At 72.1% G+C, this 56,746-nt stretch carries 53 protein-coding genes and 1 riboswitch (2 of these 54 running past the window's edge); of the genes, 29 read left to right on the top strand and 24 right to left on the bottom strand.

The annotated features are described in order from the left end of the window. The 3 genes from BM290_RS01270 to BM290_RS01260 form a co-directional block, all read left to right on the top strand. On the top strand, nt 1–983 hold the 3' portion of the coding sequence (locus BM290_RS01270) for a sensor histidine kinase (protein WP_093609049.1). It extends 133 nt beyond the left edge of the window; the window shows 983 of its 1,116 coding nt (coding positions 134–1,116); its start codon lies beyond the left edge, outside the window; its stop codon occupies nt 981–983. Between the two features lie 86 nt (nt 984–1,069). Next, nucleotides 1,070–1,678: a response regulator transcription factor gene (locus BM290_RS01265; RefSeq protein WP_093609047.1), complete on the top strand. Its 609-nt coding sequence runs from the start codon at nt 1,070–1,072 to the stop codon at nt 1,676–1,678. Between the two features lie 48 nt (nt 1,679–1,726). Next, complete coding sequence (locus BM290_RS01260; protein ID WP_093609045.1) at nt 1,727–3,697, top strand: acyl-CoA dehydrogenase family protein; 1,971 nt, start codon at nt 1,727–1,729, stop codon at nt 3,695–3,697. Between the two features lie 29 nt (nt 3,698–3,726). Here BM290_RS01260 and BM290_RS01255 read toward each other — a convergent pair whose 3' ends face one another. The 5 genes from BM290_RS01255 to BM290_RS01235 all read right to left on the bottom strand — a co-directional run bounded on the left by BM290_RS01255 (nt 3,727) and on the right by BM290_RS01235 (nt 8,153). Then, nucleotides 3,727–4,458, bottom strand: a complete 732-nt coding sequence (locus BM290_RS01255) for a hypothetical protein (RefSeq protein WP_093609043.1) — start codon at nt 4,456–4,458, stop codon at nt 3,727–3,729. 74 nt (nt 4,459–4,532) lie between these two features. Beyond that, nucleotides 4,533–5,285, bottom strand: coding sequence for a hypothetical protein (locus tag BM290_RS01250; RefSeq protein ID WP_093609041.1), 753 nt, complete (start codon nt 5,283–5,285; stop codon nt 4,533–4,535). Between the two features lie 165 nt (nt 5,286–5,450). Continuing rightward, a complete protein-coding gene (locus BM290_RS01245; protein WP_177319527.1) occupies nt 5,451–6,122 on the bottom strand; it encodes a hypothetical protein in 672 nt (223 codons plus the stop codon). A 216-nt stretch (nt 6,123–6,338) separates the two neighbouring features. Then, the gene (locus BM290_RS01240) at nt 6,339–7,082 is read right to left on the bottom strand and encodes a maleate cis-trans isomerase family protein (protein WP_093609037.1); all 744 of its coding nucleotides are present in this window, start codon (nt 7,080–7,082) and stop codon (nt 6,339–6,341) included. A gap of 198 nt (nt 7,083–7,280) precedes the next feature. Then, entirely contained in the window at nt 7,281–8,153 is an 873-nt protein-coding gene (locus BM290_RS01235) for an isocitrate lyase/PEP mutase family protein (protein WP_093609035.1), read from the bottom strand. 514 nt (nt 8,154–8,667) lie between these two features. Between BM290_RS01235 and BM290_RS01230 the strand changes: the two genes are divergently transcribed. Both BM290_RS01230 and BM290_RS01225 read left to right on the top strand, forming a co-directional pair. After that, nucleotides 8,668–9,474, top strand: coding sequence for an IclR family transcriptional regulator (locus tag BM290_RS01230; RefSeq protein WP_093609033.1), 807 nt, complete (start codon nt 8,668–8,670; stop codon nt 9,472–9,474). Between the two features lie 592 nt (nt 9,475–10,066). Continuing rightward, nucleotides 10,067–10,696 carry a DUF2461 domain-containing protein gene (locus tag BM290_RS01225; RefSeq protein ID WP_093609031.1) on the top strand — a complete coding sequence of 210 codons (630 nt, stop codon included), beginning with the start codon at nt 10,067–10,069 and terminating at the stop codon, nt 10,694–10,696. A 235-nt stretch (nt 10,697–10,931) separates the two neighbouring features. Here BM290_RS01225 and BM290_RS01220 read toward each other — a convergent pair whose 3' ends face one another. Then, on the bottom strand, nt 10,932–11,825 hold the full coding sequence (locus tag BM290_RS01220) for a serine hydrolase domain-containing protein (protein ID WP_093609029.1): 894 nt from the start codon (nt 11,823–11,825) through the stop codon (nt 10,932–10,934). Between the two features lie 167 nt (nt 11,826–11,992). Here BM290_RS01220 and BM290_RS01215 point away from each other — a divergent pair, with 167 nt between their 5' ends. Continuing rightward, on the top strand, nt 11,993–13,057 hold the full coding sequence (locus BM290_RS01215) for a zinc-dependent alcohol dehydrogenase family protein (RefSeq protein ID WP_093609027.1): 1,065 nt from the start codon (nt 11,993–11,995) through the stop codon (nt 13,055–13,057). Nucleotides 13,058–13,184: 127 nt separating this feature from the next. Here BM290_RS01215 and BM290_RS01210 read toward each other — a convergent pair whose 3' ends face one another. The 3 genes from BM290_RS01210 to BM290_RS01200 all read right to left on the bottom strand — a co-directional run bounded on the left by BM290_RS01210 (nt 13,185) and on the right by BM290_RS01200 (nt 19,845). Then, on the bottom strand, nt 13,185–15,839 hold the full coding sequence (locus BM290_RS01210) for a M14 family zinc carboxypeptidase (RefSeq protein ID WP_239143327.1): 2,655 nt from the start codon (nt 15,837–15,839) through the stop codon (nt 13,185–13,187). A gap of 212 nt (nt 15,840–16,051) precedes the next feature. Beyond that, entirely contained in the window at nt 16,052–17,986 is a 1,935-nt protein-coding gene (locus BM290_RS01205; RefSeq protein WP_239143334.1) for an ABC transporter ATP-binding protein, read from the bottom strand. A 2-nt stretch (nt 17,987–17,988) separates the two neighbouring features. Beyond that, a complete protein-coding gene (locus BM290_RS01200) occupies nt 17,989–19,845 on the bottom strand; it encodes an ABC transporter ATP-binding protein (RefSeq protein WP_239143328.1) in 1,857 nt (618 codons plus the stop codon). Nucleotides 19,846–19,931: 86 nt separating this feature from the next. On the opposite strand from BM290_RS01200, the gene BM290_RS01195 reads away from it, so the two are divergent. Continuing rightward, complete coding sequence (locus BM290_RS01195) at nt 19,932–20,879, top strand: lamin tail domain-containing protein (RefSeq protein WP_093609021.1); 948 nt, start codon at nt 19,932–19,934, stop codon at nt 20,877–20,879. Between the two features lie 3 nt (nt 20,880–20,882). On the opposite strand, the gene BM290_RS01190 is transcribed toward BM290_RS01195, so the two are convergent. From BM290_RS01190 to BM290_RS01175, 4 genes are all read right to left on the bottom strand, one after another. Further along, nucleotides 20,883–21,533 (bottom strand): thymidine kinase, encoded by a 651-nt coding sequence (locus tag BM290_RS01190; RefSeq protein ID WP_093609019.1) that lies wholly within the window; start codon nt 21,531–21,533, stop codon nt 20,883–20,885. A gap of 39 nt (nt 21,534–21,572) precedes the next feature. Next, the gene (locus tag BM290_RS01185; protein ID WP_093609017.1) at nt 21,573–22,925 is read right to left on the bottom strand and encodes an NAD(P)/FAD-dependent oxidoreductase; all 1,353 of its coding nucleotides are present in this window, start codon (nt 22,923–22,925) and stop codon (nt 21,573–21,575) included. A gap of 68 nt (nt 22,926–22,993) precedes the next feature. Then, nucleotides 22,994–23,407 (bottom strand): MarR family winged helix-turn-helix transcriptional regulator, encoded by a 414-nt coding sequence (locus tag BM290_RS01180; protein ID WP_203779137.1) that lies wholly within the window; start codon nt 23,405–23,407, stop codon nt 22,994–22,996. Continuing rightward, nucleotides 23,404–24,261: an alpha/beta hydrolase family protein gene (locus BM290_RS01175; protein ID WP_093609015.1), complete on the bottom strand. Its 858-nt coding sequence runs from the start codon at nt 24,259–24,261 to the stop codon at nt 23,404–23,406. The genes BM290_RS01180 and BM290_RS01175 overlap by 4 nt, the downstream gene beginning before the upstream one ends. A gap of 136 nt (nt 24,262–24,397) precedes the next feature. Between BM290_RS01175 and BM290_RS01170 the strand changes: the two genes are divergently transcribed. The 4 genes from BM290_RS01170 to BM290_RS01155 all read left to right on the top strand — a co-directional run bounded on the left by BM290_RS01170 (nt 24,398) and on the right by BM290_RS01155 (nt 28,495). After that, nucleotides 24,398–24,736, top strand: coding sequence for an L-rhamnose mutarotase (locus BM290_RS01170; RefSeq protein WP_093609830.1), 339 nt, complete (start codon nt 24,398–24,400; stop codon nt 24,734–24,736). Between the two features lie 128 nt (nt 24,737–24,864). Beyond that, complete coding sequence (locus BM290_RS01165; RefSeq protein ID WP_093609013.1) at nt 24,865–25,143, top strand: hypothetical protein; 279 nt, start codon at nt 24,865–24,867, stop codon at nt 25,141–25,143. Between the two features lie 57 nt (nt 25,144–25,200). Then, complete coding sequence (locus BM290_RS01160) at nt 25,201–26,838, top strand: sensor histidine kinase (RefSeq protein WP_093609011.1); 1,638 nt, start codon at nt 25,201–25,203, stop codon at nt 26,836–26,838. Between the two features lie 19 nt (nt 26,839–26,857). Continuing rightward, nucleotides 26,858–28,495 (top strand): sensor histidine kinase, encoded by a 1,638-nt coding sequence (locus BM290_RS01155; RefSeq protein ID WP_239143329.1) that lies wholly within the window; start codon nt 26,858–26,860, stop codon nt 28,493–28,495. Here the strand turns inward: BM290_RS01155 and BM290_RS01150 are convergent. Further along, on the bottom strand, nt 28,481–30,016 hold the full coding sequence (locus BM290_RS01150) for a glycoside hydrolase domain-containing protein (RefSeq protein ID WP_239143330.1): 1,536 nt from the start codon (nt 30,014–30,016) through the stop codon (nt 28,481–28,483). The two genes, BM290_RS01155 and BM290_RS01150, sit on opposite strands and share 15 nt — an antisense overlap. 268 nt (nt 30,017–30,284) lie before the next feature. Here BM290_RS01150 and BM290_RS01145 point away from each other — a divergent pair, with 268 nt between their 5' ends. Both BM290_RS01145 and BM290_RS01140 read left to right on the top strand, forming a co-directional pair. Continuing rightward, nucleotides 30,285–30,605, top strand: coding sequence for a hypothetical protein (locus BM290_RS01145; protein ID WP_093609007.1), 321 nt, complete (start codon nt 30,285–30,287; stop codon nt 30,603–30,605). Between the two features lie 65 nt (nt 30,606–30,670). Beyond that, complete coding sequence (locus tag BM290_RS01140; protein ID WP_093609005.1) at nt 30,671–31,225, top strand: HD domain-containing protein; 555 nt, start codon at nt 30,671–30,673, stop codon at nt 31,223–31,225. Here BM290_RS01140 and BM290_RS01135 read toward each other — a convergent pair. Further along, the gene (locus BM290_RS01135; RefSeq protein WP_093609003.1) at nt 31,214–32,287 is read right to left on the bottom strand and encodes a M20 family metallopeptidase; all 1,074 of its coding nucleotides are present in this window, start codon (nt 32,285–32,287) and stop codon (nt 31,214–31,216) included. The two genes, BM290_RS01140 and BM290_RS01135, sit on opposite strands and share 12 nt — an antisense overlap. 9 nt (nt 32,288–32,296) lie before the next feature. Further along, on the bottom strand, nt 32,297–33,082 hold the full coding sequence (locus BM290_RS01130) for a DUF1684 domain-containing protein (RefSeq protein WP_093609001.1): 786 nt from the start codon (nt 33,080–33,082) through the stop codon (nt 32,297–32,299). A gap of 74 nt (nt 33,083–33,156) precedes the next feature. After that, a riboswitch (SAM riboswitch) is annotated at nt 33,157–33,271 on the top strand. Nucleotides 33,272–33,287: 16 nt separating this feature from the next. Between BM290_RS01130 and BM290_RS01125 the strand changes: the two genes are divergently transcribed. The 5 genes from BM290_RS01125 (at nt 33,288) to BM290_RS47010 (ending at nt 40,798) form a co-directional block, all read left to right on the top strand. Continuing rightward, nucleotides 33,288–34,517, top strand: a complete 1,230-nt coding sequence (locus BM290_RS01125; protein WP_093608999.1) for an aminotransferase class V-fold PLP-dependent enzyme — start codon at nt 33,288–33,290, stop codon at nt 34,515–34,517. A 54-nt stretch (nt 34,518–34,571) separates the two neighbouring features. Next, a complete protein-coding gene (locus tag BM290_RS01120; protein WP_239143331.1) occupies nt 34,572–36,863 on the top strand; it encodes a putative bifunctional diguanylate cyclase/phosphodiesterase in 2,292 nt (763 codons plus the stop codon). Between the two features lie 9 nt (nt 36,864–36,872). Next, nucleotides 36,873–39,107, top strand: coding sequence for a GH92 family glycosyl hydrolase (locus tag BM290_RS01115; protein WP_093608995.1), 2,235 nt, complete (start codon nt 36,873–36,875; stop codon nt 39,105–39,107). Next, nucleotides 39,104–40,363 (top strand): glycosyltransferase, encoded by a 1,260-nt coding sequence (locus tag BM290_RS01110; RefSeq protein ID WP_093608993.1) that lies wholly within the window; start codon nt 39,104–39,106, stop codon nt 40,361–40,363. Before BM290_RS01115 ends, BM290_RS01110 begins: the two co-directional genes overlap by 4 nt. Nucleotides 40,364–40,432: 69 nt before the next feature. Continuing rightward, nucleotides 40,433–40,798, top strand: coding sequence for a hypothetical protein (locus tag BM290_RS47010; RefSeq protein WP_143133563.1), 366 nt, complete (start codon nt 40,433–40,435; stop codon nt 40,796–40,798). Here BM290_RS47010 and BM290_RS01105 read toward each other — a convergent pair. Both BM290_RS01105 and BM290_RS01100 read right to left on the bottom strand, forming a co-directional pair. After that, entirely contained in the window at nt 40,681–41,163 is a 483-nt protein-coding gene (locus BM290_RS01105; protein WP_093608991.1) for an SRPBCC domain-containing protein, read from the bottom strand. The two genes, BM290_RS47010 and BM290_RS01105, sit on opposite strands and share 118 nt — an antisense overlap. Beyond that, entirely contained in the window at nt 41,160–41,552 is a 393-nt protein-coding gene (locus tag BM290_RS01100; protein ID WP_093608989.1) for an ArsR/SmtB family transcription factor, read from the bottom strand. Before BM290_RS01100 ends, BM290_RS01105 begins: the two co-directional genes overlap by 4 nt. Nucleotides 41,553–41,833: 281 nt before the next feature. Here BM290_RS01100 and BM290_RS47005 point away from each other — a divergent pair, with 281 nt between their 5' ends. Then, nucleotides 41,834–42,454, top strand: coding sequence for a hypothetical protein (locus BM290_RS47005; RefSeq protein WP_143133562.1), 621 nt, complete (start codon nt 41,834–41,836; stop codon nt 42,452–42,454). Between the two features lie 519 nt (nt 42,455–42,973). On the opposite strand, the gene BM290_RS01090 is transcribed toward BM290_RS47005, so the two are convergent. After that, on the bottom strand, nt 42,974–44,026 hold the full coding sequence (locus BM290_RS01090) for a glutamate-cysteine ligase family protein (protein WP_239143332.1): 1,053 nt from the start codon (nt 44,024–44,026) through the stop codon (nt 42,974–42,976). Nucleotides 44,027–44,626: 600 nt separating this feature from the next. Here BM290_RS01090 and BM290_RS01085 point away from each other — a divergent pair. Then, nucleotides 44,627–45,259 (top strand): hypothetical protein, encoded by a 633-nt coding sequence (locus BM290_RS01085; RefSeq protein WP_203779139.1) that lies wholly within the window; start codon nt 44,627–44,629, stop codon nt 45,257–45,259. Here the strand turns inward: BM290_RS01085 and BM290_RS01080 are convergent. After that, nucleotides 45,249–45,989 carry a carbon-nitrogen hydrolase family protein gene (locus BM290_RS01080; protein WP_093609824.1) on the bottom strand — a complete coding sequence of 247 codons (741 nt, stop codon included), beginning with the start codon at nt 45,987–45,989 and terminating at the stop codon, nt 45,249–45,251. The two genes, BM290_RS01085 and BM290_RS01080, sit on opposite strands and share 11 nt — an antisense overlap. 42 nt (nt 45,990–46,031) lie before the next feature. Between BM290_RS01080 and BM290_RS01075 the strand changes: the two genes are divergently transcribed. Then, a complete protein-coding gene (locus tag BM290_RS01075) occupies nt 46,032–46,856 on the top strand; it encodes an ATP-grasp domain-containing protein (RefSeq protein ID WP_093608983.1) in 825 nt (274 codons plus the stop codon). Here BM290_RS01075 and BM290_RS01070 read toward each other — a convergent pair. Continuing rightward, the gene (locus BM290_RS01070; protein ID WP_093608981.1) at nt 46,853–47,320 is read right to left on the bottom strand and encodes an SHOCT domain-containing protein; all 468 of its coding nucleotides are present in this window, start codon (nt 47,318–47,320) and stop codon (nt 46,853–46,855) included. The two genes, BM290_RS01075 and BM290_RS01070, sit on opposite strands and share 4 nt — an antisense overlap. A gap of 241 nt (nt 47,321–47,561) precedes the next feature. On the opposite strand from BM290_RS01070, the gene BM290_RS01065 reads away from it, so the two are divergent. Next, nucleotides 47,562–48,026 carry a spermine/spermidine synthase domain-containing protein gene (locus tag BM290_RS01065; protein ID WP_239143333.1) on the top strand — a complete coding sequence of 155 codons (465 nt, stop codon included), beginning with the start codon at nt 47,562–47,564 and terminating at the stop codon, nt 48,024–48,026. On the opposite strand, the gene BM290_RS01060 is transcribed toward BM290_RS01065, so the two are convergent. Further along, the gene (locus BM290_RS01060; RefSeq protein WP_093608979.1) at nt 47,987–48,523 is read right to left on the bottom strand and encodes a GNAT family N-acetyltransferase; all 537 of its coding nucleotides are present in this window, start codon (nt 48,521–48,523) and stop codon (nt 47,987–47,989) included. The two genes, BM290_RS01065 and BM290_RS01060, sit on opposite strands and share 40 nt — an antisense overlap. A 369-nt stretch (nt 48,524–48,892) precedes the next feature. Between BM290_RS01060 and BM290_RS01055 the strand changes: the two genes are divergently transcribed. Continuing rightward, on the top strand, nt 48,893–49,450 hold the full coding sequence (locus tag BM290_RS01055) for a hypothetical protein (RefSeq protein ID WP_143133560.1): 558 nt from the start codon (nt 48,893–48,895) through the stop codon (nt 49,448–49,450). A gap of 106 nt (nt 49,451–49,556) precedes the next feature. Here the strand turns inward: BM290_RS01055 and BM290_RS48020 are convergent, their stop codons facing one another. Further along, nucleotides 49,557–49,913, bottom strand: a complete 357-nt coding sequence (locus BM290_RS48020) for a hypothetical protein (RefSeq protein WP_177319526.1) — start codon at nt 49,911–49,913, stop codon at nt 49,557–49,559. 716 nt (nt 49,914–50,629) lie between these two features. On the opposite strand from BM290_RS48020, the gene BM290_RS01040 reads away from it, so the two are divergent. From BM290_RS01040 to BM290_RS01025, 4 genes are all read left to right on the top strand, one after another. Next, the gene (locus BM290_RS01040; RefSeq protein ID WP_239143336.1) at nt 50,630–51,673 is read left to right on the top strand and encodes a LacI family DNA-binding transcriptional regulator; all 1,044 of its coding nucleotides are present in this window, start codon (nt 50,630–50,632) and stop codon (nt 51,671–51,673) included. 236 nt (nt 51,674–51,909) lie between these two features. Then, nucleotides 51,910–52,536, top strand: a complete 627-nt coding sequence (gene bluB / locus BM290_RS01035) for a 5,6-dimethylbenzimidazole synthase (RefSeq protein WP_239143356.1) — start codon at nt 51,910–51,912, stop codon at nt 52,534–52,536. Further along, entirely contained in the window at nt 52,533–53,384 is an 852-nt protein-coding gene (locus BM290_RS01030) for a DUF72 domain-containing protein (RefSeq protein WP_093609822.1), read from the top strand. The genes bluB and BM290_RS01030 overlap by 4 nt, the downstream gene beginning before the upstream one ends. Nucleotides 53,385–53,409: 25 nt before the next feature. Then, the gene (locus BM290_RS01025) at nt 53,410–53,823 is read left to right on the top strand and encodes a hypothetical protein (RefSeq protein ID WP_093608969.1); all 414 of its coding nucleotides are present in this window, start codon (nt 53,410–53,412) and stop codon (nt 53,821–53,823) included. Nucleotides 53,824–53,886: 63 nt separating this feature from the next. Here BM290_RS01025 and BM290_RS01020 read toward each other — a convergent pair whose 3' ends face one another. Next, nucleotides 53,887–54,771 (bottom strand): poly(ethylene terephthalate) hydrolase family protein, encoded by an 885-nt coding sequence (locus tag BM290_RS01020; protein WP_093608967.1) that lies wholly within the window; start codon nt 54,769–54,771, stop codon nt 53,887–53,889. A gap of 311 nt (nt 54,772–55,082) precedes the next feature. On the opposite strand from BM290_RS01020, the gene BM290_RS01015 reads away from it, so the two are divergent. After that, nucleotides 55,083–56,183 carry an RNA ligase RtcB family protein gene (locus tag BM290_RS01015; RefSeq protein ID WP_239143337.1) on the top strand — a complete coding sequence of 367 codons (1,101 nt, stop codon included), beginning with the start codon at nt 55,083–55,085 and terminating at the stop codon, nt 56,181–56,183. A 354-nt stretch (nt 56,184–56,537) separates the two neighbouring features. Next, nucleotides 56,538–56,746 carry the 5' portion of a hypothetical protein gene (locus tag BM290_RS49015; RefSeq protein ID WP_203779147.1) on the top strand. 40 nt of this gene lie beyond the right edge of the window, so the window shows 209 of its 249 coding nt (coding positions 1–209); it begins with the start codon at nt 56,538–56,540; its stop codon lies off the right edge, out of view.

Here is a 56,746-nt window from a genome sequence, read left to right as displayed (position 1 = left end):
GCCTGGCCGCCCTGGTCCTCTTCGCGATCGCGTTCCTGCTGCTCACCGTCTCGATCCGGCGGGCCGACCCGTCCGTCCCCGACCGCCGGGCCACCGTCCACGTCTGGCTCGGCCTGCTCGCCCTGATCGGCCTCGCCCTGCTGCAGGTCCCCGCGGCCGGGCACCACACGCTCGTCTGCGGTGTCTACGTCGCGGCGGTCGCGGTGATGGGACTGCCACTGCGGCAGGGCGTGCCGGTCGCGGTCGTGCTCGCCGTCGTCGTCGAACTGTCCATCCGCTTCGTGCCCGGCTGGACCGCCGGCGGCCAGGGATACGCCCTCGCCGTCCTGTTCGCCGGTGCCGCCACCGGCGGAATCCGGGTCGCCTTCGACCGGCAGGTCCGTCTCGTCCACGCCCAGCAGGAGATCGCCGACCTCGCGATCAGCGGCGAACGCGCCCGGATCGCCGCCGACCTGCACGACATCCTCGGCCACTCGCTCACCGTCGTCGCCGTCAAGGCCGAACTCGCCCAGCGCCTCCTCGACGTCGACGTCGACCGGGCCCGTGGCGAACTACGCGACCTCGAATCCCTGGCCCGCGACGCGCTCGCCGACGTCCGCGCCACCGCCCTCGGCATGCGCGGCATCTCGCTGCCCGGTGAGATCGCCGCCGCCCGGGCCGCGCTCGCCGCCGCCAACGTCAGCGCCGATCTGCCGGGCACCGCCGACGAGGTGCCCACCCGCAATCGGGAGCTGTTCGCCTGGACGATCCGCGAGGCTGTCACCAACATCGTCCGGCACAGCCGCGCCCGGCACGCCGAAGTGCGCCTGCGCCCCGACAGCGTCGAGATCGTCGACGACGGCTGCGGCCACGGCGACACCGTCACCACCGGCCAGGGCCTGGCCGGCCTGCGCCGCCGCGCCGAGGAGGCCGGCGCCCGGCTGACCGCGGGCAGCCGCCCCGGCGCGCCGGGCTTCCTGGTCCGCGTGGAGGTGCCCACATGATCGGTACGTTTCCTGGTACGGGCGGCGCCGGCCGCATGACGGGACCGGCGTCTTCCGGGACTGAAGGTTCGGGTGGAGGTTCGTACGTGATCAGGCTGCTGCTCGCCGACGATCAGGCGCTGGTCCGGGGCGCCATGGCCGCTCTGCTCGACCTGGAGGCCGACCTGACCGTGGTCGCCGAGGTCGGCCGGGGTGACGAGGTCGTCGACGCGGCTCGCGACAACGCCGTCGACGTGGCGCTGCTCGACGTGCAGATGCCCGGACTGGACGGCATCGCTGCGGCGCGGCAGCTCGCCGAGAAGCTGCCGGAGTGCCGGGTGCTGATGGTGACCACCTTCGGGCGGGCCGGCTACCTGCGCCAGGCGATGGCCGCCGGGGCCGGCGGGTTCGTCGTCAAGGACACCCCGGCCCGGCAGCTCGCCGACGCCGTCCGCCGCGTCCACCAGGGGCTTCGCGTCGTCGACCCGGCCCTGGCCGCGCAGAGCCTCGCCCACGGCGACTCCCCGCTGACCGACCGCGAGACCGACGTCCTGCGCGCCGCCCGCGACGGTGGCACGGTCGCCGACATAGCCCGCGAACTGCGCCTCTCCGACGGCACCGTCCGCAACCATCTGTCCGCCGTGATCGGCAAGACCGGCGCGCGCACCCGGGCCGAGGCCGTCCGCCTGGCCTCCGACCACGGCTGGCTCCTCTGAGTCACCGGCGCATGGTCAACCTCGGTTACCCGTGGGTAATATAGCGCCATGATCGATGGTGTCTCCGCCTCCCTCGCCGAGGTGCTCGACGGCCGGTGGGCGCACATCCGGCAGGCCGTGCGCGACGAACTGGGCGCCGAGTTCGTCACCGTGCCGGGCGAGACCGGCGACGAGGCCCGCGAGCGGGTCAGCCGGCTGATCCGGGAGCTGCCCACCGACGTCGGGGTGGCCGCGGCGTTCCCGGCCGGCTACGGCGGCTCCGACGACCCGGGCGGCTCCACCGTCGCCGCCGAGATGCTCGCCCAGGTCGACCTGTCGCTGATGGTCAAGGCCGGGGTGCAGTGGGGCCTGTTCGGCGGGGCGGTGGTCGCGCTCGGCACCGCCCGGCACCACGACGCCTACCTGCGCGACATCATCTCGGCGGACCTGATGGGCTGCTTCGCGATGACCGAGACCGGTCACGGGTCCGACGTGCAGCAGCTGCGCACGACCTGTGTCTACGACGCGGAGGCCGGGCATTTCGTGCTGAACACCCCGCACGAGGCGGCCCGCAAGGACTACATCGGCAACGCGGCCCGCGACGGGCGGATGGCGGTCGTCTTCGCCCAGCTCATCACCGGCGGCCGGAGCTACGGCGTGCACGCCTGGCTGGTCCCGATCCGCGACCGGGACGGCAACCCGATGCCCGGGGTCACCATCGGCGACGCCGGGCCCAAGGCCGGGCTGCTCGGCGTCGACAACGGGCGGCTCTCCTTCGACCACGTGACAGTGCCGCGCGACATGCTCCTCGACCGGTACGGGCAGGTCGCCCCGGACGGCGTCTACACCAGCACCATCGAGAACGACACCCGCCGCTTCTTCACCATGCTCGGCACCCTGGTCCGGGGCCGGGTCACCGTCGGCGCCGCCGCCTCCGCGGCCACCCGTAACGCCCTCACCATCGCGGTGCGCTACGGGGAGAGCCGCCGCCAGTTCACCGCGCCCGGCGCCGAGCGTGAGATCGTGCTCAACGACTATCTCGCCCACCAGCGCAAACTCCTGCCGGCGGTGGCGCGCTCGTATGCGTACGTCTTCGCCCAGGAGGAACTCGCCGTCACGATGAGCGAGGTCTTCGCCCTCACCGAGCCCGACGAGCACCGCCAGCGCGAGCTGGAGTCCCGTGCGGCCGGCCTCAAGGCGATGCAGACCTGGAACGCCACCCGCACCATCCAGATGTGCCGGGAGGCGTGCGGCGGCGCCGGCTACCTCGCCGAGAACCGGATCGCCGGGCTCAAGGCCGACACCGACGTCTTCACCACCTTCGAGGGCGACAACACGGTGCTGCTGCAGCTGGTCGCCAAGGGCCTGCTGACCGGATATCGCGACGCCTTCGGGTCGCTCGACGGGTGGGGCCGCGCGACGTTCGTCGCCGACCAGGTCAGAGAGATGGTCCTGGAGCGTACGGCTGCCCGCTCGCTGATCCAGCGGCTGGTCGCCGCCGTCCCCGGCCGCGACGAGGAGGTCGCCGTCACCGACCGCGGCTGGCACCTGTCCGTCTTCGAGGACCGGGAGAAGCACCTGCTGGAGTCCGTGATCCGCCGGCTCCGGGGCGGCGCCGCCACCAAGAAGGACCGCCCGTTCGACATCTTCAACGACGTCCAGGACCACGTGCTGGCCACCGCCGCCGCCCACATCGACCGGATCACCCTGGAGGCCTTCGTCGCTGGCATCGAGCGCGCCGCCGACCCGGCCGCCCGGGCACTGCTGTCGAAGGTGTGCGACCTCTACGCCCTGACCACGATCGAGGCGGACAAGGCGTGGTTCCTGGAGCACGGCCGCCTGACACCGGCCCGCTCCAAGGCCGTCACCGCGGTCGTCAACGACCTGCTGCGCGAGCTGCGCCCACACCTGGGCACGCTGGTCGACGCCTTCGCGATCCCCGACGAGTGGCTGAACGCCGCCGTCCTGCGCGAGGAGCCGGCCCGCCAGGAGGCGATGGCCAAGGAGGACGACGCGGTCCGCGCCGCCGTCAGCGGCTGAGCCACGCGCTGTCGACCGTCGTCCATCACCTACGGATTGGCCACCTGGTCTGCGGCCGGTGCCGTGATCTCGGGGAACGTCGCCCCGTACTCGCTGTACGTGAACCGTTCGCCGGCGCCGGGCGAGAGGACCTGGAGCGGGTACGGCTCGCCGGTCATCGCCACGAAGATCTGCAGGTCGGAGAGATTGTCGGACAGGATGATCGCCGGCGTGCCCTCGACCTGGGTGACCGCTCCCTTGATCGGGAGCCCCTTGGGCGACAGCTCCTTCTTGATGTCCGCGATGCCGAACATCCCGCTCAGGTCATCCTTCCCGGCGACCGCCACCCACTTGCCGCCGGCCCTCGCCATCATGGTCCGTGCCTTCTCGGCGCCCAGGGCGGAGACCAGGAAGGCCTCGTTGCCCTTGAAATACTGCTTGCCGCCCACGGCCAGCAACTCCATCTCGGCGGTCCCGTCGATGGTGATCCTGCCCGCGAGGTCGTCGCCCGCGACCCGGATGTCCATGGTGACCGCGCCCATTTCCTCGTCCGCCGCGGAGGTGCCCTTGACGTGGTACGAGCGAGCCGCGGCGGAAGCCTCCAGCGCCTTCGTCATGATCTCGTCGGCGGTCATCGTGGCGAAACCGTTGCCGGTGGGCGACGGTGAAGCCGGAGGGGTCGCGGCGGGCGGCGCGGCGTTGCCGGAGCCGGTGCAACCGGAGAGCAACACGGTCGCGGTGGCCAGGGCCGTGAGACCGGCCCGGAGGATCGTCGTCGTCATCGCGGCCCAGACTATCGATGACCGTGAAGGCGACGGCGGTCCGGGGGCAGGCTGCCCCCGGACCGCCGAATGACCTACTTGCCCAGGCTGTTCTGGTCGATGACCTGGTCGGCGGCCGGGGCCGCGATGGCCTCGAACTTCTCGCCGAACTTGCTGAACGTGACACCCTCGCCGGTGGCGGACTTGCCGATGCGAACCGGGTACGGCTCGCCGGTCGTCGCCACGAACACCTGAGCGTCGGCGTCGCTCGCGTCCTTCAGGGTGATCACCGGCTGCTCGCCGACCTTGGTGGCCTCACCCTTGGACAGGGCGCCGCCCGGCTTGAGCAGCTCGTTCACGTCGGCGGCGGCGAACAGGCCGCTGATCTGGTCCTTCGCCGGAACCAGCACCCACTTGCCGCCGGTCGCCTTGACCATCGTCTTGGCCTGCTCGGCGCCCGCGATCATCGCCCAGAAGCCCTCGCTCGGCTTCATGTACTGCTTGCCGCCGACGGACAGGATCTCGACCTCGGCATCCTTGCCCATCGACATCTTGCCGGCGAAGTCCTTGCCGGAGACCTTGAAGTCCAGCGACATGGTCTCGCCGTCGGTCGTCGCCGAGCCGGCCATGTGGAACGAGCCGGCCTTGGTCAGGGCGTCCTTGGCCTTGGTCAGGATCTCCTCGGCGGCGAGCGCCGCCACGCCGTTGTCGGCCGGCGCCTGCGAGGCGGCGGTCGTCGGCGTCCCGCCCTTCGACTCGGCGGCGCTGTCGGATCCGCCGCAGCCGGAGAGCAGCATGCTGGCGGTGGCCAGGGCAGCGAGGCCGGCCCGGAAGGCAATCTTCGTCATCGATCTTCTCTCATCACCGCGGCGTGGACCCCCGCGCCGCGCGGTTCTCATTATTGAGCTGGGCAAACTTATCGGCGCCGGGCAACGAATCGATTACCTTTGGGCGGCGAATGCAAGCCATGTCACAAAGTCATCAAGGTGTTACGCACCGCGCTCGCGCGGTCGTCAGGCTCGTATGGTGTCGCGCTTCTTGAACAGGTCGTTCAGCGCGACGACGTCCGCCGCCGGTGGCGCCTTCACCGCGGCGGCAGCGCCGAATCGGCTCAGCATCGCCGTGGTCCTCTCCGTGGAGATCCGGATGGGGTAGGGCTTCCCGGTCATGGCGACGAAGACCCGGCCTTCCGAGCCGATGCCGATCACCACGCTCGGGCCCTGGCCCTCCAGTTGCAGAGGGCCGATCCGGTGGACCACCTCGGCCGCTTGCAGTTCCGTCCAGATCGACGCCCCGCCGAAGTCCGCGCCGAGAATCCGGTACGCGGACGGCATCTCGATCCACCGGCCGGTGTCGTTCAGAGCCGCCGCGGTTGTCGCCGCCGCCCTGTCGAACGCCGTGTCGTCGGTGAACAGGACTCTCCAGAACGCCAGATCGGCCCGGAGGAAGCTGCGGCCGCCGACGTATCGCACGTCGGCCCTTCCCTCGCCCATCGTCATCGTGCCGGTGAAGTCCTTGCCGACGATGTCAATCTTGGCGCACACATCGGGGTCGAGGTTGAAGTGGCAGCCGTCGTAGAAGTACGACCTCTCGCCCTTCAGGGCGGCGATCGTTCTCGCCAGGACCGCCCGGGGTTCGAGCGCCGCGACACCGTTGTCGGGCGCCGCGGATGCCGACGGCATCACGGAGCCCGAGGGTGTCCCCGAGGTCGATGCCGCCCCTGCGCCGGACGGTGCCGGAAACGGTGTCCCCGCCTCCGGCCGCTCGCAGCCGGCGAGCAACAGCGCTGCTGACACCAGAACGGCGCCTCGCGCCCGCAACGACCTCGTCGGCACACTTTCCCCCGTGGTGATTCCCGATCAAGCGACGCGACTTTATCGGGAGCACCGAATCGGGGCGAATCAGTATTCGCGGAGCAGGGCGCCCGCCCCGTACACCTTGTCCTTGATGTCGTTGTCCCGCAGCGCCATCCACCAGGTCGCCGCGTTGATGGCGATGACCGGCTTGCCGAGCCAGCGTTCCGCCTCGTCGGCGAGGCGGACCATGGACAGGTTGGTGCCGCACTGCACGATGGCGTCCACGTCGGGGGTGTTGACGTCGAGGATCGCGGCGCGCAGCTCGTCCTCGCCGACGTGCGCGATGGACACCGCGGTCGGGCATTTGAGGCCCTCGATGGCGGCCACCTCGAAGCCGATCTCGCCGAAGAAGCGGACCAGGTTGGCATCGCCGACCGGCTGGTACGGCGTGATCACCCCGATCCGGCGGGCCCCGTAGAGTTTCAGCGCCCGTTCGCAGGCCTCCGCGCCGGTCGCCACGTCGAGCCCGGTGAGCTGCCGGATCTGCGCCACGAATGCGCGGTTGCCCTCGACGCCGCCCCCGAACGTCTCCGCCGACATGCCCATCACCATGTAGTCGGGTTCGCAGGTGAGCACCCGCTCGCAGGCGGAGCCGATCTCGGCGCGGATCTGGACGAGCAGGTTCTCGAGGCCCGCGTCGTCGGACAGGTCCTGGTTGCGGATGTGGATGCGGGAGAAGTGCGAGGTCACTCCCGGTACGGCCATCGCGTAGAAGTCGGGTTCGACGATGGTGTTCGTGGACGGGACGAGGACGCCGAACTTGCGTCGCCAGCCGAGGGCGTCGGTCATCGGGGTGCTCCGATCAGTGCGCGCGACGCGTACCAGGACAGATGGTGGCCTACAGCACCGGACATCGGGTTCCCCCCAGCGAAACGGCGTTTCCCGAAATTTACACTCGGGTGCCGCTGAACGACAGGGGGTATCTCGATGGCAAAGATATTGTCCGGGAACGCAGAACGCCAGGGCCCATCGTTCGGAGGATGCGGTTCATGTCTGCAATCTCCCGGGGACGTAGCGGGCGTCGAGGTCGAGGGCCTCGTCCTGGCCGGCGAGGGCGGTGAACGCGGCCCACGGCATCCGGTCGACGGGTTCGGCGGAGCCGGTGTCGGCGATCGCGCGGTAAGCGAGCGACGCCGCGCGCATGGCGGCGAGCAGCGCCGCCACCGGGTGCAGGACGAGACGGACGCCGGCCGCGGCGAGGTCTGCGTCGGCGAGAATGGGCCGGTTGCCGCCGGCCTCGCTGCGGTCGATCACCAGGGGTACGCCCGGAAGCGCCTCGTGGACCAGCCTGAGTTCCTCGAGATCGTCCACCCCTTCGGGGAACACGGCGTCCGCCCCGGCCTCGGCGTAGGCCCGGCACCGCACGATCGTCTCGTCGAGTCCGCGGACCGCGAACGCGTCGGTCCGTGCGATCACCACGATGTCCGGGACCTGGTCGGCCAGCGCGCTGATCCTCGCGGCGGCCTCACCGATCGGGATGATCTCCCTGCCGGCCACGGGCCCGTGCCGCGGCAGGTCGCCCCGATCCGCGAGATGCACTCCGGAGATGCCGGCCCGCGCATAAGCGAGAGCCGTCCACACCGCCTGCGACGCACTGTCGTAGCCGGTGTCCGCGTCGGCGATCAGCGGGATGTCGCCGAGCGCGGGGACCAGGGTGGACGCCCGGTCGGCGATCTGCGTGCCGTGCACGAACCCGAGGTCGGGCCGGCCCAGCATAATCGCCGACACGGCCGCCCCGGACAGGTGCACGGCCCGGTGGCCGGCTGCCGCCGCGAGCGCCGCAGTGACCGGGTCGTAGACGCCGGGCGCGTGGGTGACCCGGTCGGAGGCGAGGATCGCTCGCAATGCGGAAGCAGTCATGACCGGCTGTGTAGCGCGAAACCGTCCTCGACGCCAATCAGCGGCGCATCGGTGAAGAAGCGGAGCGTCTCGGCGGTGCCCTTTTCGGAGCATCCGGACGGGCGCGCGACGGGTCGTGGCGTGCACAGGTGCAGCCTCACGATCGACGACCCCGCTGCCCTTTTCCTCGCCGGCCCGGACCCGGCCCGCGACGCCCCGATGCCTTGCCAATCGCGGAGTGGTACAGCGTTCCGCTGCCCTTTTCCTCGCCGGCCCGGACCCGGCCCGCGACACCCGGATGCCTTGCCAACCGCCGAGTGGTGCAGCGTTCCGCTGCCCTTGACTTCGCCGGCAGGGGCCCGTCGCGATGCCCTCCGACCGCGGAGTGGTGCAGCGTTCCGCTGCCCTTGAGTTCGCCGGCCCGGACCCGTCGCGATGCCCTCCGACCGCGGAGTGGTACAGCGTTCCGCTGTGCGAAATGGCACGCTAAAGTTCGGCGAGGTTCGTCCGGTACCTGTTCCATGGGGGTTTCGCTGTGCCAGCGCCTTCGTCTCCCGGATCTCCCGAGGAGGAGAGCCAGTCACGCTCCATCGCCGCCGTCGAGCGTGCCATGGACGTGCTGCTCCACTTCGGCCGGACCGATCAGCCCGACCTCGGGGTGACCGAGATCGCCACCGCGCTGGGCCTGACGAAGGCGGCCGTGCACCGCATCCTCACCGCGTTGCGCAGCCGCGAACTGATCACCGTCGATCCGGTGACCCGCCGTTACGCCCTCGGCCACGCCGCCGTCGCGCTGGGCCGTGCCTACCTCGCCCGCACCGACGTGCGCGCGATGGCCGCCCCCGAGCTCAAGCGTCTCTCCGAGCGCACCCACGAGACCGCGACGCTGTCGATGCGGCGCGGCGACACCCGGCTCTACGTCGACCAGGTCGTCTCCGACCAGGAGCTGCGTCTCGAGGTCAGCCTCGGCATCCCGTTCCCGCTCAACGCCGGCGCTTCGTCCAAGGCGTTCCTGGCGTTCCTGCCCGACTTCGAGGTGGACGCCTACATCGCGCGGCACCCGCTCGAGGCGGTCACCGACAAGACCATTGTCGACCCGGCGAGGCTGCGCAAGGATCTGGCCGCCATTCGCAAACGGGGGTACGCGACGTCGCTCGGCGAGCGTCAGGCCGGAGCCGCGTCGGTCGCCGCCCCGATCTTCGACCATGACGGCCGGGTCGTCGCCGTGATCGGCCTGGCCGGCCCGGCGCTGCGGTTCAGGCCGGACACCGAGGAGACCGTCACCGGCCTGCTCGCGGCGGCCGCCCGGATCAGCGCGCAGCTCGGCCACCGGCCCGGTTGAAGCGGCCGCCATCGGTGTCGCCGTCGGAGTTCGGCGACTCCGAGCCCTCCGGGGAGGAGCACAGAGCCCCCGATCATCCCGACGTACGGCAGGCAACCCGTCGACCCTCCTCCGCACCGTCGCGTCGTCCGCGAGCGTCGCGGCGCCGAGGGTCTGAGCTTCCGCGGGTGTCGCGGCGCCGAGGGTCTGAGCTTCCGCGGGTGTCGCGGCGCCGAGGGTCTGAGCTTCCGCGGGTGTCGCGGCGCCGAGGGTCTGAGCTTCCGCGGGTGTCGCGGCGCCGAGGGTCTGAGCTTCCGCGGGTGTCGCGGCGCCGAGGGTCTGAGCTTCCGCGAGTGTCGCGGCGCCAAGCGTCTGAGCCTTCGCGGCCGGGCCTGCATTCATTCGGCTCGGATACCTGTCGTCCACGACGTTTTCGCCCCTCCTCCCTGACGAACCGACGAACCGACGGGCGGCGAACGGCAGTGACCTCACGGAACGCTTCGAATCCGCGGGCGGCGGCGTGTGCCGTGGACGCCCGCGGCCGGGTGGCCGGCCCGTCCGTCGTCCGCGAGGCACGCAGCGTCCCGGCGGTGGCCGGTGGCAGACTGCCGGAGTGACGTTCCGCGGCTGGCCGAGCGAGGCCCTCGAGTTCTACGAGGGTCTCGTCGCCGACAACTCGAAGACGTACTGGACCGCCCACCTGCCGGTCTACGAGGAGCGGGTGAAGGCGCCCGCCCTGGCCCTGCTCGCCGACCTGGAGCCGGAGTTCGGCCCCGGCAAGATCTTCCGGCCCTACCGGGACGTCCGCTTCAGTCACGACAAGACGCCGTACAAGGACCACCTCGGCATCTGGCTGGAGTTCGGCGGCTACATCCAGCTCGGCGCCGACGGTCTCGCGGCCGGCTGCGGCATGTACCAGATGTCCTCCGACCAGCTGGAACGCTACCGTCGAACGATCGTCGACGATCATCTCGGCCCCTCTCTGGTGACAGTGATCGCGGGCATCGAGGCCGCCGGCGTCACCGTCCACGGCCACGGCACCCTGAAGACGGCGCCACGCGGCTTCCCGAAGGACCATCCCCGCATCGACCTCCTCCGCCACAAGGGCTTGACCACCTGGCGCGAGTGGGAGCCCGCCCCCTGGATGGACACCTCCGAGGCCCGCGACCGCATCACCGACTTCTTCCGGACCAGCCGCCCCCTGCGCGCCTGGCTGGACCACCACGTCGGTCCACCCGCGTAGGGGCGGTCAGCCCTCCCCGAGCCTTCGGACACCCCGTGCCGGGTCCCGGTGGTGGACCTGAGTCACGGCCTGCGCTTGCTCGGACGACATGACCTGAAGCTGCGGGCGCCGTTGCGCCTCGGACGGCTCCGAAACGGACAGGTGCGCTTCTGCCAGGCGTTGTTCACCCGTGCCGACATCAAGTCCCGGGACACCCGGTGTCCCGTCCGGCATCGGCCTGATGCCACGCCCAGGGTCAGCCGAGGCGTGGCAGGACCAGGTCGTGAACGGCCGCCAGCAGCGGCGTGTCGTCATCGGTGTGGGCGGTCACGGTGACAGTGGCTCGGCGGGCCGGGTCGATGATCGCCAGCTGGCCGTAGGCGCCGTGCATGCGGTAGGTGCCGCCTGGCTCCAGCCACACGCCCAGGCCGTAACCGTCGGTGTGCGCGTCGCCCTCCTTCATGTCGACCCGGTCGGTGGTCATACGGTCCACGAAATCCGGCGGAACCACCTGTTTGCCCTCCCACACGCCGGATTGCAGCAGCAGCCGTGCGAAGCGTGCCAGCTCGCCGGTCTTCAGGAAGAGATCGCTCTCGGCGAACGGAAAACCCAGTGGGCAGCAGTGCCAGGCGGGATTGTGCAGGCCGAGCGGCCCGAAGACGCGAGGCAGCAGGTAGGCGCGCAGATCGGCCCCGGTCACCCGGGCGATCAGACGGCCGAGAGCATAGAAGCCGGTGCCGGTGTACGCGAAACGCGTCCCCGGCTCGGCGACGAGTGGCTCCGCGACGAACTCGTGCAGCAGATCGAGCGCGTCGACACGCCGGTCGGCGAACCACAGGTGGCCGCTGCCGCTGGTCATCGTCAGCAGATGCCGCACGGTGACGTGCTCGAAACCGTCGGCGGCAATCGCGCGCAGCTCGGGAAAATGGTCGAGGAAACGATCGTCGACGCCGAGGCGCCCCTCGGACTCGGCGATCCCGACGGCCACAGCGGTGAACGTCTTCGCCACCGAGTAGAGGTTGACGCGGTCATCGGAGCGGAACCGGTGCTCGACCGGTGGCCGGCCCTCCTGGTGGACGTGGATCCCATACGCCCCGAGTGCCTGCTCCCGGTCGGCCCGGACGAAGTCGGTGAACAGTTCGTCGGTCACATCCGGACCTTAGCCCGCTCGCCCGGCCGGAAGGTGGCCCTGGATCGACGTTGTTGATCATGGGCCACTACTAGGAACAGAGGGGTTTTCACAGGGCCTCCCTGACGGCCTCCGGCCTTTCTAGGGTGGGGTCATGGCGAACGACGCCGAAGCAAGGAGATGGTGAAGTGCGCGCGGTATTCATGCACGGCGACCACGACATCCGGGTCCAGGACGTGCCCGATCCGGTCCTGGCGTCGGGGCCCTCGGCCTCCGGGCGGGACGCGATCGTCCGTGTCGTCGCCTCCTGCGTCTGCGGCTCCGACCTCTGGGGTTATCGGGGGGTCCGCGGGGGCGGCGAGCGGCGGATGGGCCACGAGTTCGTGGGCGTCGTCGAGCAGATCGGTGACGCGGTCGGCAAGGTAAAGGTGGGCGACTTCGTGATCGCCCCGTTCTACGTGTGCTGCGGTGAGTGTGCCAACTGCCGCAACGGCGTCAGCACCTCCTGCCTCAACGGCGGCTGGTGGGGCTCTGAGGTCAAGGACGAGGGCTACGCCGATGCCGGCCAGGGCGAGCGGGTGCGTGTCCCGCTGGCCGACGGCACACTGGTCGTCGTCCCCGGCGGTGAGCCCGATCCGGCGCTGGTCCCGGGGCTGCTCACCCTGTCGGATGTGATGTGCACCGGGCACCACGCCGCGGTGTCCGGCGGAGTCCGGCAGGGTTCGACGGTGGCGGTCGTCGGCGACGGCGCGGTCGGCCTGTCGGCGATCATCGCGGCGAGACGTCTCGGCGCCACCCGGATCGTGGCCATGTCCCGCCACGAGTCCCGGCAGCGTCTGGCTCGTGAGTTCGGCGCCACCGACGTCGTGCCGGAGCGCGGCGACGAGGGCATCGCGCGGTTGAAGGAGATGTTCGGCGGCATCGGCCCCGATGTCGTCCTGGAGTGCGTCGGCACGAAGGAGTCGATGGATCAGGCGCTGCGCTCGGCCCGCCCCGGCGGCCAGGTCGGTTTCGTCGGCGTCCCGGCCGGTGGCCCCGAGCTCCCGGTCCAGCAGATGTTCAGCACCAACGTCGGTGTCCGCGGTGGTGTGGCCCCGGTCCGCGGCTACATCGAGGAACTCCTCCCCGAGGTCCTCGACGGCCGCATCCAGCCCGGTCGCGTCTTCGACGTCGAGCTGCCGCTGTCCGAGGCGGCCGAGGCCTACGCCGCCATGGACGAGCGCCGAGCCGTCAAGGTCCTCCTCCGGCCATAGCCCACCCGCCGCGCGGATCGGCCGTCGTGGTTGACGGCTGCACGAACCGGCATCACCGGCCGCTGTCCCGCGAGCCGAGGGTTGCCTCCCGGCCCTGTCGCGGTGGGCGACAGGGCCGGGGATCGCGCTAGCTGGCGGTCCAGAAGAGGGCCCGGGCGTACTCGGCGTACAGGCCCTTCGGGTGAGCACGGAACAACGGCTCGGTCCCGAACAGGACCGCGTGGCCGCCGCCGGAGGTGGTGCCGGAGACGACCGCGGCCCGGCCCGCCGCCTGGGCGGGGCCGTCCGTGCCCTCGTCAGTCGGCAGCCAGTGGCCGGCCACCAGCGGGGATGTGCCGTAACGCTGCTCGACGGTCACGCCCTCACCGGTGAACCAGAGAGGGGAGTAGATGAACGAGTGCACGGGGGAGCCGCTCCCCACGATCCGGCCCTCGTTCGTCACCGTGACCACCCCGTTGGCGTCTCCGCGGCCGGCTGTCGCGGTGACCGGGAGGACCTCGGCGGCGGCGTTGAAGTTCGCGCCGGTGGCCCCGCGGGTGAGGACACCGCCGCCGCGGGCCAGGTATGCGTCGACGGCGGCGCGGGCGGTGGCGGTCAGATTCGCATACGAGAGGCCGGACGAGACGATGAGGGAGTCAACCGTGGACAGGTCGAAACCGGCGTTGAGGATCGCCGTCGAGACGGGGCGGACCGTGAAGCCCATCTCCTTCAGGGCGAACAGCTCGTCGGCGGAGACGGCCGCCGCGATCACGGGCTGCTCGATCACGTCGCCTCTCGTGCGACCGGGGGCGGCGGTGAACCGTACTCCCAGGGATCTGGCGAGAGAGACGGCCTCGGGCCGCGCCTCGGCCGGGACCACGACGGTGGCCGCGTCCGTGCGCCGCAGCTTGACACCCCGGGTGAGCAGCTCGTTGACCGCCCGCACATCGTTGCCGTCGCGCAGCGACAGGCTGAGATCCCGCCCACGCGGCGCGTCGACGGACCCGGTCGCCGCCGCCTCGGTCACCTTGATAACCAGGACGCGCGGCAGTGACCGGAGGCTGCTGTCGACCGTGGCGCCCCAGAGCAGGCCATGACTCCAGCCCGAGATGTCATACATCTGCGGCACCAGGCCGGAGATGTCCCGGCCGGCTTCGAGCAGGACGTTCGCGAGGCCGCGTTTCGGCTGGTGCATGTCGACGATGTAGGTGCCCTTGCCGTAGTGGCGCCCGCCGGCCCGGAAGGCGGTCCGGGCCGCGGTGACCCGCACGTCGTTCGCGATCAGATGGTTGACCAGGCGCGCCGCGGCGGGACTGCCGGCCGGGATGACGTAGGCGCGCGGGAACGTCGTCGCGTAGCGGTCCTCCGGGCCGAACCCGTCGACGAAACCGTCCGGGATCACCGGGGACGGCTCACCGGCCCAGCCGCGTCGGAACAGTTCGATCTGGTCGGCGAGCAGCGTGCCCCGGTTCGTGTCGGCGTAGGTGAGAGCCGCCTCGATCGTCGCCGCGGCCACGTCGGTGTTGATCCGGGACCGGCGCTGCAACTCCTCAACCGGCAGGTCGTTGTAGGCGGAGTTGTTGACCTGCAGCGGGATCTCCACGGTGTGGCCGACCGCGCCCTGGTAGATGGCGTACATCGGGGTGAAGATCGGCGGCCAGTCGTCCCAGTCGCCGGGGGCGTAGTCCCGGAACGGGATGTCGGCGCGGGTCGTCTCCGGGTGTCCGAGCCGCTGGATGGCCTTCTCCATGCCGAGCGCGTTCGGCAGGGCGTGCTTGATGTACAGGTCGTACTCGTAGTTCTGCCCGTGCGGCGGCGTCGCCGGCTCGATCAGGGTCGTGCCCGTGTAGCCGTGCTCGTCGAGCATCACGAACGGCTGCGTCGCGATCACCACGTCGCGTACCGCCCGGGACTCCGGCTGCGAGCCGGTGGCGTGGTCCCGGTTGATGTCGAAACCGGCGCCGTTCGCCCGGGTGCCGGCGATCCGCCCGTCCGGGTTGTTGGTGACCGTCACATAGACCCGGGTGCGCTCGAGAAGGTCCCGGGTCGCCGGGTCGGTGGCGGTGGCCAGGCGCTCGATGACGCGCAGCGCGCCGTCGGTGCCCTCCCACTCGTTGCCGTGGATGTTCGCGTTGATCCAGACCGGTGTCTTGTAGCCGGTCCTCAGGGCCCGATCGCGCTTCGCGGCGGCCGGGTCCTCCTCGATCAGTTCCCGCCAGCGGTCCTGCCGGGCGGCTTCGGCGGCCGACTCGGGAGCGGTCACGGTCACCAGATAGAGATCACGGCCTCCGGCCGAGTGCCCGACGATCTCCGCGGAGACGCGGTCCGAGGCCTCCTGCAGGGCGTTCAATTTCGGAGCGATGAGGTGGTACGGGACGAGCCCCAGCTTGATCGAGCGGTCCTCCGGGTTCACCGGCCAGACCGGCAGGTCGTTCTGCCGCGGGTAGCCCTTCCGCCGCGTGATCGTCCACGCGGATGCCGGTTCCTCCGCGAACAGCGGGCCCGCCGATGACGCGCCGAGCGCCGCGCTGTCGACGGCGGAGCCGCCGAGGGCGGCGATCGTGTTGCGTTCCGGCCCGTTGCCGAAGTCGCGGGTCGATGGGTTGTCGCCCGGCGCCCCGGAGTCCGGGTCGCTGCCCCGCGCCGCGGAGAGCGGGTCGCTACCCCGCGCCGCGGAGACCAAGTTGTTGCCCGGCGTCGTCGAAGCCGGGATGCCTCCCGGCGCCGCCGACACGGGGTTGGCGAGCAGAGCCGTGGCGAGCAGCGCGGCGCCGGCGCCGGCCAGCGTTCGTGACAGGTCCACAAAGCACCTCCGTTGGGATGTCCCGACCCTCTCCGGTCGATCGACACATGCGCAATGATCGATGCGGGCGTGTCGCCATACCGTTCGGGTCATTCCGGCTCGCGACCCCGAGTATTCGATCTTGGAGACCGGACCCCGGGGACGCGAACCGGCCGGGCTCACCCGTCAGGGGCCGCGCGAAACACGGGTCGGCGGCGTGGGGCACCCGGACCTCAGGGGGTGGCGGTGTGGGACTCCCAGGTGGCGTACATGGTGGCGTAACGGCCGCCCGCGGCCAGCAACGCCTCGTGGGTGCCCTGTTCGACGATGTCGCCGTCGTCGACGACGATCACCCGGTCGGCCCGGCGGGCCGTGGACAACCGGTGGGCGACCAGGATCGCGGTCCGTCCCTCCAGCAGCCGCTGGATCGCGGCCTCCACCCGCAGCTCCGAGCGCAGGTCCAGGCTCGACGTCGCCTCGTCGAGGACGACCACCCGCGGTTCGGCGACGAAGACGCGGGCCAGGGCGATCAGCTGGCGCTCGCCGGAGGAGACGGACTGGCCGCGTTCGTGCAGGACCGTCTGCAGGCCGTCGGGGGAGCGGTCGACCAGGTCGCGCAGGCCGACCGCCTCGACGGCGGCGAGCACCACCTCGTCGGAGACCTCGGGGCGGGCGAAGGCGATGTTGTCCCGCAGCGTCCCGGCGAACAGGAACGGCTCCTGCGGCACCACCCCGACCTGACGGTGCAGCGAGTCGAGGGTGACGTCACGCAGGTCGTGGCCGTCGACGAGGACCGTCCCGGCGTCCGGGTCGTAGAGACGGGACACGAGTTTGGCCAGCGTGGACTTGCCGGCGCCGGTCGGGCCGACGCACGCGATCGTCTCGCCGGGCGCGATCCGCAGGTTGACCCCGCGGAGCACGGGGCGCGCGGGGTCGTACCCGAAAGTGATCTCGCGCAGCTCGATCCCGCCGGACGCCGGCGGCAGCGGCAACGCCCCGGGCTTCTCCCGGACCGCGGGGACCGTGCGCAGCAGGCCGCGGAGCTTGCCGAGCGCGGCGCGGGCCTGCTGATAGTTGGTGTAGAGCTGCACGAGTTGCTGCACGGGCTGGAAGAACGCGTTCAGGTAGAGCACGAAGGCGGTCAGCTCGCCGATCGTGAGCGTGCCGGCGAGGACCTTGCGGCCGCCGATCAGCAACAGCGCGGCCAGGCCGAGCAGGCCGATCACCGATGTGCCGGGGCCGTAGACGGCGTTGATCCGGCCGGTGTGGTCGTTGGCGTCGCGGTAGGCGCCGACCACCTCCCGGTGGGCGATCACGTTGCGGTCCTGCTGGTTGTGGGCGGTGATGACGCGTACGCCGTTGAGGCTCTCGGTGAGGTGGGAGAAGAGTCCCGCGATCGTGTCGCGCTGCCGGTTGTAGCCGACGTCGGCGGCCCTGCGGAACCAGAGCGTGAGCAGCAGCAGCGGCGGCACCACCAGGAGCAGCGTGATCGCGGCGAGCCCGGCGTCGTAGTGGACGAGCACGGCGGTGACCACGACCATGGTGAGCCCGTGGATGAGGAACTGCGCGAACCCTTCCTGCAGCAGCTGCTGCAACGCCTCCACGTCGGAGGTCATCCGGGTCATGGTGACGCCGGCCTTCTCCGTCGTGTAGTGGTCGAGGCTGAGCCGTTGCAGCTGGGTGAAGACGCGTACCCGCAGGTCCCGGGTGCTGTAGGCGGCGAGCCGTCCGCTGGTGCGGATGCGCACGGCGGTGGCCAGCGCGGTCAGCGCCACCGAGGCGAGGAACGCCACGGCGGCGATCACCAGGACCGGCACATCGCGGGCGACGATGCTGTGGTCGATGCCGACCTGCACGAGGTACGGCCCGGACTGCAGCAGCAGCGCCTCGACTCCCACCGCGACCGCCGCGGTCACCAGCAGCGCCCGCCGCCCGGACAGCAGCGACCACAGGGTGAGCCGGCCGGTGTCGGGGGTGTGGCTGAAGGTCGCGGCCGGGTCCGGATGGTCCGGCTCGCTCGCCTCCAGGAGGGTGACGCCGGCCGCCAGCTCGGCCGGCACCCCGGCGAACGGCGTGTTGCCCTGGCGCCGGGTGCCGGTGCCGCCCATCCCGGCGATCGCCCCCGAGCCGGGCCCGCCGCCGGGGCCACCGAACCCGCCTCCGAACATGCTCACGCGTGCACCTCCGTGGCCAGGACCCGCCCGTAGCGGGGCTCGGTCGCCAACAGTTCGGTGTGGGTGCCGGTCGCCACGGCCTGACCGTTCTCGATCAGCACGACGCGGTCGGCGAGGCCGATCGTGGCCAGCCGGTGCGCGACCACGATGGTGGTGCGGTCGCGCATCAGGTCGCGCAGCGCCTCGTGGATCTCGTGCTCGACGCGGACGTCGACGGCGCTGGTGGCGTCGTCGAGGATCAGCACCGGCGGGTTGACCAGCAGCGCCCGGGCGATAGCGACGCGCTGCCGCTGGCCGCCGGAGAGGGTGTAGCCGCGTTCGCCGACGACCGTGTCGTACCCCTCCGGAAGCTCTCCGATGAAACCGTCGGCGCCGGCCGCGACGGCGGCGGCGATCACCTGCTCGCGGGTCGCCGCGGGGTGTCCGAAAGCGATGTTGTCGTGCAGCGAGATGGAGAACAGGAACGGCTCGTCGGGCACGATCCCGACCCGGTCCCGCAGCGTGGCGAGCGGGTAGTCGCGCACGTCGGCGCCGTCGATCAGCACCCGCCCGGCGTCGGCGTCGTAGAAGCGCGCGGCCAGCCGGGCCACCGTGCTCTTGCCGCTGCCGGTCGCGCCGACCAGCGCCACCGTCTCACCCGGCCGGACGTGCAGGTCGAGACCGTCGAGACCGAGGGTGCCATCGGGGTACGCGAACCGCACCCCCGCGAAAAGCACGTCGCCCCGGGGCTGCGGGACCACGGGCTCGGCCGGGTCGTTCAGCTCGGTCGGCGTGTCCAGGATGTCGTAGATGCGCTGGGCGGACGCGGCGGCCCGCTGCCCCATCATGATGATCATGCCGAGCATCCGGAACGGCGGCTGCAGCATCAGCACGTACGAGTTGAACGCGACGATCGTGCCGACGGTCGCGTGCCCGTCGAGCACCATCAGCCCACCGACCAGCAGCACCAGCGCCAGCCCGAGCCGGGGCAGGTTGTCCATCACCGGCATCCAGCGGCTGCGGATCCGGGCGTCGGTCGTGTAAGCCCAGCGCACTCCGTCGGCGGCCCGGGCGAGCGTGTCGATCTGCCGTTTCTCGGCCGCGAACGCCTTGACGATCCGGACGCCCTGGATGTTCTCGTCGACCACTGTCGCGACCCCGGCCAGCCGGGCCTGGATCAGCCACGACACCGGGAAGATCGCCTTGCGCATCCGGACGCCGAGGACCGCGATCACCGGCATGGTCAGCATCGCCACCACGGCCAGCGGCGCGTTGATCGACACCATCAGCGCGAACGCGATGCCCGCGATCGTGCACTGGACCAGGATGGACGGGCCGAACGCCAGATACATCTGGACGGCCCGGATGTCGCTGGTCGCGCGGGAGATCAGCTCGCCGGACTGGACCCGGTCGTAGAAGCCGTACGACATCCGCATGAGATGGGTGAAGACCAGGTTGCGCAGGTCGTACTCCATCTCGTACGCCGTGCGCAGCAGGTAGAGCCGGGCCAGGAAGTTGATGACGCCCTGGGCGATCGCGAGCCCGGCGATCAGCCAGACGTACTTCTCCAGGCCGTCGGCCCGGTCGACGAGAGCCCGGTCGATGCCGATCCGCACCAGGTCGGGGATCTGCACCTGCACGATGAGGCCGACGAACGACAGCGTCAGCGAGGTGATCAGGAGCGCGCGGTGGGCACGGACGAGGGGCCAGGCGCGGCGTAACCAGCTTTTCGTGGGATCGGGGTGGATGCCGGCCCGGGGCGCCCGGCGCGGGGCGGTGGGATCGGGGTGGATGCCGGCCCGGGATGTCCGGCGCGGGGCGGTGGGGTCCGGGTGGATGCCGGCCTTCGGGGCCCGGCGCGGGGTGGCGCTCAAGCGGTTCTCCTCACCAAGGATAGTGCTTAGCCTAGCTAACTATCCTGTCTTCTCAAGCCCGCGTTTCCCCGGTCGATGGAAGCGGCATGCTTCGCCGTCTCGCCGCCCTCGCCGCCGCCGCCACCCTGACCGCCACCGGCCTCGCGACGCCCGCCCGGGCCGCGACCACCACCGCCTGCCGTTCGGAAGCCGGCAGCCCCCGCTGCCAGGTGTGGACCGGCAAGGTCGACTGGGCTCCGGACGGCGACACGATCCGTGTCGACCTCGCCGGGGACGGCACGAAAGACCTGGTGTCGGTACGCATCCTCGGCATCCAGGCGATGGAGATGAAGACCTACTCGCACTACCCGGAGCGGCGCAGGGGCGACTGCCACGCGATCGCCGCCAACTCCCGCCTCGAGGAGCTGCTCGCGGCCGGCGGCAACTACGTGCGCCTCACCTCGCTGAAGGCGTCGAGCCGCAGCGAGGGCCGCCCGCTGCGCTCGGTCGCCGTGAAGATCGACGGGCAGTGGCGCGACGTCGGCGAGCAGATGGTCCGCGAGGGCTACACGCTCTGGCAGGCGTGGCCCGGCGAATGGGCGATGGACGAGGCCTACCACCGGGCTGCCCGGGAGGCCGCGGCCGCCGGCCGGGAACTCTACGACACCGACAGCTGCAAGCCCGGGCCGGCCCAGAACAGCGGCCTCACCCTGACCGTCAACGCGGACGCCGACGGCCTCGACGAGAAGAACCTCAACGGCGAGTGGTTCAGGATCCACAACCCGTCGGCGGCGGCCGTGCCGATCGCCGGCTGGTGGGTGCGCGACTCCGGGCTGCGCCGTTACACCTTCCCGGCCGGCACCGTGGTCCCGGCCGGCGGCGACGTCTACGTCCACATCGGCAAGGGGAAGAACACGGCCACCCACAAGTACTGGGGGCTCACCAAGCCGATCTTCACCAACGTCGACCCGGCCAACCACGCGGTCGGCGACGGCGGCTACCTCTTCGACGTGCACGGCGACCTGCGCGCCTGGATGATCTACCCCGAGGTGTGAGGATCAGGCGGGGCCGGCATCCCCGTTGCGCCAGTGGCGGCGGCACAGCACCCGGTAGGTGACCTCGGCCGCGTCCGACGTGTCGCCGACCGCCACCTGCGCGCCGGAGCGGGCCACCCGGCCGTCCTCGATCCGTGCGTTCTGCCGGCCCGGGCGCCCGCACCAGCAGGTCACCTCGACCTGCAGCGACACGATGTTGTCGGCCAGCTCCAGCAGCCGCTGCGCGCCCGGGAACAGATGCGACATGAAGTCGGTGGAGATCGCGTAGCAGTCCACGTCGACGCAGAGCTCGTCGACCGCCCAGGCCAGCTGCTCCACCTGCTCCGGGCGGAGGAACTGGGCCTCGTCGACGATCACGAACCCGCCGGCCGGCACCTCGTCGGCGATCAGCGCGGTCAGCTCGGTGCCGTCGGTCACCTCGATCGCGTCGGCGGCCACCCCGAGCCGCGACGACATCACCCCGGCGCCGGCCCGGTCCATGCTGGTCAGCAGGATCCCGGGCCGGCCGGCCTGCCGGCGGTTGTACGCGTTCTGCAGGGCGAGCGTCGACTTGCCCGCCCCCATGCTGCCGTGGAAGAGCGTCAGCTCGTGAAAGACCGGAGCAAGGGTCCTGGCGCGGGACACGACGGGGGCGCTGACGGTGACCGGGACCAAGGTGAGCCTTCCTGGAGGACTTGCGCGGGCCGCTACACGCTACCCGACCTGTTCCGTCTGCTCCGAGGGCCGCCGGAACGGATCGCCGTACGCCCGGATCGCCTGACGTGCGAACGCCTGCTGCTGGGTGGCGACCCGCTCCGAACGGCCCCGGCCGAGGAAGCTGACGAACCAGTGCAGCACCGCGGTCACCCGGTTCTTGAAGCCGACCAGGTAGAACAGGTGGACCGCCACCCACACCACCCAGGCCGGGAAGCCGGACAGCCGCAGCTTCCAGATGCTCGCCACGGCCGAGAAGCGGGAGATCGTCGCCAGGCTGCCCTTGTCGAAATACCGGAACGGCTGACCCGTCTCCCTGCCGGCCAGGCGGCGCTTGATCTGGTCGGCGGCGTGCCGGCCGCTCTGGATGGCGACCTGCGCCACTCCGGGCAGCGGCTTGCCGTCCTCGCCGGCCAGGCTCATCATGTCGCCGAGCGCGAAGATCTCCGGGTGGCCGGGCAGGCTGGTGTCCGGCTCGACCAGGATCCGGCCGGCCCGGTCGGTCTTCGCGCCGGTCGCCGCCGCCAGTTTCGCGGCCAGCGGCGGGGCCGCCACCCCGGCCGCCCACACCTTCGTCATCGCCGGGATGCGCTCGCGCTCGCCGTTCGACTCGACCTCGATGCTGTTCGCGTCGACCGCCACCACCTTCGTGTTGGTCCGCACCTCGACACCGAGCTTGTCGAGCTGCTTCTCGGCCTTGGCGGAGAGCTGGTCGCCGAACGTGTTGAGCACCGCCCCGACCGCGTCGACGAGCAGGATCCGCGCCTTGCGGGAGTCGATGTGCCGGAACTGGCCGCGCAGGTTGCGGTGTGCCAGCTCGGCGATCTGCCCGGCCATCTCGGTGCCGGTCGGACCCGCGCCGACGACCACGAAGGTCATCCACGCCTCCACCGTCGCCGGGTCGGTGTGCAGGTCGGCGACCTCGAACGCGCCGAAGATCCGGGCCCGCAGCTCCAGGGCGTCGTCGATGCTCTTCATGCCGGGCGCGTGGTCGGCGAACTCGTCGTTGCCGAAATAGGACTGGGACGCGCCCGCGGCGACGATCAGCGTGTCGTACGGCACCGTGTAGTCGATGCCCGGCCCGGCCACCGACACGACCTTGCGCTCCACGTCGACGTCCTGCACCCAGCCGAGGCGCACGTCCACGTTCTGCTGGCGGCGCAGCACCTCACGGATCGGCGGCGCGACCTCGCCCTCGGACAGGATCCCGGTCGCGACCTGATAGAGCAACGGCTGGAAGAGGTGGTACGCCGTACCGTTGATCAGGGTTATCTCGACGTCCGCACGGCGCAGCGCCTTGATCGCGAAGAGGCCGCCGAAGCCCGCCCCCACCACTACCACTCGATGGCTCATCAGTACTCCCTCGCTTCAGGGCACCTGGCAACCACCTTGGTATGCCCCGGCCCCGAGCGGAAGTACCGTCAGCTCAGACGCTGTGTGATATGTCCCAGCCAGCGGGCCACCACGGCCAGCTCGGCGCCGGTGAAACCGTCGGAGAGCTCCGCGTTCAGCTCCGTCACCACCGTCCGGGCGACGCCGACCGCCTCCCGGCCGAGCGGGGTCAGCGACAGCCGGACCGCCCGGGCGTCCGCCGCGTCCGGCGTCTTGGCCAGGAAGCCGCCCTTCTCCAGGCGGCTGACCAGCCCGCTGATCCCGGACGGCGACGCGCACAGGGCCGCGCTCACGTCGCCGACCAGCGCGTTGTCGTGCCCGGCCAGGTGGAACAGCACCCCCGCGCCGGCCGCGCCGATGCCGCTGTCGCCGGAGCGCGCGTCGATCCACCGCCGGACCGCGCGCTCGGCGGTCATCATCTCCAGGACGAGCCGGTGATTCATCGGGACGCGCCGGCGACCTGCTTCTGCAACCAGGTCAGCAGCTCGGGCCAGAGGGTGTCACGGGCGGTGCGTCGCATGAACCCATGGTGGCCGATCCGGGGGAGGCCCGCCTCGGCCGGGGTGTGCGTGCGCCGCTCGACCGCGGCGTTCGGCAGTCGCGCGGCCAGCGCGTCGACCTGCGCGGGTGTGGCCCACGGGTCGTCGGCGATCCCGATCGCCAGCACCGGCTGGGTGACGGCGGCGGCCCGCTCGGCGCCCTTCATCACCGGGTCGTCGAACAGGTAGTGCGGCAGCGCGCCCCAGGCCGCCCACTGCCGCACGGCGGCCACCGGGATGTCCTCGCCGAGGCCGAGGCGGCGGGCCGGGACGTAGCCGAGCACGCCGGCGAGGGCCGGTCCGATCAGGGACAGCACGAGGCGTACGCGAAAGCGCTCGGCCCGGTCGGGAATGGCGGCGATCGACGCCTCGTGGGCGGCGACGAGAACGAACGCGGTCAGGCCGGGGCCGCCGCGCCCCAGGGCAAGCGCGTGCCCGCCGACACTGTGCCCCACCGCGAGCTGTGGCAGACCGGGGAACCGCCGCGCCGCCCACCCGGTCATCGCCGGCACGTCCTGCTCGATCCAGTCGCGCATGCCCACCTCGCGGTGGTCCCGCGGCGATCCGGACCGCCCGGTGCCCCGGTAGTCGTAGGTGATCACGGCGAACCCGTGCTCCGCGAGGAACGACGCGAACCCGGTGTAGAACCCGGCCGGCGTGGCCGTGGCCGGATGCACCACCAGCGCCGCGACGGGCTCGGTCGCCGGCTCGAACAGCGTCCCGGCGAGCCCGTCCACCTCGATCGAACTATTTCGCATGCGACATAAATTAGCACGGGGTACGGTGGCCGGGGAGGTGCCGGGATGGCGCAGTCGCCGCGACCGGGGCGGTGGGCCAGGGGAGGGCCGCACGGGAGGATTGAAACGTTACCGGTGGCGGGGCAGGATGACCGGCATGACGTACGTGTGCTTCACGCTGCAGGTCGACCCGTCGAAGCTCGACGCCTACCGGAAGGCCCACGAGGCGGTCTGGCCGGAGATGCTGCGGGCGCTGGCCGCGACCGGCTGGCGTGACTACCGGCTCTTCCTGCGCCCGGACGGCCTGCTCGTCGGCACCCTGCAGACCGACGACTTCGCCGCCGCTCAGGAGGCGATGGCCCGTACCGAGGTGAACGCCCGCTGGCAGGCCGCCATGGCCGAGTTCTTCCCGGCCCTCGGCGAGTCCCGCCCGGACGAGGGCATGCTCGTCCTCGACCAGGTCTTCCACCTCGAGGAGCAGCTGGACCGCCGCTGAGGCGCCGGACTCCGCCGGGACGCCCCGGAAGCGAACAGCATTCACACAGGTCAGCGGTGGAACGGGCGGCCTACTCTGGAATCCGGACGGCTCGCGGGTCGCGGGCCGGTCAGTGGAGGAGACGTTCGGTGGGGTTCGTCAAACGGTTCGTGCTCTCGATGGTCGCGTCGAAGCTTCAGCGGATGTCCTACAAACGCCACAACCCGATCGCCGACGGCATGCTCCGCGAGGTCAACCGCAAGCTGTACGGCCACGGCCACCCCGGTCCCTACGGCCACGGCCACCACCCCGGCGCGTACGGCCACCCGGGCGCCTACGGGCATCCCGGCGCGTACGGCCACCACGGCCACTACCGGCATCACGGGCACTACCGCCACCACGGCCACTACCGGCGTCGCTGGTTCTGACCCGGCCGGCGGTGGGATTCGGGTCAATTGCCGGGGCCGGTTGCCGATAGGTGGCAGGTGGGGAGCGAACGGGAGCGGCGGCGTGTCGCGGTCCTGCGCGAGTACCACCTCCTCGACACCCCGCCCGCCGCCGAGCTGGAGGCCGTGGTCCGGGTGGCCGCGACCGTCGCCGGCGTGCCCACCGCCACGCTGAACCTGCTCGACGACGCCCGGCAGTACCAGCTGACCACTGTCGGGTTCGCCGGGCAGCAGTGTTCGCGGGCCGACTCGATGTGCGCGGTCCGCCTGGACCAGGGCGCCTTCGTGCACCTGCCAGACGCCCGGAAGGAGCCGGACTACCGGGACAACCCGTGGGTGACCGGGCGGCTCGGGCGGGTCGTGTTCTACGCGTCGGCGCCGTTGATCAGCCCCGGCGGCCTGGTGATGGGCACGCTCTGCGTCTTCGACGGGCGGCCCCGGGAGTTGAGCCGGGAGCAGATCCGCGGGCTCGAGGACCTGGCCGGGATCGCGGTGGCGTTCTTCGAGCGGCGCCGGCTCGCGCGGGTGTCGGCGGGGCTGCGGGAGACCATCCAGGCCCGGGATCAGTGGACCCGCACGATGCTGGACAGCCTCGACGAGGCGGTGATCGCGACCGGGCCGGCGGGCCGGGTCACCCTGATCAACCGGGCCGCGCAGGGCCTGCACCCCGATGCCGTCCTCGGCGCCGGCCCGGACGGCTCGGCGGCCCGCTCCTGGCTGTTCGAGCCGGACGGGCGCACCCCGATCTCGGACGAGGAAGTGCCGCTCGTGGTGGCGATGCGCGAGGGCGTCCCGGTCAAGGGGCGGGAGCTGATGATCCGGGTGCCGGGCCGGGAGCCGCGGTCGGTGCTGGCGAACGCGGCGCCGCTGCGGGCCGCCGACGGCCGGGTCGACGGGGCGGTCGTCGCGTTGCATGATGTGACCGCGGAGCACACCCGGCGGCGGATCCTGGAGGAGGCGCACGAGCGGCTCGCCGCGGCCAACACCGAGCTGCGCCGGTCCAACGCCGACCTGACCAACTTCGCCGGGGCGGTCAGCCACGACCTGGTCGCGCCGCTGGCCGCGGTCGGTGGCTACCTGGAGCTGCTCGCCGACCCGGACGAGACGGCGGGCCATCCACGGGTGGCCGGGTGGGTCACGTCGGCGGCGCAGGCGGTGGCCCGGATGCGGGACCTGATCGACGCGCTGCTCGGCTATGCCCGCGCCGGCAGTGCCCCGGTGCGGGCTCGGGCCGTACCCCTCGATGGGGTGATCGGTGAGGTGCTGCACGACCTGGGCCCGCAGATCGCGGCGGCCGGCACGCGGGTCGTGGTGCCGGGGCCGTTGCCGGAGGTGGTCGGCGACCCGGTGCTGATCCGGCAGCTGCTGCAGAACCTGATCGGCAACGCGGTGAAGTTCCGCGACCCGGGCCGGCCGTCGCGGGTGGAGATCACCGCCGACGGGCCGTCGCTGCGGATCGCCGACAACGGGGTGGGCATCCCGCCGTCGCGCCGCGAGGAGGTCTTCGACATGTTCGCCCGGGTGGACGGGCAGGTCGCGCGAAGGCACGGCATCGGGCTGTCGAGCTGCCTGCGGATCGTGGAGCGGCACGGCGGGACTATCACGATCGGGGACACGCCGGGCGGCGGCGCGACGGTCACGGTCACGCTGCCGGAGAAAGGGTCAGATCGCCGGTAGCGGTGCCGATCGGACAAGGGTGGATCTGGCTGAACGGCTGTCGGAGCGGGAGCGGGAGCGTCTGCGGCTCGCCGCGCTGCACGAGTACCGTCTGCTCGACTCGCCGGCCGGGGACGAGCTGGAGGCCGTGGTCCGGGTCGCCGCCACCGTCGCCGGGGTGCCGCACGCCTCGCTCAACCTGATCGACGAGAACCGGCAGTGCCAGCTCACCACGGTCGGCTTCGACGGCGCCGACTCCGACCGGGTCGACTCGATGTGCGCGGTCCGGTTCGAGTCCGGCCATTTCACCTACCTGCCGGACGCCAGCCTGGACCCGATCTACCGGGACAACCCGTGGGTCACCGGGGTCCTCTCCGACGTCCGGTTCTACGCCTCGTTCCCGCTGGTCACGCCGGAGGGGCACGCGCTCGGGTCGCTGTGCGTCTTCGACCTGGAGCCGGGGCAGCTGGACGACGGCCAGATCGAGCGGCTCCAGGATCTGGCCCAGATCATCCTCGCGCTGTTCGAGCGGCGGCGGCAGGCGCGGATCAACGCCGAGCTGGCGGCCCTGGCCGAGGAGCGGCAGCGGTGGACCGACACGCTGCTGGAGACGATCGACGTGGCGGTGGTCGCGGCCGACCAGAACGGGGAGCTGACCCTCTTCAACCGGGCGGCGCGGGAGTGGCACGGACTCGACACCCTGCCCGGCCGGTACGAGCTGTTCGAGACCGACGGGCGTACCCCGCTCGCCCCGGACCGGGTCCCGCTGTGCCGTGCCCTGCGTGACGGCAGCGTCAAGGACGCCGAGATGATCATCAAGCGGCCCGGCGGCACGCTGATGCACGTGAGCGTCAGCGGCCGGTCGCTGATCGGGCCGGCCGGCGTGCCGCAGGGCGCGGTCGTCGCGATGAACGACGTGACGAGCGCCCGCGCCCAGCAGCGGCAGATCGAGGAGGCCCGCCGTGAGCTGGCCGCCGCCAACGCCGACCTGCGCCGCTCCAACGCCGACCTGAGCAACTTCGCCGGTGCGGTCAGCCACGACCTGGTCGCGCCGCTGACCTCGGTCGGCGGCTACCTGGAGCTGATCGGCGACGAGGTCGACGGCCGTCCCGGGCAGTGGGTGGAGGCGGCGTCGCGGGCGGTCACCCGGATGCGGGACCTGATCCGGTCGCTGCTCGGCTACGCCCAGGCCGGCAGCGCGCCGGTGCGCCGGGTCACCGCCGGCCTGGCCGATCTGTTCGAGCAGGTCCGCGTCGACCTGCGCCCGGCCGCCGAGGCCGCCGGGGCGACGATCGAGGCGGGCGGGCCGCTGCCGGCCGTGGACGGCGACCCGGTGCTGATCCGGCAGCTGCTGCAGAATCTGATCGGCAACGCCGTCAAGTACCGGGACCCGTCGCGGGCCTGCCGGGTGACGGTCACGGCGGAGCACGGCCCGGCCGGCTGGACCGTCGCGGTCGCCGACAACGGGCTGGGCATCCCGCCGGAGCAGCGGCACCGGGTCTTCGAGATGTTCACCCGGCTCGGCACCGGCGCCGCCGGCGGGCACGGCATCGGGCTCTCCACCTGCTGGCGGATCGTGGAACGGCACGGCGGCGACATCCGGGTGGAGGAGACACCCGGCGGCGGCACCACCGTGCTGTTCACGCTGCCCGGCCGGGACCTCTCAGAAGAGGGGTGACCGGCCCTTGTAACCGGTGCTGACCTGCAACCCGGCGCGGAAGCCCTTGCCGGTGCCGCGGTAGATCAGCAGGGCGCCGGTCGACGCCCGGACCGCGGCCAGGTCGGTGAACCCGTCCCGGTCGAAGTCGCCGACGCCGAGCAGGTCGCGCAGGCCGCTCGCGGTGCCGACCTTCACGGCCGCCTTGAATCCACCGGACTTACCGGGGTAGAGGTACAGCGTCCCGGAGCTGGTCATCTTGACCAGCAGGTCCGGGACGCCGTCCCGGTCGAAGTCGCCGACGCCGGCGAACTCGCTGCGGTTGTTCCAGTCGCCGTACGCCAGCGCCACCCGCTTGCCGAACTTCGCGCCCTTCTGCCCCGGGTAGAGGTAGACGTTGCCGTTGCTGGTCTGCGACGCGAGCAGGTCCGGGTAGCCGTCCCGGTTGAAGTCGCCGATCGCGGTCAGCTCCCGCAGGTGGCTCATGTTCTTGTACAGCTGCTTGCGGGCGCCGAACTTCCCGCTGCTCACGCCGGGGTAGAAGAAGACCGCGCCGGCCTTGGTCCGCACGATCAGGTCGGTGAGACCGTCCCGGTTGAGGTCCATCCGCAGCAGCGCGTTCGCCGACGGGTAGACGCCGACCTTGCTGCGGGCGCCCTCGGAGATGTACGTGCCGTTGCCCGGGTAGGCGAACAGGTTCCCGGTCGACGTGGTCCGGGCCATCACGTCGGACCAGCCGTTGCGGTTCCAGTCGGACAGCTTGGCGGCGGGCAGCCGCGCGAAGTCCAGGTAGTCGTTGTCGATGTTGATGGTGACGCCGCCCCAGGTCTCCTGGTGCCCGCCGCGGTACTGCTTCATCCGCCGCTTCGGGGTCCAGTGGCCTGCCGGGATCACCTTGTCGGTGACCGTGACGACCTGGTCCCAGCGGGCGAAGTCGACGTAGTCGGGCCGCACGTACCCCGGCTTGTCGTAGACCGCGACCTGGTCGGCGATGCCGGTCGCGGTGCTGCTGTAGTAGCCGGAGAAGTAGCCGAAGTCGTGCAGCCGGGCGGTCCAGCCGTTCATGAACGCGAGGACGCCGTCGCGGCACACGGTGTTCTTGCTGTCGTACGACTCCATGTCGTAGATCAGCACGCTCTCCGGGGACAGCCCGAGCGCGGTGGCCTGGCGGACCGCGTCCTCGGCGGTGGCCCGGCCCTGCGCCCACGCCTGGGTGTCGTCGATCAGGTTCTTCCGGGTGACCGTGGTGCAACTGGCCTGCGGGCCGACGTAGAGCGGGATCAGCCGCCAGCCGCGGGTGACCTGTTCGCGGACCCACTCCGGCGTCAGGTTGGCCTGGGTGCAGCCCCGGTTGTTGCCGCCGAAGTAGATGCCGGCCGCCCGGTACGGCGACGACGCGAGCCACGCGGCCATCGTCTCGCTGGACGGGGCGGTGCAGGCGTCGAACCCGTACCCGGTGAAGTTCCCCGGCTGCGGGGCGAGCGCGGCGGCGGCCGTGGCGTTGCCGTTGATCAACGCGAGCGGGGCGACCGAGAGTGTCACTACCACGGCTGCGAGTAGCCGCCTCCGGTATCTGACGATGCCGGCGGTGACTTTTCGCAACATGGGGTCTCACTTCATCGATATGGAGGGCCCATAGAGGTAAACAGACGTATCAGGATCGGCAAATTGCCTGTTCGGCTGAATTTGATCGGCCCGCCGCGGCTCCCACAGTTCACCCGATGTCCATGCCTCGTTGTGCCGGGTGAACACAAGGCCGCGCCTATGGTGGTCAGACGCCTGAACGCACGGTTAACGAGAGGCGAGTGCGATGCGTGGCTCGGTTGTCGAGGTCAGCACCAGCGCCGACGGCAGTGTGGTGATCCAGCCGCACGGCGCGGTCGGCCCGGACGAGGCGGTGGAGCTGCGCCAGCTCCTGGTGCACACGGTCCGGCGGGTGCGGCCGTTGCGCCTGATCGTCGATCTCGCGCACGTCCGCGAGCTCGACCCGATCAATCTCGGCTCGGTGGCCGCCGCGTGCGGACTCGGCGACGACCATCAGGTGGCCGTCTTCGTCGACAATCCCAGCGGTCCTCTCGCTGCTCAGCTCGCCGCGGCCGGGGTGCCGTCGCAGAGGTTGCGAGTGGGTTGACGGTTTCGGTCAGCGGTCATCGTCCGTCCATCCGCCGTTAACCCGCGCGGACGTAGCATCCTGCGATGACCGCCGTTCTCGCTCCCAGCCGCGCCGTTCTCGCCCGGTCCGTCGCCGCGTCGCTGATCGGCGACAGCGGCAACCGGTGGAAGCACACGGCCGGAGTGGCGGAGCGCGCGGCGGAGCTCGCCGCCCGTCTCGACCTCGATCCGGACGTCCTGGTGGCAGCCGCCTGGCTGCACGACATCGGCTATGCCGAGCCGATCGCGCTGACCGGTTTTCATCCGCTCGACGGCGCCGTGCACCTGAGCGCCGAGGGCTGGCCGGCCCGGATCGCCGGCCTGGTCGCCTACCACTCCGGCGCCCGCTTCGTGGGCGCGGCCCGCGGCTTCGGCGAGCAGCTGGCGGCGTTCCCCGACGAGCGCAGCCTGATGGCCGACGCCCTCACCTACGCCGATCAGACGGTCGGGCCGGCCGGCGCGCGGGTCGACACCGAGACCCGTTACACGGAGATGCTGCACCGCCAGGGCCCCTGCTCGTGGAACGCGAAGGTCGGCGCCGCCCGCCGCCCCCACCTGCGGGCCATCGCCGCCCGCGTCGAGCACCTGCTAGCCGTCTAGGCCCGTCAAGAACGTCTCGAGCGCCCGGCGGTACGGCCCGAGCGTGCGCAGATCGACATACTCCTCCGGCCCGTGCTGCCCGTCGCCGCCCGGCCCGAAGATCACCGCCGGCACGCCCTCGGCCGAGTAGAAGCGCCCGTCCGCGGCCCCGTGCTTGCGCAGCAGCGACCCGTCGTAGCCCGCCTCCCGCGCGGCCCGTTGCAGCAGCAGCACCTCGGCGCTGCCCGGGTCGGCGAAGTGCGGGGCGCCCAGCGCCTCGACCGTGGCGGTCAGCCCGGTGACCTCGGCGAGGAAGGCGGCCACCTGTTCCGGCCCGCGCCCGGCCAGGTCCGGGTCGGACGGCGGGAACCGGATGTCCAGCAGCGCCTCCGCCTCGGCCGGGACCACGTTGGCGGCCTGGTTCGGCGTGTCGATCCGGGCCACGTTGACCGTCGTCACCCACGCCTCGGCGGCCGGCGCCGGATACCGCTCCAGGAGCCGGCGCACCCCGTCGGTGACCGCGACCAGCGCGTTGGACCCGAGCCACGGGTAGGCGGCGTGCGCGGTCCGGCCGGAGGCGGCCAGCCGGGCCCGGATGATCCCCTTCGACTCGGTGACCACCCGCAGCCCGCTCTGCTCGCCGATGACCACGAAACCGGCCCGGACCCCCTGCGCCACCTGGTGCCCGGTGCCGTCGAAGCCGCCCACCTCCTCGTCGGTGACCAGCTGCAGCGCCAGGCCGTACGGCAGGGTGGCGGCCAGGTCGCGGAACACCCTGGTCATCACCAGGGCGGCCGCCTTCATGTCGTGGGCGCCGCGGCCGTAGAGGCGGTCGCCGTCGCGCCGCGGCACGAACTGGTGCGGCTCGCCGGGCACCACGTCCAGGTGGGCGTTGAGGATCACCCGCGGCGGGCCGGCCCGGCCCGGAACGGTCAGCAGCGCGCTCGGCCTGCCACCGGACTCGAAACGGCGGACCCCGAAGCCGGGGCCGGCGACGGTGAGCAGCAGGTCGAGCGCACGCCGCAGCTCGTCCGGCCGATCCGCGGTCGAGCGGATCGCGATTAGCTCCGCGAGGTGCTCCATGGAGGGACCCTACGCCGGGATCTGCTCGCCCGCCTCCACCGCGACGGCCAGCCGGTTGCCGGACGGCGGCAGCGGGCAGGTCGCGAACTCGGTGTACGCGCACGGCAGGTTCGTGGCGCGGTTGAAGTCGAGCGTGACCGTGCCGTCCGCGGCCGGCGGCGCGATGAACAGGCTCCGGTTGGCGGCGTAGGTGGTCAGCCCCGAGGTGGCGTCGGTGAACAGCACGAACAGCGACCCCGGCGCGGTCCCGTTGAACGCGGTCAGGGCCAGCGACTGGCCGCCGGCCTCGAACTCGACCCGCCCCGGCGACTCGTAGACGTGCTCGATGCCCTCGGCCACCGAGCCCACGGTGATCGGCCTCGGCTCGTCGAACGGCACGTACCGTCCGGTCACCACCCACTTCTCGTCGGCCGGGTAGGCGGGCGTGCCGGTGTAGGCGGCCAGCACCGGGCTCGCCGGGTTGCGCGGCCGTACCACGTCGAAGCCGCCGCGCCGGGCGATCTCGATCCGCACGTCGCCGTGGCTCACGGTCACGTCGGCGCGTTCCTCGAGCGGCGCGAACGTGTGGGTGCCGGTGATCGGGCCGGCGTCGCCGTCGAGCGACTCGCCGTCACCGAGCACGACGGTCACCCCGGCCGGCCCGGTGCTCCAGGCGCCGGGGGCGTCGGCGAAGCTCTGCGGCGTCTCGGTGAGCCAGTGCAGGCCGGTGATGGCGAGGAAGCCGTGCGGATCGGCGCGCCGCTGCTCGTGCCCGGTGTGCCATTGGTCCCACTGCTGCTGGAACGAGGTCGTCATGGATGACGACTCTATTCCCTACTTGTTGCATGGGAAATGGACGGCCGGCGTGACATCTGCTAATTTCGGATGCAGGTCATGAGTGCCAGCGCACAGCCCCGGCTTGCTGGCCGGCAACCCTTCCGTTCGCGACGGGGTGCCCCGGGTGAGGACCAGGCCGTTGTCGACCGACAGCGGCAAACGGCGAACCCGTGGAGGCGCGGTCATGCCATCTTCCCCGCTCGACGTCATCGGCTCCCCGCTCGACGTGATCGGCGCCGACGACGATTTCGTCCACCTCGACTACGCGGCCTCGGCCCCGTGCGTGCGGGCGGCCGCTGACGCGGTTCACCACCTCCTTCCGCGGTACGGCAGCGTGCACCGCGGCACCGGAGTGCGCTCGCAGGCGTCCACCCTCGCCTACGAGCTGGCCCGGGACGTGGTCGCCGAGTTCGTCGGCGCCCGTCCCGGGGACACCGTGGTCTTCACCCGCAACACCACCGACGCCCTCAACCTGCTGGCCCGGGCACTGCCCGCGGGCACGACCACCGTGCAGTTCGACGGCGAGCACCACGCCAACCTGCTGCCCTGGCCGAACCCGCTGCGCCTGCCCGCCCCCGCCTCGCCCGACGAGGCGGTCGGCAGTCTCAAAGGGGCGCTCGACGGGCTGTCCGGTCCGGTGGTGTTCACCGTCACCGGGGCGAGCAACGTCACCGGCGAGGTGTGGCCGGTCCGCGAGCTGGCCGACGTGGCCCACTCGTACGGCGCCCGGGTGGTCGTCGACGCCGCCCAGCTGGCGCCGCACGTCCCGATCGACCTCGACGACCTGGGCGCCGACTACCTCGCCCTCTCCGGCCACAAGCTGTACGCGCCGTTCGGCGCCGGGGTGCTGGCCGGCCGCTCCGACTGGCTGGACGCGGCCGAGCCGTACCTCGCCGGTGGTGGCGCGAGCGCCGCGGTGGGTGACCGTCCCGGGGAGCTGACCTGGGCCACCGGCGCCGCCCGGCACGAGGGCGGCACCCCGAACCTGCTGGGCGCGGTGGCCCTGGCCGCGGTCTGTGACGCCTTCACCGCGGCCGACCGGGCCGTCCTGCACCGGCAGGAGCAGGAGCTGCTGGCCCGGCTGCGGGCCGGGCTGGCCGGCGTGCCGGGGGCGACCGAGGTGAGCCTTTTCGGCCCGGACCACCCGCGGGTCGGCATCGTGTCGCTGGCGCTGCCCGGCCACGACCCGGCCGAGGTCGCCCAGCGGCTGGGCCGTGAGCACGGCATCGGCGTCCGGGCCGGTCAGTTCTGCGCGCACCCGCTGGTCCGCCGCCTGACGGGGGCCGGCCGGACCGGCGCGTGCGGCGACGTGCCCGGCCTGCTGCGGATCAGCTTCGGCGTGGGCAGCACCGGCCGGGACGCCGACCGGGTGGTCGCGGCGCTGGCCACGGTGCTCGGGACCGATCGCACCTGACCTACAACCCGCTTCGTCCTGCGCCGGGCGCCCTGGACGGCCGATGCTGCGTTCGTGGCGACGTGGATGGCGAGGCTGCGGAACTGGCTCCCGGCCGGTGGCCGGCTCAGCGACAAGGACTGGGCCGGCCGGCACCGGCTGCTGACGGTGCTGCTCGGCCTCTGCATGGTGTTCTTCACCGTCTTCGGCGTGCTCCGGAACGCCGGCGTGCAGGAGCTGCTGAGCACCGACGGCCTGGTGCTGGTCGCCCTGATGGCGGCGACTCTCCTGACGAACCGCCGGGTCCGGTCCCTCGCCGTGGCGCTCGGTTACGTGTCCGCCTGCGGCGGCTTCGTGATCGTCTGCGACGGCCTGACCGAGGCGCACTTCACGTTCTTCATCCTGATCCCGGCGCTCGCCCTCTACCGGGACTGGGTGCCGTTCGGGGGTTTCCTGGTCGGCACCACGCTGCATCACGCCGGCTTCGGTGTGATCGAGGCGGACCACACCTTCGGCCATCACGCGGCGCAGCAGCACCCGCTGGTCTGGGCGCTGCTGCACGGCGCGGCGGTGCTCGCGGCCGCCTCGTTCCAGCTGGTCGCCTGGCGTTTCAACGAGATCGAGGAGGCGCGCGCCGAGGAGCACCTGAGCGAGAGCCAGGCCCAGCTCAGCGTCGCCTTCGACGAGACGCCGGTGCCGATGGCCATGTTCGCCACCGACGGCCGCCTGCTGCGCACCAACGCCGCCTACCGCACCTGGCTGCGCCTGCCCGACGAGGTGCCCGCCGACTTCACGGTCCGTGACCTGCCGCTGCGCCCGATGATGCCGGACGAGCCGCGGTACGCCCAGCTGCTCACCCGGACCCGTGAGCCGGTCACGATGACCCGGCAGTACCTGCGTACCGACAACGGCGCGGTGATCTGGGTGCAGACCCACGCCACCGGTCTCTACGACCGCGACGGCGGCCTGCAGATGATCTTCGTGCACTGCAACGACGTCACCGAGGTCCGCGACCACGAGGCCGAGCTGCGTCACCAGGTGCGCCACGACTCGCTGACCGGCCTGCTGTCGCGCAAGGCGTTCGAGCACGACCTGGCCGAGATGCTGGCCGCCGCCACCGAGCCGGTCAGCGTCATCTACCTGGACGTGGACCGCTTCAAGACGATCAACGACGGGGCCGGGCACACCACCGGCGACGACGTGCTGCGCGCCCTCGCGATCCGGCTGACCCACGTGGTCCCGGCCGGCGCCCGGCTCGCCCGGCTCGGCGGCGACGAGTTCATCGTGGCGCTGACCGGCCCGGCCGGCGCCGGCGTGCAGGTCGGCGACAACATCCTGGCGTCGCTGGGCGAGCCGCTCGCCGTCGGCGGCCACGAGCTGCCCGTCGCCTGCAGCATCGGCGTCACCACGGCCACCGGCGCGATCTCGGCCGACGACGTGGTGCTGGCCGCCGACACCGCGATGTACGCGGCCAAGCGGGCCGGCGGCAACCGTCTGCAGGTGTACACCGACGAGCTGCGGGTGCCCGTACAACAGAAGATCGCGGCCGAGGCGCGGGTCCGCCGGGCACTGGCCGCCGACCCGCGGTTCACCCTGCCGCTCTGGTTCCAGCCGGTGGTCTCCACCGTCACCGGCCGGATCGCCGGCGCCGAGGCCCTGGTCCGGATGCGCACCCCGGAGGGGGAGATCCTCAGCCCGTTCCACTTCATCGGCGCCGCCGAGGAGACCGGCCTGATCGTGCCGCTCGGCGAGCACGTGCTGCGCTCGGCCGTCGAGCACCTGCTGCACTGGCACGACCGGCTCGGCTACGTCTCGGTCAACGTCAGCCCCCGCCAGCTGGCCGAGCCGGACTTCGTGCCGATGGTCGCGAGCCTGCTGTCCGGGCTGCCCGGCCTCGACCCGTCCCGGATCGTCCTGGAGATCACCGAGACCGCCCTGCTCTCCTCGACGGTCGACGTCAGCGAGCGGCTCACCGTGCTCAAGCAGCTCGGCGTGCGCATCGCGCTGGACGACTTCGGCACCGGTTACAGCTCGCTGACCTGGCTCAAGTCGCTGCCCGCCGACATCGTCAAGCTGGACCGCTCGTTCGTGGCCGGCCTGGCCGAGGACCAGCGCAAGGCGTCGATCATCCAGGCGGTGCTGTGGCTGGCCCAGTCGCTGGGCATGTCCACGATCGCCGAGGGCGTCGAGGAACTCGCCGACTGGGAGGCGCTGCGGGCCGCCGGCTGCCCGGCCGTGCAGGGCTACTTCTTCAGCAAGCCGCTTCCCGCCGCCGAGTTCGACGTCATGCTGCTCCAGTCCCACGAAAGGTCCACCTTCGAGGGAGTTCACCTGCACGAAACCATGGGGACCGCCGTGGCCGGTTAGAGTCCGGCCATCCTCGACAACGTTGATCCCTTCATCGGCACAGCGGCCACCGACCTGCCCCGGGCACACGGTCTGGCCGCCACCTGGTGGTGGCCGAAACCGCAGGTGGGCAACACCCACCCCGGGGCCACCTCACCCCTGGGCATGGTCTCCGCCTGTGCGTACTCGGGGGCGTACCCGACCGGTTACGGCCGGTACGCCAAGAACACCGAGGGCGTGCCGGAGGAGATGTTCGACCGGCACCAGGCCTCCGGGTTCACCCACTTCCAGCAGTCCGGCACCGGCGCGATCCGCAAGTACTACAACTACGTGCGGGTCACCCCGATGGTCCAGCCGCTCGACGACCTCGGCCAGTCCTGGCCGCTGGAGGACGAGCGGGCCGAGGCCGGCTACTACGCGGCCAACCTGGACACCGGGGTGCGCTGCGAGATCACGGTGGGGGAGAAGGTCGCGGTCCACCGCTACACCTTCCCCGACCACCACAGCGCCCGGGTCGTCATCGACCTGTCCTGCGGCGGGCTGGCCATCGACCTCGGGCGCACGGTGCCGCTGCGCGCCCAGGCGGAGAGCATGGGCCACGGCCGCGCCCAGGGCACCGTCGTGATGGAGGGCATCCCGCTCTCCGTCCACATCGAGGTGGACAGCCCGGGCTGGCGGCAGATGCTCTGGTACGACCGGCGGCTCATCCCCGGTGGCACCCGGCTCGACTTCGACAGCATCCGGCACACCACACTGCGCCCCTTCGGGATGCTCTTCATGGGACCGGCCCGCGCCGGCCAGACCATCGAGGTCCGGATGGGCTTCTCGCTGCGCGGCTGCGAGCAGGCCCGGCAGAACCTGGAACGCGAGTGCGGCACCGGCGTCCCCGCCTTCGAGACGGTCCGCGAGACCACCCGGGCACGCTGGCGCGATCACCTCGGCCGGGTCCGCGTCGACGGCGGCACCGAGGCCCGGCGCACCGTGATGGGCACCGCCCTCTACCACTCGTTGATCAAGCCGTGCATCGCCGACGACGAGAGCCCCAACTGGCCCGACCCCGGCCCGTACGCGTTCGACATCTGCACCATGTGGGACATCTACAAGACGCAGATGCCACTGCTGTCGGCGATCGCGCCGGACCGCTACGCCGACATGCTGGAGTCGCTGATCCGGGTCTGCGAGGAGGAGGGCAACTTCCCGATCGGGTACCGGATGGCCCGCGGCGCCGACCGGTTCTTCCGGCAGGCCAGCGCGCTCGCCCACACCGCCCTGGCCGACGTGCAGGCGCTGGGCCGGCCCGGCATCGACTGGACGTGGGCGCTCGTGCACATGGTCGACGACCTGCGGCGGATGTACGGCGAGGACTTCTGGGAGCACGGCGTGGTGCACCCGATCACGCACACCCTCGACCTGTCGTACGCCCACCACTGCACCGCCAAGGTGGCACGCGCCCTCAACGACCACCGCCTCGCCGCCGACCTGGAACGGCGCAGCCGCGACTGGGTCAACGCCTTCGACCCGAAGACCGGCCTGCTGCGTGACTCGGAGTTCTACGAGGGCGGCAAGTGGAACTACTCGTTCCGGCTGATGCACGACATGGCCGGGCGGATCGCGCTGGCCGGTGGCGACGCCGCGTTCAGCTTCATGCTGGACCGGTTCTTCGGCTACGGCGCGGCGCCGGTCAAGCAGCCCGGCCGCTGCCCCGACCCGGCCGAGATGGCCAGCGGCTACGCCCTGAACCGGTTCGAGGGCCTCAACAACGAGCCGGACATGGAGGCGCCCTGGGCGTACCACTACTCGGGGCGCCCGGACCGTACCGCCGAGATCGTCAACTCCGCCCTCACCTGGCAGTTCGGCACCGGTCCCGGCGGCCTGCCGGGCAACGACGACTCGGGTGGCCTGAGCGCCTGGTACGTGTGGGCCTCGCTCGGCCTCTTCCCGGTCGCCGGCCAGAACCTGTTCCTGGTCAACGCCCCCGCGTTCGAGCGGGCGGCCCTTCAGGTCGAGGGCGGCGAGTTCGTCATCGAGACCTCGGGACATCGAGAATCACCGATCGGCGTCGATGGCATCGACCGCGACCCGGCACCCCAGTACGTTCAGTCCGCGACCCTCAACGGGAGGCCCCTGCACGCCACCCACCTGAACGCCGCCGACGTCCATCAAGGCGGACGGCTGCACCTGCGGCTGGGCCCCGAGCCCTCCACCTGGGGACACGGGAACCGGCCGCCATCCCTCTCAGATTCCCACCCTAAGGAACATCGATGAGCCGACCGACCCGCCGCCTCGTCATCGCGGTACGCGCCGATCCGGTCATCTGCGGGCACTCCGGCGAGGCACGCAACCTCGCCGAGGTGGCCCTCACCCGGGGCTTCGACGACGTACGGTTGCTCACCTGGCCGATCCCCACCCTGCAAGCGGCCGGGCTGCCCCTCAAACCCCTCGACCGGCTCCTGCCGTACAGCCCAGGCATCACCGTCGAACGCCCCGAGGCGGTCGGCGACTACCGCGTGCCCGACGGGCGTCACCTGGCCGGGCTCACCGGCCGCCTGGTCGAGCTGCTCTCCGAGCCGGTGCCCACCGTGTGCCTGTCGATGTACCTGGTGCCGCACACCCAGGTGATCAACGACGCGGTGACCGCCGCCCGGGCCGCCGGGTTCGCCCCCGACGTGCACACCATCGCCAAGGCGGTCGGCTCCGACGTCACCAACGTCATCCGCTCCTGCCTGCGTGAGGGCCGGTTCGGCGCGGCCACCGTCCTGCTCACCACGTTCCTCGCCAGCGACGAGGTGGTGGCGGTCTCCGAGTACACCCGCGACGAGATCGTCGCGTCGGCCGAGGAGGTCGACGCGCACTGCGGCACCACGTTCGCCGCGCAGTGCCGGGAACGGGTCACCGTCAGCTATCCGCCGATCGACTCGTCGGCCTTCGTCGATCCCGATCCGGCCGCCGTCGACGCGGCGCTCGAACGGCGCGGCCTCAAACGCGACCGCTACGTCCTCTTCCTGTCCCGGGTGGCCCGCGCGAAAGGCATTTACGACCTGGTCATCGCGTACGGCCAGATGCGCTGCCGGGACGACGTGAAGCTGGTCGTGGCCGGAACCGGGCCGGCGCTGGAGCACGTGCGGGCGATGGCCAAGGAGGACGACCGGATCATCTTCCTCACCGACGTGGACGACGACGAGAAACCGCTGCTGATGGCGGGCTGCGCAGCGTACGCCCTGCCCACCAAGCCGGAGCCGGACTTCGTCGAGACCTTCGGCATCGCCCTGGCCGAGAAGGGCCTCGCCGGAGGCGGGCCGATCATCACGACCACGACCGGCGGCGTCCTCGAAGCGGTCGGCGACGCGGCCGTCATCGTCGAGGCCGGCGACATCGCGGGCCTGGCCGACGCGGTGGACCGGGTGGTGCTGGACATGTCCGACGACGAGCGGCGAGACCTGGAGATCCGGGCGCGGGAACACGCCATGACCTTCGATCGGGTCGCGGTCTTCGACCAGCTCTTCGCAGAGAAACCCCATTGACGGGTACGGGGCGCGCCGTCGATCGGATGCGCCCCGGCCCCGGTATTCACTGTGACGACGATCTCCGATATGGTCTCCTCCGCTGTGGAGGTGTCGTATCGGGGGATGAGCATGTTCAAGTGGATCAGTGCGTGGTTCGGCGAGCGTGTCGACCCCGCCCCCAACCCGCTGCGGATGACCGTCGCCGACGTCGACGCCGAGCTCGCCACCCTGCGGTCGGTGCCGGGCTGGGACCGGGACCGGTTCGCCCGTGAGCGCGCCGACCAGCTCCTCGACGTGCGGGCCGTGCTGGCCCGGCACGAGGCGGAGGACGCCGCTCAGACGCGGCCCTCGGCGGCCAGCCGCTCCAGCTTGGCATACCCCTCGTCGACGCCCACCTCCATGCCGCTCCTGAGCCAGGCGTCCCTGCCCTCGAAGCTGTCCACCAGCGACTGAGCGTGCAGGCGGGTCCGCCCGTCGCCGAGATCCTCGAACCACAGGGTCTGCAGCGAGACCCCGTCGGGCTGACCCTCCCAGGTGAAGGTCTGCACGATCCGGTCCGGACCCACGTGATGGAACGACCCGTGGAACCCGAACTCCTCGTCGTCGCGGCTCGCCACGTAGCGCCAGCTGCCACCGGTCCGCGCGTCCCAGTAGTCGATCCGGTTGGTCAGTGAGTCCGGCCCGCACCAGAGCGCGAAGATCTCCGGGTCGGTGTGCGCCCGCATCAGCTGCGCCGGGGTCGCCGCGAAGTCGCGGGTGATCCGGATGATCGGCAGTTTCGGGTCGGCCTCGATGGTCGCTTCGGTGATCGTGGTCATGACTGGTCCTCTTTCCCGCTCGTCCCGGTGTTCTCGTTTTCCTCGTTGATCGCGGTGTTTCCGGTGCCGTCGTTCATGGCCGCCAGCACGGCGTCGAGCCTGGCGTAGCGCTCCTCGGCCTGCCTGCGGTATCGCTCGATCCACGCTTCCATCCGGTCGAACGCCTCCGTCTCCAGACGCACCATGCGGGGCTGCGGGCCGGGCGGACGGCTCACCAGGCCGGCGTCCTCCAGCACCCGCAGATGCTTGTAGATCGCCTGCAGCGACATCCGATACGGCTCGGCGAGCTGGTTGACGGTGGCGTCACCCCCGGCGAGCCGGGTCACCATGTCGAGCCGGGTCGGGTCGGCGAGAGCGCCGAAAACCCGTTCCATCGTGTCCGCCGACATCAGCCCCTCATTTCAACTTCTTGGTTGAAAATCAATGTAGGCCGGGGCGCGCAGGTTGTCAACCTGGAAGTTTAAAGACCTGGTCAAGGCCGGAATCCCAAAAGATAAGAGGGATGCCCTGGAGAACGATGCGTAAACGTACTCTCGACAGGTGGTTACCGAAGTGTGCGCCTTCGCGTCACTACGGCCCCTAGGCTCGACCTCACTCGCCGCGTCGCGGGGCACGCACCCCACCACTTGGCGTCGCCCGGCGACCCACCCGGACCGGGAGGGAAGTCCACGTGCACGACGAGATGCTGACCCTGTTCGACGACTGCATCGCCCGCATGCTCCAACTCCGCGCCCACCTGGGCGCGGCCCGCCGCGTCCACCCGGGCGAACGCCACGCCACCGTGGTCAGCGCCATCGAGGTGGCAGCCCGCTTCGCCACCGAGGCGGCCCGCGCCGTCACCCCGGCCGACCCGCCGACCCCACGCCCGGCCACGCCGCCGGCGCTCAGCGCGGTCCCGGCGCCCACCGCGCTCCCGGTGCCCGCCCTGGCCTCTTCATCGGCTCTCGCTGCGTCTTCGTCGCCCGGCCTGGTCACGTCTCCGGCTCTCGCTGCGTCCTCGTCGCCCGGATTGCCTTCGTCTTCGGCTCTCGCCTCGTCTTCGGCTCTCGCCTCGTCTTCGGCCCTTCGTTCGTCGCCGCTGCCGGCCGCGGCCCTGTCGCCGGCCGCGTCATTCGCGTCGGCCTCGAAGTCCGGCTCGCCGTTGTCGCCCGCGCCGGTTCCGTTGTCGCCGGTCCTCCCTCCGGTCGCGTCGCCGGCCGTTCCCGCCGAGTCGGTCGCCGCGCCACCTCCTCGCGCCACCAGCCTCGAGGCCGCTCCTGACCTGCGCGCTTCTCCGGCATCCGCGCCGTAACGCGATTCCGGCGCACGCCACCGCCGGCGTCCATCCCAGGCTTCGTCCCGCCTTTGGTTGTCGATGCCGGGCGCCATCGAGGCGTCGCCGGGCGGAGTGACGGGTTATGGGATGCCGTGGCGGGGCCGCCTGATGCGCCGTGCCTGCGCACACCGTCTCGCCCGGGAATCTGCCGATCAGGGGCGGGCAGCGGCAACGTTCCGGGTGTCGGTGGCCCGAGTTGGGCGGCGGCAACGTTTCGGGTGCCGGTGGCTCATGGCAGGTGGCGGCAACGTGCCGGGTGCCGATGGTCGGTGGCTCATGGTGGGCGGCAACGTGCCGGGTGGCCGGTGGCTCGTGGTGGCGGCAAAGTGCCGGTGGCCGGTGGCTCGTGGCTCGTGGTGGCGGCAAGGTGGCCGGTGGCCGGTGGCCGGTGGCTCGTGGCGGGCGGCGGCAGCGTTTCGGGTGCCGGTAGGGCCGGTGTCCCGGGTCAGGGTCGGGGGCGACGTTCCGGGTGTCGGCGGGGCTGGTGTGCGGTGGTCAGGGGTGGGCGGCGACGCCGTCCAGGATGTCGTCGGCGGGGCAGCGGCTTCGGTAGACGTACCTCTCGGTGAAGTCGGCGACCGCATCGCGCAACTCGCGGGAGACGCCCTGGCGGGAGAGGGCCGCGTAAGCGGTGAGGAAGCAGTCCCGTGCCGCCGCGGCAAGAACCGGGTCGGTGAGGGCGTCGCGGGCCGCACGGTCCCACAGGGCGGGCTCGTCGGCCAGGTGTGCGGTCGCCGCGGTGGCCTCCTCGGCGGCGCGCGGATCGTCCAGCAGCACGGCGGTCACCGTGGCCGGGATGCGCCAGCCGGTGCCGGGCTGCCGGTCGGCGGCGTCGATCTCCAGGTGGCCGCGGGCGGCGACCGGCGGGCGCAGGGCGGCGATGTGCCGGTCCAGGTCGGCCGTGGTCAGCCGGCCGCCGGCGCGGAGCGTCTGCCGCGGCGTGGTCCCGGCGCCGGCGGGGGTGTCCATGACGTACGCCGCCCAGGCCTCCCGTGGATCCCCGTCCGGCGGGAGAACCGGCAGATCACGCCGGAGGGCCTGACGGACGCTGCGCCATCCGGCCGGCCGGCCGTGCCGCAGTGGCGAGTTCGCGAACGCGGCCGCCAGCACCGGGGCCAGCAGGTGCGCCAGCTTCCAGCGGCGCGGCAGGCCGAGCGGCCCGCCCCCGTCGAGCCCCGCCTCCAGGCCGACGCGGACGCCCGCGGTCGCCGTGCCGAACGCGTGCGGCGGCCCGTCCGGATGCGCCGTCCCGGCGGCCTGCGGCAGTACCGTCAGCCGATGCCGGTCCACGATCCTGGTCGAAGCGGCCAGGTCGTCGTTCATCCGGCGCAGCGCTACCTCGAGGCCCGGCGACGGCGGCCCGCTGACCACGAGGACTTGCGGCGACCGCGCGTCCAGGAACCCGTGCCGCAACGACCGCCGCCCGGCCGGCGCCCAGGCCGGATCGACCAGCAGATCGACAGCGATCCCGACGAACCCGGGAAGCCCCGGCGAGAACGCCCGCGCCGCGATGAACTCCTCGGCTGCCTGCTCGCTAAGGGTGCCCACGCTCGCCTCACTCCTTCTCGCCGGAAGAGCGCCGAGCATAGCATTCCTATCTGGCTAATAGGAGAATGCCCGGCGGGAGATCACAGCTTTCCAAAACGGGCTCAAAACGCGGATCACCCAAACCGGTTGCGTCATCTCGCCCATCCGCCACGGCTTCTCCCCGAGATGCCGATTCCGCGTGTTCTCCCACCAGCCGAATTTGCGGCCGTCCCGCCGCGCCTGCGCGCCTCGTTCGCCGAGCCGTCGGCGGCGGCCCGCCGACCAGTTCCGTCCAGCCGCTCACGCGGGGCGGAGTCCGCTGCCCGTGGCGGTCGTCCGCTCACGCGGGGCGGGGTCCGCTGCCCACGGCGGCCGTCCGCTCACCTGGGGCGGAGCCCGCCGCCCACGGCAGCCGTCCGCTCACCTGGGGCGGAGCCCGCCGCCCACGGCCGCCGTCCCCCGCCTCGCCGCCGCCGTCCGCACTGCCGGCAGGCTGCAGCATTCAGGATGGGTTCCTAGGATGCCCTAGGGGTTAAGGTGTGGGGACTGGGGGTGGAATCGGGGTAGGACGGGGGAAAGCGCCGGACCCCCCACCTTGCCGCCCGGCCGTACGGTCGGCCCATGCCACCGAACAGCGCGATCCTGCTCGAGCCCGTGACGGCCCCGGGCGACGCCGCGGGCCCGAGGGGTGTCGCCGTTCTGGGCAGGGCCACGATCCGCCACGCGGCGGTGGACGCGCCGATCCTCCTGCTCGTCTACGGCCTCCTACGTCTGATGGACGGGCTCGACGGCGCGTACGGCCGAAGTCTCGCCTGGAATCTCGCCCACCTGGCGCTGCTCGCATCGCTGGTGTTGTTCGCCCTGCTGGCGGTGGCGGTCCGCCCGCTGGCGCCGTCCGGCGCCCGGCTGGTGGCCGCGCTGGCGGTGACCGCGACCGTGGCCGGGACGGTCTGTTTCCTGTGGACGGCGACCGGGTTCCTCTCGTCGGCCTCCGGTGCGGCGGCACCGTTGCCCGCCCCGCTGCGTAACGCCGGCCCGCTGCTCTTCTCGCTCGGCATGCTGACGCTGCTCGGCCTGCTGGTGGCGTCGCGGCGTGCTCCGGCGTGGAGTCCGCTGCTGTTCGGCGCCGGGTTCGCGGCGATGCTCATCGACCGTGACTTCGTGCTCCCGGGCGCGTTGATCCTGCTCGCCGCGCTGGCGCCGCTCGCCCGTCCCCGGAGCGGCGACGTGGGCCACCGTCCGATCAGGCGGTGATCTCGGCGGTCACCATGCCCACGGTGCCCGTCGCGACCTGGGCGACGATCTCACCGGACGGGGCGATCACGCTGGTCGGCCCGTACCCGATGCGGTCCTCGCCGCGCTCCCCGGTGACGTCGGCCGACACCACCCACATGCCGGTCTCGCGGGCGCGTTGCGCACGGATGGTGTTGTGCAGCGGCCGCCAGTGGTCGGCGACGGCCCGGCGCATCATGTTCTGCGACGCCACGAGCAGCACCCGGGCGCCCTGAGCGGCGACCGCGGCCGCCGTCTCCGGGAACTGGGTGTCGTAGCAGATGTTGATGCCGAACCGGACTCCGCGGGCGTCGAAGACCGGGAAGTCCCGGCCCGGGGTGAAGACCCGTTCCCCGTCGACGAGACGGTTCTTGCGGTACGCCCCGAGCACCGCCCCGCCGGAGATGACCGCGGCCGTGTTGAACAGGTCGTCCCCGCGCCGTTCGATGAGGCCGAGCACCACGATCGGCCGGATCGGCGCGAGCCGCCGCAGGATGGCGGCGAACTCGGGTGACCCCAGATCGATGGCGGCGTCCCGCAGATGTTCGGGCGTGAGCAGATACCCCTGGAGGAAGCACTCGGGGAAGAGCAGCACGTCCAGCCCCGACGCCGCGGGCCGGCCCGCGAAGGACTCGACCAGGGCGAGCGCTCCTGGCACGTCGCCGAGCAGTTCGGGAGTCTGACAGGCGCCGACGCGCAGTGTCCGCCGCATGGCCGCAGCGTAGTCGCCCCGGTCCGGCATGATGCCGGTGTGATGCTTCTGGTGCCCTCCGACGTTCTGCGCCCACGCCGCCCGGACGAGCATTTCGCCGACGAGGCGCGGGCCGCCCGTGATGCCGGGATCGAGGTGGCGCTCGTCGACCACGACGCGCTGGCCACCGGTGACGCGGACGGCGGGGTGGCGCGGGTTCCCGCCGGGGAGGGGGCCGTCTACCGGGGCTGGATGCTCGACGCCGGCCGGTACGCGTCGATGGCGCGGGCCCTGGCGGGACGCGGTGTGACCGTGCGGACCGGCCCGGAGCAGTATCGGCGGGCGCACGAGCTGCCCGGCTGGTATGCGGCGGTCGCCGGGGACACGCCGGAGTCGGTGTGGACGACGGGTGACCGGCCGGAGGATTTCCGGCGGGTGTGTGCCGGGCTCGGTGGCGGGCCGGCGGTGCTGCGTGACTTCACCAAGTCGATGAAGCACCACTGGCACGAGGCCGCGTACATTCCGGACGTCGCCGACGGCGCGGCGGCGTGGGCGGTGGCGAGCCGGTTCCGGGAGTTGCGCGGTGACGGTTTCACCGGCGGTTTCGTGGTGCGGCGGTTCGAGTCGTTCACCGGGGCCGAGGTGCGTACGTGGTGGGTCGGCGGGGTGTGCCGGCTGGTGACGGCCCATCCGGACACGCCGGGGGAGCTGCCGCCGGACGATGTGGAGCTGCCCGATCTCGGCGGTGTGGACCTGCCGTTCGTGACGGTGGATCTGGCGCGCCGCGACGACGGCCGCTGGCGGATCGTCGAGATCGGTGACGGTCAGGTCAGTGACCGGCCGCGCAGCACGGATCCGGAGGAGCTGATCGCCGCGCTGTACGCCTAGGGTTCGAGGAGGGTGGCGCGTTTGGCGGCGTACTCGTCGTCGGTCAGGACGCCGGCGGCGTGGAGTTCGGCCAGGTGGTTGAGCAGGGCCGTGTTGTCCGGTGCGGCGGTCATCCGGCTGCGGATGAGGCCGGCCAGGTAGGCGGCGGTGCTCCGGCCGGCGCTGAAGGAGAGTGTGGCGCCGCCGGTGGTGATCTCCAGTACGGAGCGGATCAGGCGATCACGGGCGGTCACGCTGTCGATGGCGGTGAAGGGAAGTTGTTCCCGGCCGGCGCCGGTGCGCAGGAGCCCGCCGGTGCTGGCGAGCTCGATCCGGTCGGGGTAGACGATCAGGTAGAGGTCGCTGCCGCTGTCGCGGGTGTGGGCGACGGCGAGTGCTCCGGAGGTGTCGACGCTGTTGCGCCGGGCCCGGTCGAGGGCCTGTACGCAGTGATCGGGAACCGTCATGCCGTCCTCGGGGCTCACGATGAGTCACCGTATCGCATCGACGTGGGTCCATCGATTGCGTAGGCTTGCCGCCCATGGAGGAACGGGTCTTCACCGACCGGGGGGAGCTGGTCCTGCGGCGCCGGGACGGGCACTTCGAGCTGATCAGCAACGGTGTCTTCCTGATGGACACGCGGTCCGGCCGGTCGGAGCGGGTCATGGTGCGTGCCGCGCTGGGTGCGATCGGGCCGCGGCCGCGGTTGCTGATCGGCGGGCTGGGGTGGGGTTCTCGCTGGCCGAGGCGGTCCGGACGGACGCCACCGAGATCATCGTGGTGGAGATCGAGCCGGCCGTGGTCGCCTGGCATCGGGGGGTGCTGCGGCCGTTCAGCGAGGGCGCGCTCGACGATCCGCGGGTCCGGGTGGTGACCGCGGACCTGGCGGTGTGGTTCACCGGCACCAGCGACCGGTTCGACGCGATCTGCCTGGACCTCGACAACGGTCCGGGCTGGACGGTGTTCGACCACGACACCCGGCTGTACCGGCGGTCCGGGCTGGCCATGCTGCGTGAGCATCTGCGGCCCGGCGGGGCGCTGGCGGTGTGGAGCGCCGCCGCGGAGCCGGGTTTCGCGGCCACGCTGACCCGCCTGGTCGGGCCGGTCCGGACGGTCCGGATCCCGGTGGAGCGCGGCCGGCCGGACGTCGTCTACGTGGCCTCCTGCGCCGGCGACGTCTCCGGCGGGTGAAGGCGGTACTCGATCAGCTCCGGGTGGGGCGGGAAGTCGTCCGGGACCGAGCGCCCGCTGGCCCGCCAGCCCATCTTGGCGTAGAAGCGGCGAGCCCGATGGTTGCCGGCGAGCACCCACAGGTGGCCGGTCCCGCCGAGCAGCTCGACGATCTCGGCGTGCGCGGCCGCTGCCAGCCCGGTGCCCCAGGTGCTGGTGGCCGTACCGAAATGCAGCAGTTGATCGTCTTGAAGAGCGACATATCCGGCGACCTGCCCATCGTGGAGGATCACCAGCACCCGCACCGACGGATCATCGATCTCCGCGGCCCAGCGCCCGGTCAGCGCGGCCCGCGGAAACGGGTACCGATCCTGCGGGTAGAGCCCGGACAGCGCACGCACCGAGCCCTCCTGCTGCACGTCCATGATCGCCTCGATGTCGGCCGGGGTGGCCGCGCGCAGCACGCTCACGCCCCACCGGCCCAGCGCACCGCCGGCGTCGAACCCGACCTCCACCACACCGGCTGACCATAACGTCCGGGAAGAGCATTTCCAGACCCAGGACGCGGAGGTACGTGCCACACCTCCCCGACCGCACCACCCCGCCCCCGGCTGCGCCGCTACCGCCCGTCCGCCTCCGGTGCCCTGAAGGAGGGACGGCCCCCAGCCGTACCCGGACGATGAATGTCGCCCCGGTACGGGGCCGCTTACCGTCGGTGACATGCGCATCACCGGCGTACCGTTCCCACCTCCCGCGTTCCCGCCTCCCGCTCACGTCCCCACGTCGCCGGCCGGCGAACCGCCGTTCCCGCCTGTCGCTCACGTCCCCACGTCGCCGGCCGGCGAACTGGTGAACCACCGCGACGCCCGCGCCCTGGACCCGCGCGCATGATCCACCAGCCGCCCGCTCTCGAACCGGTGTCCGGGACAGTGGTCGGCCAGGTCCGGATCACCGCCGCCACCGTCCCCGACAGCGCCGCCCCCGGCCTGGTGGCCGTCACCGCGGCCGCCCTGATCTGCATCGCCGCCTGGACCGGCCGGGCTCTCACCGGCGAGGTCGGCACCGCCCTGCTGGCGCTCGGCATCCTCACCCCGCCCGCGCTGGTGGCCGCGACGGCGTTCGCCCACCACCGCCGTCCGATTGCCCGCGACACCGCCACCGTCTGGGAGTTCACGGTCAGGCTGACCGGCGGCGAAAGGCTCCCGGTGACGCTGCGAACCGACGCCCCACGAGGCGCCCTGCGCCCCCGCGACCACGTGCGGCTGATCCCGGCCCGGCAACCCCGCCGAGGGGTAGTGAAGGCGGTGGAGATCCTGGCCACCCCGACCGGCCCGATCCTCCATCGGATAACCGCCCTCCCCACCTTGCCCCCGGTCCAGCGAGCCGGCCTGCTCCTGGCCGCCCTCCTGCTGGCAGCCACGGCGGCCACCCTCCTGACTGCCTGACCGTCCCCCACCGAACCGCTGTCCAGTCCGATGCCGCCGCTCGTGCGGTCGGCCTCCCGAACGGAGTCGCGTCTCGGCCGACCCGCCCTCCCGGCATTCTGGCGATCTAGGGCTGAGCCCCCGGTGGAACGCTGGTGAGCATCAGCCCGATGAGCGTCAAACCCGCCGGCAGTCCGTCGAGAACGATTGCCGCGTTCTCCTCCCGATGCGCCACCTCGTCGTCCTGACGGCCACACAGGCGCAGAAACCGCCGCACCTCGACGGCCACGCCGTTCTTGTCCGCGCTGGTATTGTCCGCGCTGGTCCTGTCCGCGCTGGCCTTGTCTGCGCTGGTCCTGTCCGCGTCAATCTCGTTTGTGCCGATCAGCCACAGCGTGTCGCCACGCCGAACCGGGCCACCCGTCAGCCGCCCGGTGACCGCCGTCCCTCCGGCGGGATCCGGGAACGCGTCCTCGATCCGCATCTCCGCCACCGCCCGAACCTACGCCGCCTTCACCCGACCACCCCTCGTCGAGCCGAACCTTCGTCGCGCCCGCCCCGCCCCACCGGAGCCGAACCGTGGATGATCTCGGCGAGGGCGAGGGCGAGGGCGAGGGCGAGGGCGAGGGCGAGGGCGAGGGCGAGGGCGAGGGCGAGGGCGAGGGCGAGGGCGAGGGCGAGGGCGACGGCGACGGCGACGGCGACGGCGACGGCCGCGGGCGACGGCGAGGCCCAGAGGAGAAGGCCACGGGGCGAGAGGCGATTAGTGAGGGCCGGCGGGCGCGATGGCGAGGGCGGCGGGACGATGGCGCGCGGTGACGTCGAGGAAGGCTAGAAGGGTCTCGCCTCGTGGATCCCGTTGGAGGTGTGAGCGCGGGCCATTCTGCCTTTACGCTGGACCGCGAGGGCTTCCTGCCAGCCGGAGGAGCGGCGTGCGGCTCGCCTCCCTCCGGGTTGGGGAGGGGCGACCGGCGGCGGAGGGTGGGCTCTCGTGAGGCGCGGCGGTGGGTTGGTTTCGTGCGGCCGGTCGGGGGGCTGGTTCGGTGAGGGGCCGGAGCGCGGTCCGAGGGGGCGCTGTGGTCGGCAACGGCCCTGGTATACACATTGCTACGCCTCTGTGCCTCCGGGTGGGATTGAAATGTTTCAAGCGGCGTGCGTACGATCAGGGCGCCCGCCCCCGCCACGATTAGAGAGGCCCAGGTGTTGACTCAGCAGCCCCGCAACGGTCGAGCCCCCTCGGTCAAGGACGTCGCCGCCGCCGCGGGGGTGTCTCTGGGGACCGTCTCCAACGTGCTCAACCGGCCCGCGGTGGTCAGCGCCGCCACCCGGGAGCGTGTCGAGCGGGCGATGGCCGAGCTCGGGTTCGTGCGTAACGAGTCGGCCCGTCAGCTGCGTGCCGGCACCAGCAGGGCCCTGGCCTACGTGATGCTCGACGGGGGCAACCCGTTCTTCCACGATGTCGCCGAGGGCATCGAGACCGCCGCGGAGGACGCTGATCTGTCGCTGTTCGTCTGCAACAGCAGCGGGCGGTCCGAGCGTGAGGCCAAGCACCTCGACCGGCTTCTGCAGCAGCGGGTCCAGGGCATTCTCATCACCCCGGTCGACCCGGACGCCCCGCATCTGGCCGATCTCGCCCAGCGTGGGTTGCCGTTCGTGATGGTCGACCGGTTCAGCCGGGCCGGCGGGCACTGCTCGGTCGCCGTCGACGACGTGCTCGGTGGGCGGATCGCCGTCGAGCATCTGATCGATCGCGGACATCGGCGGGTCGCGTTCGTCGGTGGGCCGGCCAGTATCGGCCAGGTCCGGGAGCGTCTGCAGGGCGCGCGTGCGGTGTGGGCCGAGTTCGGGATGCCCGAGGAGGATCTGATCCATCTGCCGACCGAGGCGCTCACCGTCAACGAGGGCCGCTCGGCGGGGGAGCGGCTCGCCGGTCTGCCGTCCCGGCGCCGTCCGACCGCCGCGTTCTGCGCCAACGACCTGCTCGCGCTGGGTTTGCTGCAGCACGCCGTGACTGCCGGCCTGCGGGTCCCCGACGACCTGGCGATCGTCGGTTTCGACGACATCGACTTCGCCGCCGCGGCCGCTGTCCCGCTCACGTCCGTCCGCCAGCCCCGGCAGGAGCTCGGCCGGACCGCCGCCCGCCTGGTGCTGGACGAGGCCACCAATCCGGCCCACGTCCACGAGCAGGCCACCTTCGTCCCCGCCCTGGTCGCCCGAGCTTCCACCGGAACCGTCCGCCGCTGAGGAAGACCGGCCGGCCGCGCCGAGAGGGACCGGCCGCGCCGAGAGGGACCGGCCGCGCCGAGGGAGACCGGCCGCGCCGAGGGAGACCGGCCGCGCCGAGGGAGACCGGCCGCGCCGAGGAAGACCGGCCGCGCCGAGGGGGCCGGCCGTCCGTTGCAGCGGAGAACCGGCCGGCCGGCGCCGGGCAAGGGCGGCTGATGGCGGACGGCGGCGCGGCTGGTACCGTCCGCCCGGTGATCCACGGGCTCTACGACGTCATCCACCGCCGCCGCGACGTCCGGGCGGAGTTCACCGGGGAGGCCGTCGCGCCCGACACCCTGGAGCGGATTCTCGCCGCCGCGCATGCCGCGCCCAGTGTCGGCCTTTCGCAGCCGTGGGATTTCGTCCTGATCCGGTCGGGCGAGGTGCGTGCGGCCTTCCATGAGCACGTTCGCGCCGAGCGGGACGTCTTCGCCGCGACGCTGAGCGGGGCGGAGGCCGAGCGGTTCGCCCGCATCAAGATCGACGGGGTGCTGGAGGCGGGCCTGTCGATCGTGGTCACCTACGATCCGCAGCGTGGCGGCCCGGCGGTCCTCGGCCGGCACGCGATCGCCGACGCCGGGCTCTACTCGGTCTGCCTGGCGATCCAGAACCTGTGGCTGGCCGCGACCGCCGAGGGTCTCGGTGTCGGCTGGGTGTCGTTCTACCGGGAGGACTTCCTGCGCGACCTGCTCGGCATCCCGGCCGGGATCCGCCCGGTGGCCTGGCTCTGCGTCGGCCCGGTCAGTCATCTCGAGCGGGTTCCGGATCTGGAACGGCACGGCTGGCGGCAGCGGCGGCCCCTCGACCTGGCCGTGCACGCGGATCGGTGGGGGTCGCGGTGAGGCTGCACGTCGGCTGCGCGATGTGGAGCCTGAAGTCGTGGCAGGGCCGGTTCCTGCCGGTGTCCGGCACGGATCGGCTCCGGTCGTACGCCGGATGGTGCAACGCGGTCGAGGGCAACACGACGTTCTACGCGACGCCGACCCTGGCGACCGTCGCCGGCTGGGCGGAGCAGGCTCCGGCCGGCTTCCGGTTCGTGCTGAAACTGCCGCGCGAGGTCACTCACGGCGGCGCGCTGGCCGACGTCGCCGCGTTGTCGGAGTTCCTGCGGGTGATCGAGCCGCTCGGCGACCGGGTGCACGCCCTGTGGGCGCAACTGCCCGGCTCCTTCGGGCCGGGCGACCTGCCGGCTCTCTCCCGGTTCCTGCGGGGCCTGCCGGATTCTTTCCGGTACGCCGTGGAGGTCCGCGATCCGGTGTTCTTCCACGACCCGGACCGCCTGGAGGACGTGCTCGCCGCGGCCGGCGCCGAGTGGGTGCCGTTCGACACGACGGAGTTCTTCCGGACGCCGCCGACCAGTGACGCCGAACGGGACGCGTGGCTGAAGAAGCCCCGGATGCCGCTGCGCACCGCGGCCCTCACCGACCGCCCGATCGTCCGCTATCTGGGCCGGGACGCCACCGACCGGACCGTCGGCGGCTGGCAGCGCTGGGTGCCGATCGTCGCCGGGTGGCTGCGGGAGGGCCGGTCGCCGACGTTCTTCGTGCACACCCCGGACAACGCGGACGCGCCGGAGCTGTGCCGCCGCTTCCATGACGAGGTCCGGGCGCTGGTGCCGCAGCTGGAGCCGCTGCCCGTACCGCCGCCGTTGTCCGCTCTCGAACCGGAGGGCCCGCCCACGCTGTTCTGACCGTCCACGTTGTAGGTTGCCGTCCATGATCAAGACGCGGCTGCTGGGTGCGGCGCAGTTTTTGCTGCTCGCCCTGTACCTGCTCGGCGGGTTCGGGGTGCTGGTGCTCGCGGTGGTGCGCAGCGGTGACTGGGGCGCCCTGGCGGCGCCGGGGCTGGACCGGCTGGGGGACCCGAAGGACGCGATCCCGTTCGGCTGGGACTCGATGACCAACCCGTTCGCGTGGATCTTCGGGATCGCCCGGCTGACCGCGATGCTCGTCGTCCCGGTGGTGACGCTCGGTGTGCTGCTCGGCGGGTTCGCGGTGGCCGGCGCCCGCCGCGACGGCGACGGCCGGCGGCTGCGGCGCGCGCTGCTGGCGATCGGTGTGTGGCTGGCGCTGGCGGCGGTGGCGTTCACGCCGTACGGCGGCGACCTGCACACCTGGCTCGCCGACTGAGCGGCGACGGCCCGGCCGGCCGGTGCGGGCCCGGCCGTCCGGCCGGGCCCTGCGGGTCGGGCCTCAGGAGTGCGGGCAGGTGTCCCGGTACTCCTGGATGGCGGTGCCGGACGGGGCCGGGCACAGGAACTGGTCGTAGCGGGTGTCGTTGTCGATGAACCGCTTGAGCCAGGAGAGGCTGTACTTGGCGACGGTGACGCTGCCGCCCTCGGTGGGCGCCGAGTGGGTGGCGTTGTTGAGTTCCAGGTAGGCCTTGTCCGGCGCGGCCGTCAGGCTGGTGTAGAACGGCTCGGCGTGGGACGACACCGGGGCGACCGTGTCGTTCTCGGCGCCGATGATCAGCGTCGGGACGCGTACCGTGGTCCAGCTCTTCGTGCTGTGGTAGGGCGTCATCGGGACCGCAGCCTGCAGCGCGGGCCGGGTGCGGGCCGCGGCCAGGCTGCCGCCGCCGCCCATCGAGTGGCCCATCACCCCGAGGCGGGTGGCGTCGATGCGGGTGCGCACCGAGCTGGTGTTCGTCAGGTAGTCGAGGGCGGCCAGCAGCTGGGTGCCGCGGCTGTCCGGCTGGTCCAGGGTGCTGCGGGTGTCGATGGTGATCACCACGAAGCCCTGCGAGGCCAGGCGCGGGCCGAGCCAGGCGATGCTCGACTGCGAGGCGGTGAAGCCGGGGGAGATGGCGATCGCGCCGAACGTGCCGGCGCTGGTGTCGGTCGGGTAGTAGATGGTGCCGCCACCGAACGTGGAGACGCTGGAACGCGCCACCGTGACCTGGGCGATCGCGAAGGTGCCGCGGGCCGCTTCGATGCTGGCGTTGGTGGGGGCCGGGCCGCGCTCGTACGGGTTGGCGGCCGCGGCCGGCACTGCGGGCGACGCCAGGACGAAGGCGGCGCACAGGGCGGTCAGCAGGGAAGCCCTGCGGCGGGCCGGGAGACGGGCAGGAACGGGCATGGGAACTCCCTGGGGTATTGGGGCTCCAATAATCGATGGATGTCGATAAGTTAACCGGCCGGTAACAAAGTCGGTAATCCCGGCCCGCCCCCTGCCGCCGCGATATGGCCCGGCCGGAAAATCGGTTGCCGTCACCGTGCCGGTCCGGTTGGGTGGACCGCATGACGTACTGAGGCCTTCCCCAGCGCACCCTGTCGCGGCGTTCCGCGCCGCCTCCGGCACCGCCCTCGTCGGCGTGCCGTGAACCGTGCCCTCAGCCCGGCGCCCCCCGCCTCCGCGGGCCGCGCCCCACCGTCATGGGAAGAAGCATTTTGTCTCAGCAGCAGTCCACCCGTGCCACCGTCGAGATCTTCGCCGCGCCCGCCAGCTGGATCGAGTCCGGCGCCGTCGACCAGTGTCACCAGGTCGCCGCCCTGAACGGCATGATCCACGTCGCCGGGATGCCCGACCTGCACCCCGGCAAGGGCGCCCCGATCGGCGCCGCCATGCTCTCGTCGGTGCTCTACCCGTTCCTCGTCGGCTCCGACATCGGCTGCGGCATCGCCGTCTACCCGTTCACGCTCAAGCGGGTCGTCCCGGAACGGCTGGCCGGCCGCTTCCCCGACCTCGACGTGCCGGCCGAGGCGACCGGCCTCGACGTGCCCGCCGGATACACCGACCAGCTCGGCACGGTCGGCCGCGGCAACCACTTCGTCGAACTCGCCCGGGTCGGCGCGGTCCTCGACGGCGGCCACGCCGAGCGGCTCGGCCTGGCCGCCGGGGACACCGTCCTCATCGTGCACAGCGGCTCCCGCGGCCTCGGCGAGCGGATCCTGCGCGCCCACACCGAGGTGCACGGCGCGGGCCCGGCCGCCGACCCCGCGGCCTACCTGGCGGCGCACGACGACGCCGTCCGGTGGGGACACCTCAACCGGCGGATCATGGCCGAGCGGGTCGCCGACGCGCTCGGCGCCGACCTCGGCGACCCCGTCACCGACGTCTGCCACAACTCCGTCGAGATCCGCGACGGGCTCTACCTGCACCGCAAGGGCGCCGCGCCCGGCGACGGCGCCGACGTGCTGATCGCCGGCACCCGCGGTACCCACTCCTTCCTGGTGGCCGGCCACGCCGGCCCGGCCGCCGGACATTCGGTGGCGCACGGCGCCGGACGCAAGATGTCCCGGACCGACGCGCTGCGGCGCGGCCGGGCCAAACACACGATCGAGGAGCTTCGGCGTACGGCCGTGGGCTCCATCGTGGTCTGCGGCGACCGGCAGTTGCTCTTCGAGGAGGCGCCGACCGCCTACAAGCGGATCGAACAGGTCGTCGGTGACCTCGTCACCCACCACCTCGCCACCCCGATCGTCAGCACGGTTCCGCTGGTCACCTACAAGACGGCCGATCTCGCGCCGCGGAAGGGAGGCCGGCGATGAGCACGGCCGCATCAGCCGGCGCCCCGTCGCCGGAAGCCACGTCGTCCGCGCGGCGGGCAAGGACCGGATGTGTGCCGGCGCTGCGGTGGCGGCGGTTCGCCGACCGTCCGCCACGGCCGGTCTTCTTCAGCCGGCCGCCGCAGCGGGGTGGATCGCGGCACACGGCCGGGGGTGAGGGCCGGTGATCGGCTGGTGGAAACGAGCGGCCCGGCCCGCGCCGGACACCGGCTGGGGGCATCGCCCCGTGCCCACGGGGCCGGAGCCCCGCCGCGGCGCCGGATCGGTCACCGGATGCCGCGCGGCGGCGTCCCGGCCGCCCGGAACGGGCCGCATCGCCCCCTTCCGGAGGTGGGCGTGACCCCGGCGGACGTGAACGCCGCGGGGGCGACGGTGGCGGCCTTCATGGCGGCGGTTGAGACGGCGGCGGGAGTGGACGCCGCGGGGGCGACGGCGGCGGTCTTCATGGCGGCGGTTGAGACGGCGGCGGGAGTGAACGCCGCGGGGGCGACGGCGGCGGTCTCCCCGGCGGCGGCTGTTGTCGCACCTACGGGGGCGAGCGGGAT

Origin of the sequence: Actinoplanes philippinensis, assembly GCF_900113015.1 — a bacterium.
Classification (GTDB): domain Bacteria; phylum Actinomycetota; class Actinomycetes; order Mycobacteriales; family Micromonosporaceae; genus Actinoplanes; species Actinoplanes philippinensis.
This window is presented reverse-complemented; position numbering and strand designations above follow the sequence as displayed.

Bases quoted from the DNA above. Each gene is read 5' to 3' on its own strand.
- BM290_RS01260 (WP_093609045.1), top strand. From the start codon at position 1,727: ATGATCGATGGTGTCTCCGCCTCCCTCGCCGAGGTGCTCGACGGCCGG.
- BM290_RS01255 (WP_093609043.1), bottom strand. From the start codon at position 4,458: ATGACGACGACGATCCTCCGGGCCGGTCTCACGGCCCTGGCCACCGCG.
- BM290_RS01250 (WP_093609041.1), bottom strand. From the start codon at position 5,285: ATGACGAAGATTGCCTTCCGGGCCGGCCTCGCTGCCCTGGCCACCGCC.
- BM290_RS01240 (WP_093609037.1), bottom strand. From the start codon at position 7,082: ATGACCGACGCCCTCGGCTGGCGACGCAAGTTCGGCGTCCTCGTCCCG.
- BM290_RS01235 (WP_093609035.1), bottom strand. From the start codon at position 8,153: ATGACTGCTTCCGCATTGCGAGCGATCCTCGCCTCCGACCGGGTCACC.
- BM290_RS01205 (WP_239143334.1), bottom strand. From the start codon at position 17,986: ATGTTCGGAGGCGGGTTCGGTGGCCCCGGCGGCGGGCCCGGCTCGGGG.
- BM290_RS01195 (WP_093609021.1), top strand. From the start codon at position 19,932: ATGCTTCGCCGTCTCGCCGCCCTCGCCGCCGCCGCCACCCTGACCGCC.
- BM290_RS01185 (WP_093609017.1), bottom strand. From the start codon at position 22,925: ATGAGCCATCGAGTGGTAGTGGTGGGGGCGGGCTTCGGCGGCCTCTTC.
- BM290_RS01180 (WP_203779137.1), bottom strand. From the start codon at position 23,407: ATGAATCACCGGCTCGTCCTGGAGATGATGACCGCCGAGCGCGCGGTC.
- BM290_RS01175 (WP_093609015.1), bottom strand. From the start codon at position 24,261: ATGCGAAATAGTTCGATCGAGGTGGACGGGCTCGCCGGGACGCTGTTC.
- BM290_RS01170 (WP_093609830.1), top strand. From the start codon at position 24,398: ATGACGTACGTGTGCTTCACGCTGCAGGTCGACCCGTCGAAGCTCGAC.
- BM290_RS01145 (WP_093609007.1), top strand. From the start codon at position 30,285: ATGCGTGGCTCGGTTGTCGAGGTCAGCACCAGCGCCGACGGCAGTGTG.
- BM290_RS01140 (WP_093609005.1), top strand. From the start codon at position 30,671: ATGACCGCCGTTCTCGCTCCCAGCCGCGCCGTTCTCGCCCGGTCCGTC.
- BM290_RS01135 (WP_093609003.1), bottom strand. From the start codon at position 32,287: ATGGAGCACCTCGCGGAGCTAATCGCGATCCGCTCGACCGCGGATCGG.
- BM290_RS01130 (WP_093609001.1), bottom strand. From the start codon at position 33,082: ATGACGACCTCGTTCCAGCAGCAGTGGGACCAATGGCACACCGGGCAC.
- BM290_RS01125 (WP_093608999.1), top strand. From the start codon at position 33,288: ATGCCATCTTCCCCGCTCGACGTCATCGGCTCCCCGCTCGACGTGATC.
- BM290_RS01110 (WP_093608993.1), top strand. From the start codon at position 39,104: ATGAGCCGACCGACCCGCCGCCTCGTCATCGCGGTACGCGCCGATCCG.
- BM290_RS47010 (WP_143133563.1), top strand. From the start codon at position 40,433: ATGGTCTCCTCCGCTGTGGAGGTGTCGTATCGGGGGATGAGCATGTTC.
- BM290_RS01105 (WP_093608991.1), bottom strand. From the start codon at position 41,163: ATGACCACGATCACCGAAGCGACCATCGAGGCCGACCCGAAACTGCCG.
- BM290_RS01100 (WP_093608989.1), bottom strand. From the start codon at position 41,552: ATGTCGGCGGACACGATGGAACGGGTTTTCGGCGCTCTCGCCGACCCG.
- BM290_RS01085 (WP_203779139.1), top strand. From the start codon at position 44,627: ATGCCACCGAACAGCGCGATCCTGCTCGAGCCCGTGACGGCCCCGGGC.
- BM290_RS01080 (WP_093609824.1), bottom strand. From the start codon at position 45,989: ATGCGGCGGACACTGCGCGTCGGCGCCTGTCAGACTCCCGAACTGCTC.
- BM290_RS01075 (WP_093608983.1), top strand. From the start codon at position 46,032: ATGCTTCTGGTGCCCTCCGACGTTCTGCGCCCACGCCGCCCGGACGAG.
- BM290_RS01055 (WP_143133560.1), top strand. From the start codon at position 48,893: ATGATCCACCAGCCGCCCGCTCTCGAACCGGTGTCCGGGACAGTGGTC.
- BM290_RS48020 (WP_177319526.1), bottom strand. From the start codon at position 49,913: ATGCGGATCGAGGACGCGTTCCCGGATCCCGCCGGAGGGACGGCGGTC.
- BM290_RS01025 (WP_093608969.1), top strand. From the start codon at position 53,410: ATGATCAAGACGCGGCTGCTGGGTGCGGCGCAGTTTTTGCTGCTCGCC.
- BM290_RS01020 (WP_093608967.1), bottom strand. From the start codon at position 54,771: ATGCCCGTTCCTGCCCGTCTCCCGGCCCGCCGCAGGGCTTCCCTGCTG.